This window comes from Tsukamurella sp. M9C (assembly GCF_020169415.1).
In the GTDB taxonomy this organism is placed as follows: Bacteria; Actinomycetota; Actinomycetes; order Mycobacteriales; family Mycobacteriaceae; genus Tsukamurella.
Genome location: NZ_JAIULG010000012.1, coordinates 1 through 56,542, shown reverse-complemented (window position 1 = coordinate 56,542; position 56,542 = coordinate 1). Strand labels below are relative to the sequence as shown.

Below are 56,542 nucleotides of genomic sequence, written 5' to 3'. Positions count from 1 at the left end.
CCTGGTCGGAGGCCTTCGAATCGACCCCGAGGATGCGGTAGTAATCACGTGCCACGTCTGCGAAACCCTCTAACGAAATCGGCGACAGTCAGCGGACCTGATCGGACCGCGCTCAACCCATGATTCCACCACACCGCCCGATCGGACCATTCGCGCAGGTCACCCCGCCGCGAATCATGCGCGGACGGGCATCAGCGCTCCCCGAGCACCTCGCCGACGTACCGCGCGACCGCGGCGACGGAGGCGATCGTGCCCGGGTAGTCCATGCGGGTGGGCCCCAGCACGCCGAGCCCGCCGAAGACCGCACCGGGCGCGCCGTACCCGGTGGAGACGACGGACGCGCCGCGCAGGTTCTCGTCCTGCGTCTCCGAACCGATCGCCACCGAGACCATGCCCGGCTGCTGCCGCGCGGTGAGCAGCTTGAGGACCACCACCTGCTCCTCCAGCGTCTCGAGCACGCTGCGCAGGGAGCCGGAGACGGCGTCGAAGTCCGAGGCGTTCCGGGTGAGGTTCGCGGTGCCGCCCAGCACCAGCCGGTCGTCGGCGCGCTCGACAAGGGTCTCGACGAGCACCGTCGACACCCGGATCACGGCATCGCGCAGGTCCCGCGGCGCGAGCGGCGCCAGGTCAGCGACGCCCATCGAGGCGTCGGGGATCAGCTTGCCGTGCACGGCGGCGCCGAACAGCTCGCGCAGCCGGGAGAGGTCCTCGTCGGAGGCGGGGCCGCCCAGCTCGACGAGCCGCTGCTCGACGCGGCCCGAGTCGAGGATGACCACGAGCAGCAGGCGCGTGGGTGCGAGCGCGACGACCTCGAGGTGGCGCACCCGCGCGGAGCTGAGCACCGGGTACTGGATGACCGCGACCTGCCGAGTGAGCTGGGCCAGCAGCCGCACCGACCGCTGCAGCACGTCGTCGAGGTCGACGCCGGTCTCCAGGAACTGGAGGATGGCGCGGCGCTCGGCCGAGGACAGCGGCTTGATCTGCGCGATCCGGTCGACGAACTGCCGGTAGCCCTTCTCGGTGGGGATGCGCCCCGAGCTGGTGTGCTGCTGCGTGATGTAGCCCTCGGCCTCGAGGACCGCCATGTCGTTGCGGACCGTCGCGCTGGAGACGCCCAGCTGGTGCCGGTCCACCAGGGCCTTCGAGCCGACGGGCTCCTGCGTCTCGACGTAGTCGGCCACGATCGCCCGGAGCACCTCGAAGCGCCGGTCCTCCGTCGTCGACATCGCGCCGTCCTTTCGAGTGTGAACTTCGAATGTCCAGCTTACGCGGGCTAGAGTCGAGCCGTGATCTTCAAGGGCGTACTCGACGGGAAGCCGTACCCCGATCACGGCCTCACCGCCCGCGACTGGTCGCAGATCCCGCCGCAACAGGTGCGGCTGAGCGCGATCGTCACCACCACGACGGTGCTGGCGCTGGACCGCCTGCTCTCCGAGGACTCCACCTTCTACGGCGACCTGTTCCCACACGCGGTCGAGTGGAACGGCGACCTCTACCTCGAGGACGGACTGCACCGCGCCGTGCGGTCCGCGCTGCGCGGCCGCGAGGTGCTGCACTGCCGCGTGCACGCGCTCCCACCCGGCACTCCGCCGCGTCCGGCATCCTCGGGGAGGCACGGCAAGCACGCCCGCCAGGACTGAGAGGACTCCCCATGTCGCGCATCATCCGCCTGACCGGGTCCGGCATCGCCACCGCGACCCCCGACGTCGTCATCGCCCGGATCGGCGTGGAGTTCCGCGCGGCCGACGTGGCCGGCGCCTTCTCCGGTGCGGGCGAGGCCGCCCGCGCGGTGGTCTCCGCGGTCCGCGGGGCAGGGGTGGCCGACGGCGACGTCGCCACGTCGAACGTGGGCCTGCAGGCCGTCGAGACGGGCCCCTGGGAGGACCGCCGGCTGGAGGGCTACGCCGCCAACGAGTCGCTCACCGTCACCATCCGTACCGTCGGCGACGCCGCCGCGGTCCTGCAGGCCGCCGCCTCCGCCGCGGGCGACGCGGCCCGGATCCAGTCCGTCACCTTCGCCCTGTCCGACGGTGCCGCCCCCGCCGCCGCGGCCCGCGAGGCCGCGTTCGCGGACGCGAGGGCACAGGCCGAGCAGTACGCCGCGCTGTCGGGCGACGCCCTCGGCGCGGTGCTCTCCATCTCCGACGACCCGTCGGCGGCGGGTCCGCGGGCCGAGGTGCACTTCGCGGCGAAGTCCGTCGCCGCGGCCCCCGCGGGCGGCCCCGCCATGGAGGCGGGCGAGCGCCACGTCACCGCGCGGGTCACCGTCGAATGGGAGTTGGTCTAACCGTCCGTTCGTTGCGGTAAGTGGCGATCCGCTGCGGTCACTGTCGCGCCCTGGCACCGTGGGGACCATGGCGAAGACGAAATCCACTGTGGCACGACGCGCGCGCATCGCGGGGGCGGCCGCGGTCGCGGTCGCACTCACCGTCGGGTCAGTGACGGCGTGCGGGTCGTCGAGCACCTCCAACGACTCCCCGCGCGAGATCACGGCCGTCGGCACCGGCGACGCCTCCGGCAAGCCGGACGTCCTCACCGTGGAGCTGGCGGTCCAGCACCAGGCGGGCGACGTGACGACCGCGCTCAACGACGCCTCGGCGAGCGCGCAGAAGGTGATCGACGCGGCCGGCGCCAACGGCGTCGACAAGAAGGACGTCGCCACCGCGAACGTGCGGGTCAATCCCCGCTACGGCACCGACCGGCAGATCACCTCCTACGAGGCGACGCAGTCGCTCACGGTGAAGGTCCGCAAGCTGGAGACCGCGTCGAAGCTGCTCGGCGACCTCGCGACCGCCGGCGGCGACGCGACCCGGATCAGCTCGGTCGGCTTCGACATCGAGAACGACTCCGCCCTCAAGGCGACGGCCCGCGACAAGGCCTTCGCGGAGGCCAAGTCCCGCGCCGAGCAGTACGCGAAGCTCTCGGGCGGCAAGCTCGGCGAGGTCCGCACGGTCACCGAGGGCGCGTCCGCCCGGCCCACCACGACCCGGCAGTTCTCGGCCCCCGACTCCGCTCCGGGCGTCGCCGCCGCACCCGTGCCGATCGAGTCCGGCGAGCAGTCGCTCACCGTGACGGTGACGGTGGTCTTCGCGCTGTCCTGACCGGTCTCGCACCGCTCAGTCGAGGATCCGGCGCACGACCCCGTCGGCCAGCAGGCGGCCGGCGTCGGTCAACACGTACGCGTCGGCCTCGCGGCGGAGGTTCCCGACGACGACCTCCGCGTCGGCCCGGGCGGCCTCGTCGGGCCGCAGCACGGCGAGGGGGATCCCGGACCGCATGCGCACGCGCAGCATCACGTCCTCGACGTGCCGGTCCTCGTCGGTGAGCACCTCGTGGCCCGCGATCGGCAGCGCCCCGCCCGCGACGGCCTCGGCGTAGCGGGCCGGGTGCTTGACGTTCCAGACCCGCGTCCCGGCGACGTGCCCGTGCGCGCCGGGCCCGGCGCCCCACCAGTCGGCGCCCTCCCAGTACAGCTCGTTGTGCCGGCACCGCCCCGCGTCCGAGCGGGCCCAGTTCGACACCTCGTACCAGTCGAAGCCGGCGTCCCGCAGGGCGCCGTCGAGCATCTCGTAGCGGTGGGCGAGCACGTCCCCGTCGGTGTCGGGCAGCTCGCCGCGCCGGATCCGCCGGGCCAGCGCCGTGCCGTCCTCGACGATGAGCGCGTACGCGGAGACGTGGTCGACGCCCGCGTCGAGCACCGCGTCGAGCGAGGCCCGCAGGTCGTCGTCGGACTCCCCCGGCGTGCCGTAGATGAGGTCGAGGTTCACGTGGTCGAAGCCCGCGGCGCGGGCCTCCTTCGCCGCGGCCACGGCCCGCCCGGGCGTGTGCGTGCGGTCCAGCACGCGCAGCACGTGCGCGGCCGCCGACTGCATGCCGAGCGAGACCCGGGTGAAGCCCGCCTCCCGCAGCCGCGCGAAGAACTCCGGCGAGGTGGACTCGGGGTTCGACTCGGTGGTCACCTCCGCGTCCTCGGCGAAGGTGAAGTGCCGGCGGGCCGTGTCGAGCAGGGCCGCGAGGCCGTCGCCGCCCAGGAGCGACGGGGTGCCGCCGCCCACGAAGACCGTCGACACTTCTGCGTCGCCGAGCGCGCGGCGCGCCAGCGCCAGCTCCCCGTCGATCGCCTCCGCCCAGGCCTGCGGCGAGGTCGACGCGCCCAGTTCGCCGGCGGTGTACGTGTTGAAGTCGCAGTAACCGCAGCGCGTCGCGCAGAACGGAACGTGCAGGTACAGCCCGAACGGTGTCGCGGCACCGTCGAGCCGGCTGAGCTCAGGGGTCGAGGGCGCGGGCACGGGTCCAGTCTGGCAGGTGCGCCGACCACGGGATTTCGTGCACCGGTGAGCGGAACCCGATTCCTCTTTTCCGCCCAGCCGGTGGCACAATGATCTCGATGGATGGACAGGGAGAGCTGCTGGCGTCGCGCCGGCACATCGATTACCTGCGGGTCTGCAGCAGCGGCTGTCGGGCCTGATTGGCGACGCCTCTGCCCGCGTCGATTCCCGGAAGCGCCACCAGCCCGGCGCACCATCCCATGAATCCCAGGAGTCTCCATGACGTCGATCGCCGACGCCCCTGTCCCCTCCGCCGCTGACGCCGCCCCCACGCGGCCGGCGCGCACGCGCCCGGTCAAGCGCAAGTCGGAGGGCCAGTGGAAGCTGGGGTACCGCACGCCGCTGAACCCCAACGAGCAGACCAAGCGCGATGACAACCCGCTCAACGTGCGCGCCCGGATCGAGAACATCTACTCGAAGCAGGGCTTCGACTCGATCGACAAGGCCGACCTCCGCGGCCGCATGCGCTGGTGGGGCCTGTACACGCAGCGCGAGCAGGGCTACGACGGCACGTTCACCGGCGACGAGAACATCGACCTGCTGGAGGCGCCGTACTTCATGATGCGGGTGCGCTGCGACGGCGGGAAGCTCGACGCGGCGCAGATGCGCACGCTCGGCGAGCTCTCCACCGAATTCGGCCGCGACACCGCCGACCTCTCGGACCGCGAGAACGTCCAGTTCCACTGGATCGAGATCGAGAGCGTCCCGGAGATCTGGAAGCGCCTCGAGGCCGTCGGCCTCAAGACCACCGAGGCCTGCGGCGACTGCCCCCGCGTGGTGCTCGGCTCCCCGCTGGCCGGCGAGTCCTTCGGCGAGATCCTGGACCCGTCGCCCGCGATCGACGAGATCGTGCGCCGCTACATCGGCGACCCGAAGTACTCGAACCTGCCGCGCAAGTTCAAGACCGCCATCTCGGGCCAGCAGGACGTGGTCCACGAGATCAACGACGTGGCCTTCGTCGGCGTCGAGCACCCCGAACACGGCCCCGGCCTCGACCTCTGGGTCGGCGGCGGCCTCTCGACGAACCCGATGCTCGCGCAGCGCGTGGGCGCGTGGATCCCGCTCGACGAGGTGCCCGACGTGTGGGAGGGCGTGGTCTCGATCTTCCGCGACTACGGCTACCGCCGCCTCCGCAGCAAGGCCCGGCTGAAGTTCCTCGTCAAGGACTGGGGCATCGAGAAGTTCCGCCAGGTCCTCGAGGACGAGTACCTCGGCCGCAAGCTGATCGACGGTCCCGCGCCGGAGCAGCCGGAGCGCCCCATCGACCACATCGGTGTGCAGAAGCTGCGCAACGGCCTCAACGCCGTCGGCTTCTCCCCCATCGCGGGCCGCGTCTCGGGCACGGTCCTGAGCGGCGTCGCCGACGCGATGGAGCGGGTGGGCTCGGACCGCGCCTCGTTCACGCCGTACCAGAAGCTCATCGTGCTCGACGTGCCCGATGATCAGGTCGACTCCCTGATCGACGAACTGGCTCCGCTGGGCCTGCAGGGCCGCCCGTCGATCTGGCGGCGCAACCTCATCGCCTGCAGCGGCATCGAGTTCTGCAAGCTCTCCTTCGTGGAGACCCGCAAGCGCTCGCAGGTCCTGGTGCCCGACCTGGAGCAGCGGCTCGCCGACATCAACGCCCAGCTGGACGTGCCGATCACGGTGAACATCAACGGCTGCCCCAACTCCTGCGGCCGCTCCCAGATCGCCGACATCGGCTTCAAGGGCCAGCTCGTGGACGACCACGAGGGGAATCAAGTCGAGGGCTTCCAGGTTCACCTTGGTGGAAGCCTCGGGCTCGACAGCGGGTTCGGCCGCAAGCTGCGCCAGCACAAGGTGCTGTCGACGGACCTCGGGGACTACATCGAGCGAGTGGTGCGGAACTTCGTGTCGCAGCGCGAGGCCGACGAGCGCTTCGCGCAGTGGACGCTCCGCGCCGCGGAGGAGGACCTGCGATGACCGCACCGTCGAACCCCCTGACCGGACGCGACGCGGACGAGCTCCGCGCCCTCGCGGAACGCGCGTCGAAGGAGCTGGAGGGCGCGGATGCGCTCACCCTGCTGCGGTGGACGCTCGACACCTTCGGCGAGGACTTCATCGTCGCGTCGAACATGCAGGACGGGGTGCTGGTGCACCTCGCCAAGCAGGTGCAGGACCGGCCGAAGGTGCTGTTCCTCGACACCGGCTACCACTTCCCCGAGACCATCGGCATGCGCGATGCGGTCGAGGCGATCTACGAGGTGGACCTGCTCAACGTGACGCCCGAACGGAGCGTCGGCGAGCAGGACGCCGCGCTCGGCAAGGACCTGTTCGCGAGCGACCCGGCGCTGTGCTGCAACCTGCGCAAGGTGGTGCCGCTGCGCGAATCGCTCAAGGGATTCCGCGCCTGGGTCACCGGCATCCGCCGGGTGGAGTCGCCCACCCGCGCGAACGCCCCGTTCATCTCCTTCGACGAGGGCTTCGGCCTGCTGAAGGTGAACCCCATCGTCGACTGGTCCGACGAGCAGATGCAGCAGTTCATCGAGGAGAACGGCATCCTGGTGAACCCGCTGGTCGACGAGGGCTACCCGTCGATCGGCTGCCAGCCCTGCACGAACAAGCCCGCCCCGGGTTCCGATCCTCGAAGCGGCCGCTGGGCCGGTTCGACCAAGACAGAATGCGGACTGCACGCCTCATGACCATCACAGAGCCCACGGAGCCGATCGTGTCCACTGGCGACCCCACGGAATTCAGCACGCTCGACGCACTGGAGTCCGAGGCCATCCACATCTTCCGCGAGGTCGCGGGCGAGTTCGAGCGACCCGTCATCCTGTTCTCGGGCGGCAAGGACTCGACGGTGCTGCTGCACCTCGCGGTCAAGGCCTTCTGGCCGGCGCCGCTGCCCTTCGCGCTGCTGCACGTGGACACCGGCCACAACCTGCCGGAGGTGCTGGACTTCCGCGACCGGATGGTCGAGAAGTACAACCTGCGCCTGCACGTGGCGAAGGTCGAGGATTACCTCGCCGACGGCCGGCTCGAGGAGCGCGCCGACGGCATCCGCAACCCGCTGCAGACGGTGCCGCTGCTCGATGCCATCTCGGAGAACCGGTTCGACGCCGTCTTCGGCGGCGGCCGGCGCGACGAGGAGCGGGCCCGCGCCAAGGAGCGGATCTTCTCGCTGCGCAACGCCTTCGGCCAGTGGGATCCGAAGCGGCAGCGTCCGGAGTTGTGGAACCTGTACAACGGCCGGCACGCGCCCGGCGAGCACGTGCGGGTGTTCCCGATCAGCAACTTCACCGAGCTCGACATCTGGCGCTACATCGCCCGCGAGGACATCGAGCTGGCATCGATCTACTACGCGCACGAGCGCGAGGTCTATTCGCGCGACGGGATGCTGATGACCTCCGGCGTGTGGGGCGGCCCCCGCGAGGGCGAGGACGTGCAGACCCTGTCGGTGCGGTACCGCACCGTGGGCGACGGCTCCACCACCGGCGCGATCGAGTCGACCGCGTCGAACAACGAGCAGATCATGGCCGAGGTCGCCGCGTCGCGCCTCACCGAGCGCGGCGCCACCCGTGGCGACGACCGCGTCTCCGAGGCCGCCATGGAGGACCGCAAGAAGGAGGGGTACTTCTGATGAGCGCACCCGTGAACACCGCTCCCGCGCTCCTGCGCCTGGCCACCGCCGGCTCCGTCGACGACGGCAAGTCCACCCTCGTCGGGCGGCTGCTCTACGACACGAAGTCCGTGCTCGCCGACCAGATCGACGCCGTGACCCGCGCATCGGTCGACAAGGGCCTCGACACCCCGGACCTGTCGCTCCTGGTGGACGGCCTGCGCGCCGAGCGCGAGCAGGGCATCACGATCGACGTGGCCTACCGCTACTTCGCCACGCCCAACCGGTCCTTCATCCTCGCCGACACCCCCGGCCACGTGCAGTACACCCGCAACACGGTGTCCGGCGCGTCGACCGCACAGGTCGTGATCCTGCTGACCGACGCGCGCAAGGGCGTCATCGAGCAGACCCGCCGGCACGCTGCGGTGCTGTCGCTGCTGGGCGTTCCGCGGCTCGTGCTCGCGGTCAACAAGATCGACCTGGTGGAGGACCCCGCGTCGGTGTTCCAGGAGATCTCCGCCGAATTCCGCGCGCTCACCGGCTCGCTGGGCTGGGCCGAGGAGTCCGTCCACGCCATCCCGGTCTCGGCGTTGCACGGCGACAACGTCGCCTCGCGGTCGGACCAGACGCCGTACTACGACGGCCCGTCGCTCATCGAGCACCTCGAGTCGATCCCCACGGACCCGGACACGAAGCCGATCGGCTTCCGCTTCCCCGTGCAGTACGTGATCCGGCCCCGCACGCCCGAGTACCCCGACTACCGCGGGTACGCCGGGCAGGTGGCCGCCGGCACCGTCGACGTGGGCGACGAGGTGCTCGTCCTGCCCGCCGGCACCCGCAGCCGGGTTGAGCGGATCGACACCCCGGACGGCGAGCTCGCCTCCGCGCACACCGGCCGCTCCGTGACAGTGATCCTCGCCGACGACGTGGACGTCAGCCGCGGCGACGTGATCGTCTCCGCCGCGGATGCCCCCGAGGCGCGACAGCAGTTCGAGGCGACGGTGTGCTGGTTGGCCGAGAAGCCGCTGCGCATCGGTGCGCGGCTGCTGCTCAAGCACGGCACCAAGACCACGCAGGCCATCATCGGCGGGCTGGACGCGGTCTTCGACGAGCAGAATCTCACTGTCGGCGAGGGCAGCACGCTGGAGCTGAACCAGATCGGCCGCATCACCGTCCAGACCGCGGAGCCGATCGTCGCGGACGACTACGACAAGAACCGGGAGATGGGCTCGTTCCTGCTCATCGACCCCGCGGGCGGCAACACGCTCGCCGCGGGCCTGGTCGGGGACGCCCTGGCCCACCTGGTCTGAGCAGTTCGACGGTCCGCCGGCCGCGCCCCGTTCTCGGGGCGCGGCCGGCGCCGTTTCTGCGCCACCCCTGGATCTATTGACAGTGTGCTGTCATACTGACAGCACACTGTCATTAGGAGCATTCGATGTCCCCTCGCACCATCGCCCTGTACGCCACCGACACCATGGCCGACTGGGAGTACGCCTACCTCACCACCCAGATCGCGCAGGCCGAGCAGGCCCGGCCGGGTCGCTTCACCCTCACGCTGGTCGGCGATGGACTCGACGAGGTGACCTCGCTCGGCGGAATGCCGGTGCGTCCCACGCGCGACGTCGCCGATCTCGTCGACGACGGTGCGCTCGCGGCGCTGATCCTCCCCGGTGGGGAGCGCTACGACGAGGGGCACGAGCGAGTGCTCGAGACCGCGGAGGGCCTGCTCGCGCGGGGCGTTCCGGTGGCCGCCATCTGCGGCGCCACCTTCCTCCTCGCCCGCGCCGGCCTGCTCGACGACCGCCGCCACACCTCCAACGACCCCGGCTACCTCCAGCTCACCGGCTACACGGGCGGCGCGCTCTACACCGACGCGCCCGTGGTCACCGACCGCGGGATCACCACGGCGAGCGGCATTCACGCGGTGCCGTTCACCGCCGAGGTCATGCGGGTCACCGGCCTGTACCCCGACGACGTGGCGGACGCCTGGGAGCAGCTGTTCCGCACCGGCGAGACCCGCCATTTCCACCGGCTGATGGAGGCGACGAGTGCCTGGCAGAACGCCTGAGGGTGACGCCCTCACCGCACTGGTCCTCCCCGCGTTCGAGCTGAACGGGGAGTTCCTCGCCGCCGCGGCGGCGATCACCGGCCCCCACGCCCTCACCCCCGCGCAGTGGCAGGTCCTGGGGGCGACGCTCGACGAGGCGCGGCCCGTGTCCGAGATCGCGCGACGGATCGGCCTCGGACTCACCCGGCAGAGCGTGCAGCGCGTGGCGAACGACGTAGTGGACCGCGGCTGGGCGGAGTGGGCGGACAACCCGCACCACCGTCGCGCGAAGCTGCTCGCCCCTACCGATGCCGGCCGCGCCGCCGTGGCCGCCATGGCCGCCGAGCAGCATGCCTGGGCCGATCACGTGGGCGCCGCCGTCGGGACGGAGGACCTGGAGACGCTGCGCGCGCTCATCGCCCGCGTCGTCGCCGCGTCCCGCGACCACCGCGCGGCGACCGCCCCGTCCGACTGACGCCGCCTGCGTCAGAACATCTCGACGGCCCACGCCCGGCGCGGGCTGAACAGCATCAGGTCGGCGCGGGCAGCCGCCCCGTCGGACAGCTCGCGGATCGCCCCGGTCGCGACGCGCCGCGACACCGGCTCGTCGGAGAGCCACAGCCGGCCGAGGTCGGCGATGTCGACGGCCAGGTCCGCGGGCTCGTCGGTGGGCGAGCAGGTGCCCGCTCCCCCGTCAGTGGAGATCAGGAAACGCCCGTGCGCGGGGCCGGGGCCGGCACCGTCGAACCCCGGATCGGTGACGTCGAGCACGAGCCGGCCCGGCGCGGCGTAGGTGCGCGCCGAGAACAGGGCGGGTACGTCGAAGGGCCGGATCCACAGGAAGTCGGTGCGGTTGGACAGCTGCACGGTGCGAGGGTCGGCGGGGACGGTGCTCACGACGTCGTCCAGGGGCCGCTGCGACGCCTCGACCCACAGCACCCAGTCGATGCTCATCGCGAAGGACCAGAGGTCGCGCTCGGCGGACGCGTCGACGGCGAGCAGCTCGGTGACCTTGAGCGTGGAGTCGGGCCGGCTGTCGGTCCACTTGGGCGCGACCGTGTAGGCCAGCACGCCCGCGACGTCGCCGCCGCGACGCAGCACCACGCGCAGGGTCTCGTCGGGCCCGCCGCCCGGCAGCACCCCGGCCGTGCGGCGCAGGTTGATGTCGAGCTTCGAGACCTGCCCGGGATAGTCGAGCAGCTCGCGGACGCGGATCGACGCGGCGAGGTAGTCCTCGCTCCGGGCGTACCGCACCTCGCCGACGGGCGGCTCGGGCAGGCGGCCGCGGTCCACGGCGACCCGGACGTCGACGGTCTCGGTGCTCTGCCCGAAGCCGTAGCGGCCGTAGATCGCCTGCTCGGCGGCGATCAGGGTGGCCGCGGGCGCGCCGCCGGCGAGGGCTGCGGAGAGGCACTCGCGCATGTGCGTGCCGAGGATGCCGCGGCGACGGTGCGTGGGCAGCACCGTCACCGCCGAGATCGCGCGCACGGGCACCCGCGCGCCGCCGACGGCGGTCAGCTCCTGGTCGAAGGAGAGGAAGGTCCCGACGGTGCGCCCGCCGTCGACCGCGACGCGGTGGTCGAGCGAATCCAGCTGCGCGGACACCGCTTCGAGCCACTGCTCGGCGTCGGGCATCTTGCTCTGGAAGCCGATGGTCGCGCACTCCTGGAAGCCGAGGAGTTGCTCACGGGTGGTGACGCGCTGGAAGTCGATACCGCTCGAATCGGTCATACCGCCAACATTACCGACGCACACAACCGGGTTTCCGGCTCAGCAGCCCCACCCGCAGCGATGGACGCCGAGGATCGCTCCATCCAGGCCCGCGACGAGGTGCGAGTCGATACCGATGTCATTGACGCCGATCCAGACCTGGCCGCCGTCGTCGCCGCCGACCGTCACGCGGAAGGGCACGTTCGGCGACAGATTCGCGGCGCCCGTGAGCCCGAGCCGTTCGGGCGAGGACGCGATCAGCTCCGCGAGGCGCCTCGTGTCGAGCCGCGCGACGTCGACGCGGAGCGCCGCGTCCGACGACACCGCCTGGCCGCCGTAGACCTCGCGGTCGTGGAACGCCCCTCCGAGGGAGTACGTGTACCACGCCGCACCGGTGGGCGACACCGCCTCCGGGACCCTGACCACCGCCTTGTCCCGGTAGAAGTGCACGCCCTCGATCACCGTGGTGCCGAACTTCTCCCGGGTCGCGCGCACCACCTCATCGAGGCCGGCGGCGGAGAACATCGGCCCGCCCACGAGGCGGTCCGCCACCTGCGCCGCGGCACCGGGGCGGTCGTCGGCGGCCGCGGGCCGGTCGGGGACGGACTCGGCCGAGAACCACGCGATCGCCACCGCGAGAATCGTGACCACGACCGCGATCGCGACCACGACGACCGCCACCCGCGCGCGCCGTTCCCCCCGACGGTGCGCGCTCGGGGCCACCGGAACCTGGAGGTCGCGCAGCACGAGGTCGAGCTCCCGAATGGTCGTCGCGGCGCGAGCAGCGGCGAGGCGGTCGAGGTGTTCGTCCACCGTCAGCTGCCCGTCGGTGAAGGCCTCGTCGACGCGGGCCATGACCCACACCCGGTCGACGTCCCGCGCCCGCAGGTCCGCAGCTCCCCGCAGGTCCCGCGGTTGCTCATCCCGCGCCGCCATGTTCACGACCGTACATCGACGGCGAGGCGCCGATCGCTACTTCGGCGCGGCGATCTCCGGCACGTGGGTGGCGCGTACGTACACGACGTCGCCCTCCGCGAGGTCCAGCGCGGTGGCGTCACCGCGGGTGATCTGCGCCTGGAAGCGCTCCCCCGTCGCGGCGTTCTTCAACTCGACGCGCACCTCGAAGCCGAGGTAGACCACGCGCTCGACCTCGGCGCGCAGCACGCCCGCCTCCTCCGCGGTCAGCCCGCCGGCGCGGGCCAACTCGGGCGTGCGGCCGACGCGGATGTCGTGCGGGCGTACGAGCACGCCGTTGAGCTTCGCGACGGAGCCGAGGAAGGACATGACGAACTCGGTCTCGGGCCGGTCGTAGACGTCCGACGGGGTGCCGACCTGCTCGATGCGACCCTTGTTGAGGACCGCGATCCGGTCGGCGATGTCGAGCGCCTCCTGTTGGTCGTGGGTCACGATCACGGTGGTCACGTGCACCTCGTCGTGCAGCCGGCGCAGCCAGGACCGCAGCTCGTCGCGCACCTTCGCGTCCAGCGCGCCGAAGGGCTCGTCGAGCAGCAGCACCTGCGGGTCCACCGCCAGCGCGCGGGCGAGCGCCATGCGCTGGCGCTGGCCGCCCGACAGCTGCGCGGGGTAGCGGGTCTGGAAGCCACTGAGCCCGACGACCTCGAGCAGGTCGTCGACCTTGGCCTTCACCTCGGCCGCCGGGCGCTTGCGGATCTTGAGCCCGAACGCGACGTTCTCCCGCACCGTCATGTGCTTGAACGCGGCGTAGTGCTGGAAGACGAAGCCGATGTCGCGCTGCTGCGGGGTCGCGTGCGTGACGTCGACGCCGTTGATCTCGACGAGGCCCGAGTCGAGCCGGTCGAGGCCGGCGATCGAGCGCAGCAGCGTCGACTTGCCGGATCCGGAGGGCCCGAGCAGCGCGGTCAGCGAGCCGTCCGGGATCTCCAGGGAGACGTCATCGAGGGCCGCGAAGTCGCCGTAGCGCTTGTTGGCTCCCACCACGTTAATCGTCATCGCGGTTCCTCCTGCGGGTCGCTTCGAGCAGGGACATCGCCACCAGCGCGACGAGCGCCAGCAGCATGAGCAGCGTCGCGGCGGCGTACGCCCCGAAGGTGTTGTAGTCGTCGTGGTTGCGCGAGCTCACCAGCAGGGTGAGCGTCTGCGAGATGCCGGGGAAGTTCGACGAGACCATGAGCACGGCGCCGTACTCGCCCAGCGCTCGGGCGATCGTGAGCACCACGCCGTAGGTCAGGCCCCAGCGGATCGCCGGCAGCGTGATCCGCCAGAAGGTCTGCCAGGCGCTCGCGCCCAGGGTCGCGGCGGCCTGCTCCTGGTCCTGCCCGATCTCGTGCAGCACCGGCTCCACCTCGCGCACCACGAAGGGCAGCGTCACGAAGGTCGTCGCCAGCACCATGCCGGGCAGCCCGAAGATGATCCGGAAGCCGAGGGATTCGATGCCGCCGAACCAGCCTCCCACGCCCCACAACATGATGAGCGCGACGCCCACCACCACCGGCGAGACCGCGAAGGGCAGGTCTACCGCGGCCTGCAGCGCGGCCTTGCCGCGGAACTTCCCACGGGCCAGGGCCAGCGCGACGAGCACGCCGAAGATCACGTTGAGCGGCACCACGATCGCGACGATGAGCAGCGAGAGCTGCAGCGCCGAGATCGCGGCCGGGGTGGTGATCCAGGCCCAGAACTCACCGAAGCCGCGCTCGAACGAGCGGTACAGGATCACGCCGATGGGCAGCACCAGCAGCACCAGCAGGTACAGCAGCGCGACCGACCGGAGGCTCAGCACCGTCTTCCTGGAGAGATTCACTCCTGCTCCTCCCTCTTCGCGGTCCTCGATCCGACGAACCGCATCACCGCCAGCAGCACGAAGGCGATGGCGAGCAGCGCGACCGAGATGGCGGACGCGGCCACCTGGTTGTCGACCTCGAGCTGCTGCTGGATGTACTGCGAGGCCACCTGCGTCTGGCCGGGGATGTTGCCGCCGACCAGCACGACCGAGCCGAACTCGCCGATCGCGCGGGTGAAGGCGAGGCCGGCGCCGGAGAGGATCGCGGGCAGCAGTGTGGGGATGACGATCTTCGCCGCGATCACCCGGTTGGGCGCGCCGAGGGAGGCCGCAGCCTCCTCGACCTCGCGGTCGAGCTCGATGAGCACGGGCTGCACCTGCCGCACCACGAAGGGCAGCGTCACGAAGGCCAGCGCGATGACGATCGCCGGCTGGGTCGCGTTCAGCGTCAGCCCGACGGGGCTGTCCGGCCCGTACAGCGAGAGCAGCACGATCGACGCGACGATCGTCGGCAGGGCGAAGGGCAGGTCGATGAGGGCGTTGACGACGCCCTTGCCGGGGAAGTCGTCGCGCACGAGCACCCAGGCGATGACGGTGCCCATCACCACGTTGATCAGCGTGACCAGCAGCGAGACCCACACGGTGATGACCAGGGTGGAGACCGCGTTCTTCGCGGTCAGCGCCACCCAGAACCCGGACCAGCCGTGGTCGAAGGCCTTGGTCGTGATGGCCGCGATCGGCAGCAGCACGATCAGCGAGATCCACAGCCAGGCCACGCCGATGCGCAGCGGGTTGATCAGGCTCCGCATCACTTGCCGCCGTTCTTGTAGGCCGCGGCGATGGCGCCCTTGTCGCCGAACAGCGCCGCGTCGACGGCGGCCCAGCCGGTGAGGTCCTTGCCGTTGTTCTTCGCGGCCGTCCCCTTACCAAGCACCGCGCCGAGCTCGTCGATCGTCCAGAGTCGCTGCGGCTGCGCGGGGAACAGGTGCGCGGTCTCGGCGGCGATCGCGGGGTCGCCGGCCCGGAAGCCCGACCGCGGGATGGCGCGCTGCGCCTCGGGCGAGAACAGGAAGCCGACGAAGCGGTTCGCCGCGTCGAGGGACTGCGCAGTGTTCACGACGGCGACGGGCAGGTCGATGCGGAAGGACTGCGGCGGGATGAAGTACTCGGGCTTGGGCTTGCCGTCCTTCTCACTCTGCCGCTGCAGGAGCACGGCCTCGCTCTCGTAGCTGAGCAGCACGTCGCCCTGCCCGGACTCGAAGGCGGAGGTGGCGTCGCGGCCGGAGCCGGGACTCACGGTCGTGTGATCGCGGATGAGCTCCTTGACGAAGGCCAGCCCCTTCGCCGGCTCCTGACCGCCGTTGGAGAGCGCGGCGTAGGGCGCGAGCAGGTTCCACTTGGCCGAGCCCGAGCTCGCCGGGTTCGGGGTGACCACCTCGACGCCGGGCTTGAGCAGGTCGGCCCAGTCGTGGATGCCCTTCGGGTTGCCGGGCCGGACCACGACGGCGACGAGGGACGTGAAGGGCACGGAGCGCCGCGGGTAGGCCTTCTCCCAGTCCTTGTCGATGAGCCCGGCCTTGACGATGCGGGTCACGTCCGGCGCGACGGACATGTTCACCACGTCGGCGGGCACGTGCCGCGCGACCTTGCGGGACTGATCGCCGGAGGCGCCGTAGGACTGCGAGAAGCCCACGTCGGGGTTGGTCTCGCGGAACAGCGGGATGGCCACGTCGAAGGCGGGCTTGGGCGCCGCGAAGGCGACGAGGTTCACCCGCTTGTCGCCACTGGAGATGTCGACGCCGTGCGGGTCGTCGGTGGAGCCGCCGCCGCACGCCGTGAGCACCACGGTCAGGGCGATCGCGACGATGCTCACAGCACGGCCGCGGAGGCTGGGTCGGATCACGTCTCGCCGTTCTCCTCGGGACAAGGTCAGGCGAGAATCCTACGGAGAGCCGTCAGCGCAGCAGGGCCCACGCGACGACGAGGAGCACCAGCAGCGCGATCAACGCGAGGGTCACCTTCGACTTGGGCACGAGCGCCCGCCATCCGCCGCCTGTCTCAGACACTCTCGTCATTCCCTTCTCCGGCACGCTGACCTGCGATGTCCGCGCGACCTGACCGCTCGAGGCGGGCGTCGAGCGCGTCGGCGACGCGATCGATGAGGGCGCTGAGGACGCGCACCACCAGCATTGCGATCACTGCGAGTACAACCATCACGAGGCTGACCTGCAGTACGTAGGGCAGTCCGGTGAGCCACAGCTCCACCGAGTCCCACCACTGCGCGATCGCATGCACCCGACCAGCCTAGCGACCGCCGTGCGCGAACCCGCCACCGTGCCTCATCATGGTGTGCATGGCAGCGAAGAACGACGGCCCCACCACCGACGCACCCGGCCCCGATGTGCTCGGTCTCGATGCGCTCGTGACCGACGCCCCGTCGATCGGCGATGCGGTCTTCCCGCCCATCCACGACTACGCCTTCCTCTCGGACTGCGAGAACACCTGCCTGATCGCGCGCGACGGCAGCGTCGAATGGATGTGCATCCCCCGCCCCGACTCCCCCAGCGTCTTCGGCGCGATCCTCGACCGCGGCGCCGGCTCCTTCCGGCTCGGGCCGTACGGCGTGAAGGTCCCCGTCGACCGGCGCTACCTGCCCGGCAGCCTCATGTTGGAGACCACGTGGCAGACCTCCACCGGCTGGCTGATCGTGCGCGACGCCCTCGTGATGGGTCCCTGGCACGACACGAGCACCCGGTCCCGGACGCACCGTCGGACCCCGACGGACTGGGACGCCGAGCACATCCTGCTCCGCACGGCCCGGTGCGTGTCCGGCACCGTCGAGCTGCAGCTCAACTGCGAGCCGGCCTTCGACTACCACCGGGCCGGCGCCGAGTGGACCTACTCGGCGGACGGCTACGGCGAGGCCGTCGCGCGGGCCCGCACGGACTTCGGGAAGAACCCGGAGCTCAAGCTCACGACGAACATGCGGCTGGGGCTGGAGGGCCGGGAGGCCCGGGCGCACACCCGCCTCAAGGAGGGCGATGAGGTCTTCGTCGCCCTGTCCTGGAGCAAGCATCCCGTGCCGCAGACCTACCCCGAGGCGACGCAGAAGATGTGGGCGACCGCGGAGTCCTGGCGGCAGTGGATCAACCGCGGCCAGTTCCCCGACCACCCGTGGCGCACCTACCTGCAGCGTTCGGCGCTCACCCTGAAGGGCCTGACGTACTCCCCCACTGGCGCGCTGCTGGCTGCGTCGACCACCTCGCTCCCGGAGACGCCGGGCGGCGTCCGCAACTGGGACTACCGCTACGCCTGGGTGCGCGACTCCACGTTCGCGCTCTGGGGCCTGTACACGCTGGGCCTCGACCGCGAGGCCGAGGACTTCTTCTCCTTCATCGCCGATGTCTCCGGTGCCAACAACGGCGAGCGTCACCCGCTGCAGGTCATGTACGGGGTCGGCGGGGAGCGCACTCTCCTCGAGGAGGAGCTCGGGCACCTCTCGGGGTACGACGGTGCGCGGCCCGTCCGGATCGGCAACGGGGCGTTCGACCAACGCCAGCACGACATCTGGGGCACGATGCTGGACTCGGTGTACCTGAACACCAAGTCCTCCGAGCGGATCCCCGAGACGCTGTGGCCGGTGCTCAAGGAGCAGGTCGAGGAGGCGCTCAAGCACTGGCGCGAGCCCGACCGCGGCATCTGGGAGGTGCGCGGCGAGCCGCAGCACTTCACCAGTTCCAAGGTCATGTGCTGGGTCGCGCTGGACCGCGGGGCCAAGCTCGCGGCGATGCACGGCGAGGACGACTACGCCCGCGAGTGGGCGGAGAAGGCCGAGGTCATCAAGGCCGACATCCTCGAGCACGGCGTGGATTCGCGCGGCGTGTTCACCCAGCGCTACGGCGCCCCCGCGCTCGACGCCTCCCTGCTGCTGGTGCCGCTGCTGCGGTTCCTCCCGTCCGACGACCCGCGGGTGAAGGCGACGGTGCTCGCCATCGCCGACGAGCTCACCGAGGACGGGCTCGTGCTGCGCTACCGCGTCGAGGAGACCGACGACGGCCTGCACGGCGAGGAGGGCACGTTCACGATCTGCTCGTTCTGGCTGGTCTCGGCGCTGGTGGAGATCGGCGAGGTCACCCGCGCCCGGGCGCTGTGCGAACGGCTTCTCGCGTACTCGTCGCCGCTGAAGCTGTACGCGGAGGAGATCGACCCGAAGTCGGGCAAGCACCTCGGGAACTTCCCCCAGGCCTTCACTCACCTGGCGCTGATCAACGCGGTGGTGCACGTGATCCGGGCCGAGGAGTCGGGGCACGACGCGTCCGCGTTCCTCCCCGCACATCACACGCCCTGAGGCCGTAACGTGCAGTCATGCACGACGACCGGCGGCTGACCGAAGAGCGGCTCGACAGGTTCACGCGGGAGTTCCTGAACGGGGCGGTGTATTCGCACTCGGCCCCGGTCACGGTGACCGCGTGGCCGGCGCCGGGCGAGCCGGTGCCCTTCGCGGAGGCGGTGGCCCAGGAGTACACGGCGATCACGCCCGGCACCCCGTGGGGCGCCCCCTGGTCCACGCTGTGGCTGCACGTGACCGGAGCGCCGCCGTCGGAGTGGTCGGACGTCGACGGCGCGCTCGAGCTCCGCGTCGAGCTCGGCTTCACCGGCGGCCCCGGCTTCAACGCCGAGGGCCTCGTGTACCGCGCGGACGGCACCGTCGTGAAGGGGATCTCGCCCTTCAACGCCTACGTCCCGCTGGAGCCCGGCGAGCCCGTGGACCTGTACATCGAGGCGGCCGCCAATCCCGACCTGGGCGGCGACTTCGTCTCCCCCACCCACCTGGGCGACCGGGAGACCGCCGGCGACGGTCCGCTGTACCGGCTCGGCACGATCGACCTCGCGCTGCGGGACCTGACGGTGTGGGATCTGCAGCAGGACGTCTGGACGCTGAACGGGCTCATGCACGAGCTGCCCTTCGACCTGCCCCGGCGGCACGAGGTGCTGCGCGCCCTGGAACGGATGCTGGACGTGGTGGACCCGCACGACGTCGCGGGCACCGCGGCGGCGGGCAGGGCGGCGCTGGCGCCCGCGCTCGCCTCGCCGGCGTACGGGTCGGCGCACCGGATCACGGCGGTCGGTCACGCGCACATCGATTCCGCGTGGCTGTGGCCGGTCCGCGAGACGGCCCGCAAGTGCGCGCGAACCTTCGCGAACGTCGTGGACCTCATGGACCGCGATCCCTCGTTCCGCTTCGCCTGCTCCTCCGCGCAGCAGTTCGCGTGGGTGCGCGATCGCTACCCCGAGCTCTTCGGTCGGATCAAGGACAAGGTGGCGGCCGGGCAGTTCATCCCGGTGGGCGGCATGTGGGTCGAGGCCGACACCAACATGCCCGGCGGCGAGGCGATGGCCCGGCAGTTCGTCGCGGGCAAGCGGTTCTTCCTGCACGAGTTCGGGATCGACACTCCCGAGGCGTGGCTGCCCGACTCCTTCGGCTACTCCGCGGCGATGCCGCAGATCGTCGCCGCCGCGGGCTCGCAGTACTTCCTCACGCAGAAGCTCTCGTGGAACCAGACGAACCGGATGCCGCACTCGACGTTCCTGTGGGAGGGCATCGACGGCACCGCGCTGTTCACACACTTCCCGCCCGTCGACAAGTACAACTCGGACCTGTCCGGCGCGGATCTCGCTCGGGCGCAGAAGAACTACCGCGAGCAGGGCACGGGCACCCGCTCGCTCGTCCCGTTCGGCTGGGGCGACGGTGGCGGCGGCCCCACCCGGGAGATGCTCGCCGCGGCCGCCCGCACGGCGTCGCTGGAGGGATCCCCCGCGGTCGAGATCTCCTCGCCCGCGGAGTTCTTCGACGCCGCCGCCGCGGAGCTGCCGCACCCGCCGCGCTGGGTGGGCGAGCTGTACCTCGAGTTCCACCGCGGCACCTACACGTCGCAGGCCAACACGAAGCAGGGCAATCGGCGCAGCGAACACCTCCTGCGCGAGGCCGAGCTGTGGGCGGCGACCGCCGCCGTCCGCACCGGATTCGCGTACCCGCTGGAGGAGTTCGAGGAGATCTGGCACCTGGTGCTGCTCCAGCAGTTCCACGACATCCTGCCCGGCAGCTCCATCGCCTGGGTGCACCAGGACGCGGAACGGAACTACGCCGCGGTGGCGCGGCGGCTCGAACGGATCATCGCGGCGGCCCTGGAGGCGCTGGCGGGCAGCGACTCCCGGACGCAGCGGGTCGCGGATGCCGGCGAGCGCCGACTGGTGTTCAACGCCGCACCGCACGCCCGCGACGGGGTACCCGCCTTGGGCGCGGCGGTGGTCGACGCGCCCGAGTCCGTCCCACCGGCACCCGAGGGATCGGGCTTCCGGCTGGACAACGGCGTGGTCTCCGCCCTGATCGACGCCCGCGGCCTGCTCGTCTCGTTGGTCGACGCCGCGACCGGCCGGGAGGCGATGGCGGCGCCCGGTAACCTGCTCCAACTGCACCGCGACATCCCGAACCACTGGGAGGCGTGGGACATCGACTCGTTCTACCGCCGCGACGTGACGGACCTCGTCGACGCGGAGGCGGTGACGGCCGAGCGCGACGCCGTCGTGGTGCGCCGCGCCTTCGGGGACTCGACGATCACGCAGCGGATCTCCCTGCGAGCAGATTCCCCGGCCCTAGACATCGAGAACGACATCGACTGGCACGAGCGGCAGAAGCTGCTCAAACTGGCCTTCCCGTTCGACGTCCACGCCGAGCGCAGCGCCGCGGAGACCCAGTTCGGCCACGTCTTCCGGCCCACGCACGCCAACACGTCGTGGGACGCCGCGAAGTTCGAGATCTGCGCGCACCGCTGGGTGCACGTGGGCGAGCCCGATTACGGCGTCGCCGTCGCGAACGACTCCACCTACGGTCACGACATCACGCGGCGTCCCATCGATTCCGACGGCGCGACGCCCGGCACCGCAACCCAGGCCGCCTCCGGCACCGCAACCGCGGCCGCATCCGGCACCGTCGTGCGGCTCTCGCTGCTCCGCGCGCCCCGCTACCCCGATCCCGAGACCGACCAGGGCCGGCACCGCCTCGCGGTCTCGGTGCGGCCGGGCGCGACGATCGGCGACGCCGTCGAGGAGGGCTACCGCCGGAACCTCGCGCCGCGCAGCGTCCCCGGCGCGGCGGCCGTCTCCCCGCTGGTCGCTGTCGACCACCCGGGCGTGATCGTCGAGGCGGTCAAGCTCGCGGAGGACGACAGCGGCGACGTGGTCGTGCGCCTCTACGAGTCCCGCGGCACTCGCGCGTCCGCGACCGTGCGCGCCGACTTCCCCCACGAGTCTGCCGTCCGCACCGACCTGCTGGAACGCCCTGCCGACGCTCCCGAGCCCGCCGGTGACGTCCGCCTCACTCTGAGTCCCTTTCAGCTGGTCACGCTGCGTTTCCGCCGCTGACGTGCTGAGCGTCACCTCGTTCGACCGGAGTCCCGGTGATAGTTTGATGGATCATCACTATCAATCGAGACTCTTCGAACCTAGGAGGTCGAGATGCTCAGCGTGCTGGCATTGATCACTTTCATCGTCTTCCTCGTCTGGCTGACGAGCGACCACGACGGCCTGGACTTCCGCGCGCGGGACGTCCGTCGCGCCGTCGCCGACCGGGACAGCCACACCGACCCGCGCGGTGTGATCGTCTCCTGACGCCGCGCAAACACGTGGCGCGCGAGCAGGTGAGTGCGCGACGATCGCGAGGTGGACACCGTCGACGTGGTCGTCGCTCACAGCTCGCGCGCGACGCTGCGCGTCGGTGACACCTTCCTGAAAGTCGACGGCGATCCGACGCACGCGCGCCGAGAGATCGACGCGATGCGGCTCGCGCCCGTGCCCACCCCGGACGTGCTCTGGCACGAACCACCCGTCCTTGCGGTGAAAGCCGTTCGCGGCACGGCACTCGGCTCGCTCGACGGACCGGATTCCGCTCCCAGGTCGGCGTGGATCGCCGCCGGAACCGCGATCCGGGCTCTCCACGATGCGCCGCTTCCACCGTGGCACGGGCCGTCGGCCGCGCGACTCGGCCGAGAACTCGACGCCGAGTGCGCGTGGCTCCTTGAGCACAGCGAGCTCCCCCAGCGGGTCATCACACAGAACCGCGAGAGCGCGCGATCCGTTCTGCGCCCCTGGAAGCCGGCGTTCATCCACGGCGATCTCCAGGTGGAGCACGTCTTCGTCGCCGACGGCGCCGTGACCGGCATCATCGACTGGTCCGAGGCCGCACAGGGCGATCCCGCGTACGACCTCGCGACCATGACTCTCGGTCATCCCGATCGCCTGGAGGACGTGCTCACCGGCTACGGCGGTGAGGTCGATCGCGACATCGTGCGGGGATGGTGGTCCATGCGCTGCCTGTTGGTCTCACGCTGGCTCATCGAGCACGGCTACGACCCGTCCGAACCCGGGTGCGAGCTCGACATCCTGCGGCGACTGGCGGACTGACGCGCCCTCGACGACGGTCTCGAGCGACTACCGGAGCAGCCCGACGGCCAGGCCCATGCCCACGAACAGGACCAGCTGATACGCGCAGTTGATCACGGTCAGTCGCGTGGGCTTCATCTCGAAACCGTTGTGCTGCGCCAGCGTCGACAACGAGAAGCACGCCCACGCCGCTGCCCCGACTGCGACACCGAGCCACGGGGAATCGCAGTCGAAGAAGCCGGCCGCGAGCGAGTCCGCCGCCGCCAGGCCGATCGCCGTCAAGACCAGCGAGGCGACGAAGATCACCATCGGCCCCTTGCCCGCGCCGGCCGAGATCTCTTTCGTGACGCCGGTCAGCTTGCGCCACGTCCCGCCCACGAGACCCCAGTCGCTGTACCAGACGAAGGCGATCACGAACCCGACGACGGTCGCCGCGAGTACTGCGAGCCAGCTGATGGTCATGTCCATGCGAATCGCTCCTCGGTCGCGCCATCCTGCGAATTGACTTGATACAATCAAGCATGGTTGAAAAAGTCAATCCTCCGGTGTCGGCCCGCTCGTACGGTCAGTTCTGCGCACTCGCGCGCTCACTGGACGTGATCGGCGACCGATGGACCCTCCTGATCGTCCGCGAGCTGCTGCCCGGGGAGATGCGGTACGGCGAGCTGAAGACCTCGCTCGCCGGGATCGCGACGAACCTCTTGGCGGATCGCCTGCGCAGCCTCGAAGCGAACGGGATCGTCGAACGCCACCTCGACGGTGCCGGTGTGGTCTATCGACTCACGCCGTGGGGCGCCGAGCTCCGCGAGCCGATGGAGGCACTCGGGCGGTGGGGCATCCCCCTGCTCGCCTCGGGCCGTGGAGACGACGCCTTTCAGCCCCGTTGGCTCACGCTCGCCGTCCCCGCCCTGCTGCGCGGTCGCACCGCCTCCCCTACCGTGGAGGCCGGGATCGAGGTCGAGGGCTTCCTCATGGTGGTGCGCGTCGACAAGGCGGGGCCGTCCGCCTTCGTCCCGGCGGAGCGACCAAGCACGGTCCTGACCGCGTCGCCCGACACCGTCGTCGGCCTCGCCACCGGCACCGTCGGCGTGGACGAGGCCGTCACCGAGGGCGTCCTCCAGGGTGACGCCTCACCTCTACGCGCGATCTTCCCGCAGCGTCAGTAGGGCGGCGGACCGTCGAACGACGGTGCCTGGAATCGCGGACGCGGCGCGCCGAGCGCGACGGCGATCGAAGCCTCCACGTCGCTGCGTGGGCGGTGCTCCAGAGCCCGTTCCGCCTCCAGCGCCGCGACGTTGCGGCGCCGCAGTCGCTCCCGCCGCGCGTGCTCGCGTTGCAGCCGGGTGCGCCCACCCGGTGCCGATGCTCCGGATTCCGAAGCCACGGAAGGCTCGGGCACGAGCCAGTGGACCCGCGCGAGGTCCGGAAAGAGCTGCAGCACGATCCCGTTGGGGTCGACGATGTAGCGCCTGCCGTCCGGGGACGTCCAAAGGATCCGCCCGTCCGGCAGGCGCGCGTCGATCCAGTCGCCGGCGGTCTTCACCTGATGGTGGGCGACGCACAGCGGCTGAATCTGCTCAGCCGTCGTCCCACCACCCAGCTCGGGCGCGCGATGGTCGTACTCGCGGCGATGATCGATCTGCGCCCTGGACGCCGGGCGATTGCAGAACGGGAACACGCAGCGCGGGAACACCAACCGCAGATATCGCCTCAGATCCGCGGATGGCCGGTATCCAGAGCTACCGCGCGCTGTGACCAGTGCACCGGGCAGACCTCCGCCACCGGGCAGACCTCCGCCACCGGGCGGCGGATCACCATCGCCGGGACCGGAATCATCAGGGCCTGAATCATCGGGGCCCGGGTCGTCGGGGCTTGTGCCGCCGACCCCTTCGCCCGGCCCGGAGTGCCCCTCCAGATGGGCGATGATCTCGGCTAACGCGCATGCGAACACGAAGTCCCTCGATCCGCGCGACATCTTTTCCTGCGCCCCCGGCGAACACCGCGCCGCTCCGGCCACCTCCGGCGTGGCGTCGTCAGCCTCGACATCGGAGATCCGCTGCCCGAACGGTCGGAGCTTCGCGTCGTCGCGAGCGGCGAGATCGCGTGCGTGCGCGCCAGTGATGGGCCCGTGGCCCACCAGATAGCCGAGCCCCGCGGGCGCCGGTGGCGCTTCGCCCACTGGTTCGGGCTCCGCCAACCGCTCCGCGTCCCCCGCCGGCTCAGCGAGGTCCCGCTCGTTCACCACCACGTTGATCATCGTGATGAACCGGGTGATCACGCCGTCGGCATCGGGCTCGCCCTGGAACCGCGCCTCGCGGTACCGGCATTCCGTTGCCTCACACTGACACCCGAGAGTGGAATAGCCCCGCGTCAATTGCATCAGCCCGTCCGCGTACCGCTGGGGCTGCGTGCGCGGGTCCTCGGCACACACGGTCCCGGCAATGTGGTCGACCCGCGTCGACAGCTCCTGCACGTCGTGCGCCGGCAGCAACGCGAACGCCGCGGCCATCCCGTCCTCCTCCGGACGGAACGTCACCCGGCGGTCCTGTTCGGCCGCCCGGCGACGCCGCTCCACACCGTCCGGATCGATCTGCTCCACCAGAAGATCCGCCGCTTCACGCAGCGCGGGGAGCGAGAGCACTTCGTACTGCTCGGTGAGGCGGTCCGCGAGGAGGCGGTCGAAGACGACCACCTGGTCGCCGGTGAGCACCCGCGAGCGGGTCAGCGCGACCTCGCCGGCCTTCGGCGCGATGACGCCCTCACCGATGAGCGCGAACACCTTCGGGATGCGCTCGACGAAGCCCACGGCGGTCTCGATCGCGTGTGACGCCGCAGCCGATCCGATGCGCAGCAACGTGGAGACCTGCGCCTCCACAGCCTCTGCCGCAGCGGAGAGCCGACGCCGGGCTTGCACCGCCTCCGCGTAGTCACCCGGTCGCGCCAGGTACTCCGCCTCGCCGTCCGCGTACATCACCCGGTGCAGCGCGTACACACTCGCCATGGTGCGGCAGAAGGCGATGTTCTCGGACCGCCGTTGTTCGAACAAAACCTGCACGACTCCGCGCTCATCGGCAGCACGACCGAGTCCCTGAGGAATGACTTCACCAGGTAGATCTCGCAATGCTGACGGAAGCGCCATAGCGCCATCCTACGCGCATATTTGCGACAGCGCCATACGATTCGAACACTTCTTCCGACGCGGCGCTCCGCCGACGATCGGCGTCAGCGCTTGGCCGGGTGCCGGGAGGCGGCCGCGCCGAGCCGCGTTTCGACGAGCTGTCAGGCAGTCAGGCCGCGGCGCTCCAAGAGCGGAGCGAAGTCGGGGTCGGCACCCCTGAAGTCACGGTAGGCCTGCGACGCATCGACACTCCCGCCGCGGGATAGCACAGCCGCTCGGAGCTTCTCGCCGTTCTCCCGCGTCGGGCCGTCGTGCGCGGTGAACCAGGCCGAGGCGTCGGCGTCGAGCACCTCCGACCAGATGTAGCTGTAGTACCCGGCGCTGTACCCGCCCGAGAAGATGTGGTTGAAGAACGGCCCGCGGTAGCGCGGCGGCACGCCTGCCACATCGAGCCCGGCGTCGGCGAGGGCAGCCGCCTCGAAGGCCTCGACGTCGGCGACGACGGTGCCCGGCTCGATCGTGTGCCAGGCCAGGTCGATCACCGCCGCCGCCAAGTACTCGACGGTGCCGAAACCCTCACCGCGAGTGCCGGGCTCGAGGACCGAGCGTCGCAGTCCTTCGGGTAGTGCCTCGCCCGTCTCGTGGTGCCGGGCGTAGCCGTCGAGGATCGTCGGCCAGGCGGCGAACATCTCGTTGAACTGGGACGGGAACTCCACGAAGTCGCGCGGGACGCTCGTGCCCGAGAAGTACGGGTAGGTCACGTCCGAGAGCAGCCCGTGCAGAGCATGCCCGAACTCGTGGAAGACGGTGGTCACCTCGTCCCGGCTGAGCAGCGCGGGACGACCCGCGGGCGGGCGAACGAAGTTGCACACGTTGATGATCACGGGCTGCGCGTCCAGCAGACCGGACTGGTCGACGAAACTCGTCATCCACGCCCCGCCGCGCTTGCTCGGCCGCGCGAAGTAGTCCCCGATGAACAGGCCGAGCGGCGCACCGTCGGGCCCCGAAACCTGCCACGCCCGCGCGTCCGGATGGTGCAGGGCGAGGTCTGTGCGCTCGGTGAAGACGAGCCCGTACATCCGGGAGGCGGCCTCGAACGCGCCCTTCTCGATCACCGCGTCCAGCGCCAGGAAGTCGCTGAGCCGGGGCCCGTCGTCGGGGCCGTCCCCGGCCTGCGCACGTTGCTCGGCGAGGCGGGCGTAGAAGGGCCAGTCCCAGGCCTCGATCGGATGGCCGGCCAGTTCCTCCAGCTCGGCGCGCTCGGCGGCGGCGTTCCGCGCTGCCGGGACTGCGAGGTCCCGCAGCATCCCGAGGGCGGCCTCCGCGGTGCCTGCCGTCTGGTCGGCGATCTGGTAGGCCGCGTGATGCGGGTAGCCGAACAGCGCGGCCCGCTCGGCGCGCAGGCCGGCGACGCGGGCGATCAGCTCGCGGGTGTCATTCTCGCCGCCACGCGTGTTCCGCCCGGACGACGCCTCGTAGACCTTCCGCCTCGACTCGCGGTTCGTCAGCCGGGCGACGTTGGGCTGGTTCAGCGGGTAGCCCAGCGCCAGAAGGTATCCCCCGCGCCCCGCGTCCTCGGCCGCGGTTCGGGCGGCGGCGACGGTGTCGGCCTCCAGCCCGTCGAGCTCGGCCTCCGTCGCGAAGGGCACCGCGGACGCATTGGTCTCGGCGAGGGTGCGGCGGGAGAACTCGGTCGTGAGCTCGGCGAGCTCGGTGTTGATCTCCTTCAGGCGGTCCTGCGCCGCGGCGTCCAGTCCTGCGCCGGCGCGGGTGAATCGCAGGTGGTAGCGCTCCAGGAGGCGCTGCTGCTCGGCGTCGAGGCCGAGAGCCGCTCGCCGAGTGTGGAGCTCGGCGATGCGGGCGAACAGCGCGGCGTCCATGAGGATCGCGTCGAAGTGCGCCGACCACCGTGGGGAGATCGCTGCCTGTGCCGCCTCCAGCGCGTCGGTGCGGTCGGTGGACGTCAGCGAGAAGAACACCGCGGCGACGCGACCCAGGTCCTGCCCCGCGCGCTCCATCGCCTCGACGGTGTTCGCGAACGTGGCGGGCTCGGGATTCTCGGCGATCGCCGCGATGTCCCGACGGTGCCGGGCGAAGCCCTCGGCGAACGCGGCCTCGTAATCCGCGTCCGCGAACGCGGCGAAGTCCGGCAGGGCGAAGGGCAGGGTGCTGGGGGCGAGAACGGCATCGACGGTCACCCCTCGAACCTACCGCCCCCGCCCGGGTCCCCTCGCGGAGAGAATCAGGGAGATCACGGACGGGACCTGAGTAGTTCCACGGATTCCGTGCGGGCGGCATCGCGCGATGCTCATTCCCATGAGCGATCCGATTGCCCTCCCCACCCTGATCACGACTGAGCCCGCTCCGCGGACGCAGCGGTCCGCGGCGGCGGACGTCGCCGCAGGCGCCGTGCTGTGGATCCTTCTGCTGGGCATCGCGTACATCGCGGCGATGTTCGCCGGGTTCTACGCGATGGCGGCCGACGGCTGCCCGGTCGACGCCCCGTGCGCCGCGGCGGAGGCGGCCGGGCGGGCGATCTACTTGCAGTGGGGAGGCATAGCAGCGATCATCGTCGGCACCTTCGTCGGCAGCGTCGTGCAGGCCCGCCGTGGGCGGTACTGGTTCTACTGGCCGCTCGTCGGCATCGGCCTCGTGGTGCTCTGCACCGTCGTCACCGCCGGCATGGCGAATGCGGCGTTCGCGCTATGACCGCGCCGGAACGCGCCGCCCCCGCCGCCCCGAACTCCCGGGCCCGCCTCGTCGACGCGGTCTGCGGTGGACTCCTGCTCGTCGCCTTCCTGGCGTTCACCGCGCTCACAGCGTTGTTCCTGCCGCTGGGATTCGCCATGGCGTCCGACCCCTGCGCCTACGAGGACTGCAGTTCCGAGGGGCATGCCGTGGCGGCGATGATCACGTTGTGGATCGGTTCGGCGCTCGGTGCTGCCACCGCGAGTGTCGGGTACGGCGCGGCGCTCGCCCGGCGCCGCAGCACACTCCTGTGGCCGTTCCTCGGATTCGCCGTCGTGGTCGTGAGCATCATCATCGGGGTGGCGCTCGCCTCGCCCGTCCGGGAGGTCGTCAGTCCGTGATGGTGATGCCCAGATGGGCGGCGAAGACCTCCGCCAGGCCGACCGCCTGCAGGTGCGACATGGTGGCGCCCGCGATGCCCTCGAGCCCGCGGATCCGCTCGACCTGCAGGCCGCGCAGGTCGACGTGCTGCAGCTTCGCCCGCGTCACGTCGATCTCGCCGGCGGTGCAGTCCTCGAAGGACACCCGGTTCAGGGTCGCGTCGCCGGCGTCGATGCCGTCGAGCATGCAGCCCCGGAAGATCACGTCGGTGAGCCCGGCGCCGCGCAGGTTCACGAAGCCTAGCCGGACGTCGGTGAAGACCACGGAACGCAGCTTGGAGTCCATGAGCTCCACGGCGCCGATCCGGGCATCATCGACCTCGACCTGACGGAAGGTCGAGCGCGACGCCCGGAAACCCGTGGCGAACAGCGCGGTGATCCGCGTCTCGAGGAACGCCGATTCGGTGAAGACCGCGTCCCGGACCTCCCAGCCCGCCAGCTCGCACTCGCTGAAGGTGATTCCGCTGAGATCGCGTCCCTTCACGGTGGGTCCGGCGAAACGGCGACGGTCCTCCGTGTCGCCCGGCATCAGCTCATCGCTGTTCCCGTCCACGAGGTCGCCGAGCCGCAGCGGCGAGATCTTCGGTGCGACGAGGCCCGCCATCAGCCGATCACCCTTCCGGCGGGCGAAGCGGTCCTGGCTGCGATGGCGGCGTCGACATTCACGCAGACGAAACTACCCGCCACCACCGACACCGGGCCCGGATCCCACGTCCGGAACGGGATCCGCGCGACGTGCGCACCGGCGGACGCCGTCGGATCTGAGTAGTTCCACCGATGCCATCGACGCGGCACGGGGCGACACTGGGTCAATGGCGCACCTCGCACCCCGTCAGGACGAACAGCCTCGCGCCGAGCAGGGCGTGTCCGGACCGGACGGCTCGCACAGCACGGCGGCGATCATCGTCGCCTGGCTGGCCGTGATCCTGATCGAGATGCCCTTCGTGTGGGCGGCCGGCTACGTGCTGATGCTCTCCAGCCTGTACGCGAACCCGTCCGGCGATCCGCTCACCATAGAGGGCGCCGCGATCCTGCTCGGGTTCGGCGTGCCGGCGGCCTGCCTGATCTGCCTCATCGGCGCCTCGGTCTGCGCGCACCGAGGCGCGGGCCCGGGATTCCTGGCGTGGGCGAAACGGGCGGCCGTGTCGATGGCGATCGTCGCCGGTCTCGCACTGGTGCTCGGGACGGCCTTCTGACCGGCCGAGGGCCGAAGTCAGCCGAGCAGGCCGGCGGCCGCCCGCAGCCGGGCCTCGGCGTCGGCGGCGATGGAGGTGACCACCTCGCGGGCGGGGCGGGCCTCATCGACGAGCCCCGCGGCCTGCCCCGCATAGACGACGCCGACCTCGGGCAGGCCACCGTCATAGGCGGCGCTCACCGCCTCCTCCGTGCCGGAAGACGCCTCGGCACCGTCGCCGTCGTGCCAGCGGTCGGTGAAGTCATTGGTGAGCGCGCGCCCGAACCATCGTGTGGGCCAGGGCTGGTGGCGCGCCTTGTCGAAGACGTCGGTGTAGACGGTGTCGACGCTCCGCGCCTTGAGCAGCGCCGGGATCGCGTAGTCGGGCCCGACGGTCTCCGGCGACGCGAGCAGGGCGGTGCCGATCAGCGCGCCCTGCGCACCGGCGGCGAGAACCGCCGCGAGTCCGGCGCCGGTGCCGATGCCGCCCGCCGCGAGCACGGGCAGCTCCGTCGCGCGCAGCACCTCCTGCAGGAGCGGCAGCGTCGCGATCCGGCCCGTGTGTCCGCCCGCCTCGCCGCCCTGCGCGACCACGGCGTCCACCCCTGCGGCCTCGACCTCGCGCAGGTCCTCGATGGAGTTGATCTGCGAGATCACCACGGCCCCGGCGTCCTTGACCCGCTGCACGAACGGGGCGGGATCGCCGAACGACAGCGACACCAGCTTCGGCCGCGCAGCGAGCACCGAGTCGAGCAGTTCCGGGCTCTCGGCGAGCGACCAGGTCTGCAGGCCGAAGGCGAGCGGCGCATCCGCGCCGGCGGCGGCCCGGATGACCCGCAACTGCTCTTCGATCCACTCGGGCGTGGCGTAGCGGGCGGCGCCGATCATGCCCAGCCCGCCGGCGGCCGTCACCTGTCCCGCGAGCTCACCCCCGGCGCGGCCACCCATCGGGGCGCCGAGGATCGGCAGGTCGATGTCCAGAGTGCGCGTCAGCCAGGTGTTCCACACACCGACGAGATTACGCCCGTGGCAGGATTCCGCCCATGGCCGCCGTCGATCCCGAGATCCGCCGCATCCGTGCGCTCCGCCTCCGCGCCCAGGGGCTCGTGCCCGGCGTGCGGGACTGGCGCACCGCCCCGGACGCGGCGCGCGGCATGCTCGCGATTCAGGCGCAGGACGGTGCCGCGGCGCGGTTCGCGCTCTCGCTGCGCGCGTCCGAGCACCCCGACGACGCGACGGTGCTGGGCGACCTCGCCGCGGGGCGGATCACCCGGAACCGTCCCGCGCGCGGCACCCTGCAGATCACCGCGCCGGAGGACCTGCACTGGCTCAGCGCCGCGCTCACGGTCCGCTCGCGCGCGGAGGCCGCGAAGCGCCGCCCCCAATTGGGGATCACGGAGACGATGATGGCGGACGCCGAGCGGATCATCCGGGCGGAGCTCGCCGACGGCGCCTCCCGCACCCGGCCCGAGCTGGTCGCCGCGTGCGCGGATGCGGGCCTGCCGCTGGACAACTCGCAGACCGGCCACATCCTGAGGGACCTCACCGAGCTCATGGCGATCGTCTTCGCCGATCCCGCGCCGAAGGTCGACGTCTTCGCCCTGGCCGACGACTGGGTGACGGAGCGCCGGGATCCGGAACATGCTCTCGGCGAGGCGGTCTCCCGGTTCGTCGCCGGCCGTGGCCCCGTGACCCGGCAGGACATCGGGAAGTGGGCCTATCTCCCCATGGGCGCCGTCGACGAGGGCATCGCGGCCGCGGACGGCGCCGTCGAACAGGTGACGCTCGCGGGCACGCGGTACCTGGTCGCGCCCGGCACCGTCGACCTGACGGACGCAGAGGTCGACGAAGCACTCGCGCGCCCCCTGCTCCTCCCCGGCTTCGACGAGTACATCATCGGATACGGTTCGCGCGCAGCCCAGCTCGACGAGGCGTACCTCAGCCGGATCGTGCCGGGGCGCAACGGCGTCTTCAAGCCGATGGTCGTGATCGACGGCGAGATCGTGGGCGTGTGGTCCAAGAAGGCCACCGCGAAGACGGTGACCGTGACCGTCGAGCCCTTCACCAAGATCACCGCCACGGCGAAGCGCCGCCTCGCGGGCCCCGTCCGCGACTACGGGCGGTTCCTCGGCCTCGAGGCGACGCTCGCCTGAGTGAGCCGGCACGCCCTCAGTTGCGCGCCGCCCACCAGTTGTTGCCGCTGTTGATGTCGTAGGTGCTCGTCGACGCCTTGACGGGGATCGCGCGGAACGGGCATCCCCAGCTCGGCACGACCTGCTCGATCTGGAGCGACTGCCCCGGCGCCAACATGCCGACGGACTTGCTGACACCGCCGTTGAACCACACCCGCACGTCGTAGGCCGTTCCCGGCCCGTGGTTGGTGACCCAGCCGTGGTCGGTCAGCGAGTTCGGCTCGGCCCTGTCCGGCAGCGGACCGCCGCAACTGACGTAGCCGAAGGCCTGCAGATCCACGTACGGCGGCGCGGGATCCGCGGCGGCCGTACCGACCGAGAGCATCGATGCGACGCCCGCGACAGCGAGCCCGAGCACTCCGGTTGTCCTCATCTTCATGGTTGATCTCCCCAATCCTCCGTCGAACGACGACTGGCCGCCGACGCGGCCCGGCGCCAGTGTGACGCCGGTCACATTGTCGCGCGAAAGGTAGGGAAAACCAACATATCGGACAACTGGAGAGACGGAAGTTGCTGGAGTTTCCCGTGATTCACAGCAGAGCCGGTCAGGAGGCGGGCGCCGCCTCAGGAGCCTTCACGTGAACCGCGTCGACGAGGAGCCTCAGCTCGGGCTGCTCCGCAGCCTCGGCGAGGGCGTCCCGCAGCACCCGCTCGTGCGTCGGACGCGCCGCCGTGAGCAGCTCCCAGCCGGCCGGAGTGAGCTCGGTATAGATCCCGCGACGATCGTCGGCGCACAGGATCCGAGTGAGCAGCCCCCGATCCTCGAGGCGCGTGACGAGGCGCGTCGTCGCACTACTGGACAACGCCGCGGCACGAGCGAGTTGACGCATGCGCATGTGCCAGCCGTCCTGGCGGCTCAGAGCATCGAGCACGGTGTACTCGACCACGGAGAGGTCGTGACCCGACTGCAGCGACCGCTCCAGTTCGTTCTCGATGAGCGCGTGCAGGGCCACGAGCGTGCGCCAGCCCTGCGCGCGGATCTCCACCGCATCGTCGGCGATACCCATGGTCGGCACCCCTTTCCTCGTGACGACGAGCATAGCACCTTGCGAGGATTACCCGCGTGTGCAACTATCTAGTCGTTGTGTGTGCAACTACTGCAGACGCCGGTGATTGCAGACGCGCTCATAGATTCCACTCATCGAAGGAACACTCATGCCTCTCGCGCTCCTCGCGCTCGCCCTCGGCGGCTTCGGCATCGGACTCACCGAGTTCGTCATCATGGGCCTCCTCCCCGAGGTCGCCGCCGACTTCGGGGTCACCGAGACCGTCGCCGGCTACCTCATCTCCGGATACGCGCTGTCCGTGGCCATCGGCGGCATCATCCTCACCGCGGCGCTCGGGCGGGTCAACCGCAAGCACGCCCTCCTCGGCCTCCTGGTCCTGTTCATCGTCGGCAACATGATGTCCGCCCTCGCCGACAGCTACGAGTTCATGCTCGCCGGGCGCATCGTCGCCGCGCTGTGCCACGGCGCCTTCTTCGGCATCGGCGCCGTCGTCGCCGCCGATCTCGTTCCCGAGAACAAGCGCGCCGCAGCCATTTCCATCATGTTCGCGGGCCTCACCGTGTCGAACGTCCTCGGCGTCCCGCTCGGCACCTTCCTCGGCCAGGCCGCGGGCTGGCGCTCGACGTTCTGGGCCATCACCGCCATCGGCGTCGTCGCCCTCGCCGGCATCGCCGCGCTGGTGCGCACGACCCCGGCTGCGACGACCGGCGCCAATCCCTTCGCCGAGTTCCGGATCTTCCGCAGCCGCCAGGTGTGGCTGTCGATGCTGGTCACCGTGCTCGGCTACGGCGGCATGTTCGGCGCCTTCACCTACATCGCCTTCACTCTGACCGAGGTCGGCGGCTTCGCGTCGTCCTCCGTGCCGTGGCTGCTCGTCCTGTTCGGTGTCGGTCTGTTCGTCGGCAACCTGCTCGGTGGTCGTGCCGCCGACCGGAACCTGCCGCTGACGCTCATCGTCCTGCTCGCCGCCCTGACCGTCGTGCTCGGCGTCTTCGCCCTCACCGCCACGTCCCAGGTCGCGACGGTCGTCGCCCTGGTCCTGATGGGCGCCTTCGGTTTCGCGACGGTGCCGGGCCTGCAGATGCGCATCATGAACTACGCCGCCGACGCCCCCACGCTCGCCTCCGGCGCCAACATCGCCGCGTTCAACCTGGGCAACGCCTTCGGCGCCTGGGCGGGCGGGCTCACCCTCGCAGCCGGCCTCGGCTACGTCTCGCCGCTCTGGGTGGGCGCCGGCATCACCCTCGCGGGCCTCCTCGCCTACGTCGTCGCCACCCGCGTCGCCGGCGGCGAGCACGCCCCCGCCCCGGCACCCGCGCCGGTCCCCGTCGCCGCGTGACTCACGTTCACCCCCTTCACACACCGAGGAGAACCCCCATGACCACCATCCCGACCGTCACGCTCAACGACGGCGTCCTCATGCCCCACGTCGGCTTCGGCGTCTTCCAGGTACCGGACGACGAGGCCCAGCGCGCCGTCGAGGCGGCCCTCGAGGCCGGCTACCGCAGCATCGACACCGCCATGATCTACGGCAACGAGGCCGGCGTGGGTCGCGCCCTCGCCGCCGCGGCGATCCCCCGCGAGGAGCTCTTCATCACCACCAAGCTGTGGGTCGCGGACCTCGGCGCGGACCGGGCGCGCCCCGCACTCGAGGCGAGCCTCGAGCGGCTCGGGCTCGACCAGGTCGACCTGTACCTCATCCACTGGCCGGCGCCGGCCACCGACGCGTACCTCGACACCTGGCGCGAGCTGCAGGAGCTCCGCGGCGCGGGCACCCGGTCCATCGGGGTCTCCAACTTCCTGCCCGAGCACCTCGACCGGATCGCCGGGCTCGGCGGGATCCTGCCCGCCGTCAACCAGATCGAACTGCACCCGGCCCTGCAGAACCGCGCGACGACGGCCGCGAACCGCCGCCTCGGCATCGCGACCGAGGCCTGGAGCCCGCTCGCCCAGGGCGCGGCCCTGGACTCGCCCGCGGTCACCGCCGCCGCGGCGCGCCACGGCGTCACGCCGGCGCAGGTGGTGCTGCGCTGGCACCTGCAGCACGGCACCGTCGTCATCCCGAAGTCGGTGACGCCCAGCCGCATCGCGGCGAACCTCGACCTGTTCGGCTTCACGCTCGACGACACCGAGATCGCCGCCATCGACGCGCTGGAGGCCGACGGCCGCACCGGCCCGCACCCGGCCGCCTTCAACGGCTGAATCCCCCACCTTCCGACACCCGAACACTCGAACACCCGAAAGGCATCATGAGCTTCCACGATCTTCTCCGGAGCCCGCTCGGCTTCGGCACCGCCCCGATGGGCAACATGTTCCGCGCCATCCCCGACGAGGAGGCCCGCGCCACCCTCGATTCGGCCTGGGACCAGGGCGTCCGTTACTACGACACCGCTCCCTTCTACGGGGCGGGGCTCGCCGAGATCCGCCTCGGCGAGATGCTCTCGCAGCACGACCGGGACGACTACGTCCTCTCCACGAAGGTGGGGCGGGTGATCCTCGACGACGTCGAGGACACCTCCGCGCGCGACCTGGGCGAGAAGGGCGGCCTCTTCGAGCACGGCCTCCCGAACCGGATGGTCGACGACTACAGCGCCGACGCCACTAAGCGATCGATCGAGGACAGCCTCACCCGCATGGGCGTGGACCGGATCGACACCGTCTGGGTGCACGACATCGCGCAGGACTTCCACGGCGACGACTGGCTGCACCACTTCGAGATCGCGCGCACCGGGGCGTTCCGCGTCCTGCAGGACCTGCGGGAGCAGGGCGTCATCACCACGTGGGGCCTGGGTGTCAACAAGGTCGAGCCGATCGAGCTCACCCTTGCCCTGGACGAGCCGCGCCCCGACGCGTTCCTCCTCGCAGGCCGGTACACGCTGCTCGACCACCGCGCCGCGCTCTCCCGCCTGCTGCCACTGGCGGAGGAACAGGGCGTGAGCATGGTGGTCGGAGGCCCGTACAGCTCCGGAGTCCTCGCGGGCGGCACCACCTTCGAGTACCAGCAGGCACCCGACCATGTCCTCGAGCGCGTCACCCGCCTCCGCGCGCTGACCGACCGCCACGGCATCCCGATCAAGGCCGCCGCACTCCAGTTCTCCCTCGCGCATCCGGTCTCTGCCGCCGTCATCCCCGGGGCGAGTCGCCCCTCGCGGATCGCCGAGGACGTCGCCGCGCTCGCGACGACGGTTCCCGACGCCTTCTGGGCGGACCTCCGAGCCTCGGGACTCGTGGACGCCGCGGCACCGCTCCCCGGCGGACACTGATCTCCTCGAAAGGAACACATCATGGCATCGATCTCCCTGAGCCGCACCGTCTCCGCCGCACCCGACGTCGTCTGGAACCTCATCGGCGGATTCGGCTCCCTCCCGGACTGGCTCCCGTTCATCACCGCGAGCACACTCGAGCGCGGTGGCCGGGTACGACGGCTCACGACCGCTGACGGCGGCGTCGTCACCGAGGAATTGACCTCCTTCGACGCCGCCCGGCGGTCCTACAGCTACACGATCGTCGACTCGCCCTTCCCGGTGAGCGCCTACGATTCCACGATTCGGGTGCATTCGATCCCGAGCCGTCCCGACGAGGCCGAAGTCCAGTGGTCGGGCAGGTTCTTCCCCGGCACGGGGACCGAGGCCGAGCTCGAGACCCTGTTCGCGGGCATCTACCGCGACGGGCTGGAAGCATTGAGCGGCACCATCGACGGGCGCTGACTCCGGGTCAGTTCAGGCGCCAGTCCTCGTAGGCCCGAGGATCGCCGATCGGCTCGACGTGGATCGTGGTGCGCAGGTCCGCGAACTGATCCGCCAGTTCCTGCTCCACCTGTTCCGACAGGTCGTGCGCGCGCTCCACGGTCCACTCCCCGGGGACCAGCATGTGCATCTGCGCGAACCGCTCGTGCCCGGATTCCCGGGTCCGGACGTCGTGGAACTCGATGCCGTCGGCGCGGTGCCGGTCGAGCACCTCGTCGAGGCGCGCCCGGTCCTCGTCGGGCATGGCCGCGTCCATGAGGCCCGCACCCGAGCCCAGGACGAGGCGGACGCCCACGACGAGGATGTTCACCGCGACGGCGATGGCGATGAGCGGGTCGAGCGGCAGCCAGCCGGTGAGCGCCACCAGGAGCACGCCGGCGATCACGCCGACCGTGGTCCAGACGTCGGTGAGGAGGTGCTTGCCGTCGGCCTGCAGCGCCAGGGACCGATGTGCCCGGCCCACCCGGAGCAGGTACAGGCCGACGGCTCCGTTGATGGCCGTGGCCAGGACGGAGATCGCGAGGCCCGTCCCCACCTGCTCGAGTTCCTGCGGGTGGAACAGGCGGTTGACCGCGGAGACGATGATGACCCCGGCCGCGACCACGATCATCACGCCCTCGAGCACCGCCGAGAAGTACTCGGCCTTGGTGTGCCCGAAGTTGTGGCCGCGGTCGGCGGGCCGGGCGGCCACCTTGAGCGCCACGTAGGCCGCGATCGCGGCCACGAGGTTCACCGAGGACTCGGCGGCGTCCGACAACAGGCCGACCGAGCCGGTCAGCCGCCAGGCGAGGACCTTGAGCCCGATGGTGAGTACGCCGGCGGCGACCGCCACCAGCGCGTACTTCGACAGGTCCGGGCGGAGCGGGGCCTTCGGCCCGTGATCGTGCCCACCGCCCATGACCGGCCCCTACTTCCCCTTGGGCTTGTCGGCCGAGGAGTCGGACGACAGCGCTGCCACGAAGGCCTCCTGCGGCACGTCGACCCGACCGATCGTCTTCATGCGCTTCTTGCCCTCCTTCTGCTTCTCGAGCAGCTTGCGCTTACGGCTGATGTCGCCGCCGTAGCACTTGGCGAGCACGTCCTTGCGGATGGCGCGGATGTTCTCGCGGGCGATGATCTTCGAGCCGATCGCGGCCTGCACCGGCACCTCGAACTGCTGGCGCGGGATGAGTTCCTTGAGCTTGACGGTCATCTTGTTGCCGTAGGCCTGGGCGCCGTCGCGGTGCACGATCGCGCTGAACGCGTCGACGGCCTCGCCCTGCAGCAGGATGTCGACCTTGACCAGATCGGACTGCTGCTCGCCGGCCTCCTCGTAGTCCAGCGAGGCGTAGCCGCGGGTCCGCGACTTCAGCGAGTCGAAGAAGTCGAAGATGATCTCCGCCATCGGCAGCGTGTAGCGCAGCTCGACGCGGCTCTCCGACAGGTAGTCCATGCCGCCGAGCTCGCCGCGCCGCGACTGGCACAGCTCCATGATCGTGCCGACGAACTCGCTCGGCGCGATGATCGTGGTCTTGGTGATCGGCTCGTAGGTCTCGCGCAGCTTGCCGTCGGGCCAGTCCGACGGGTTGGTGACGATCAGCTCCTTGCCGTCCTCGCCGACCACGCGGTAAACGACGTTGGGCGCCGTGGAGATCAGGTCGAGGCCGAACTCGCGCTGCAGCCGCTCGCGGGTGATCTCCATGTGCAGCAGCCCGAGGAAGCCGCAGCGGAAGCCGAAGCCGAGCGCCACGGAGGTCTCCGGCTCGTAGGTCAGCGCGGCGTCGTTGAGCTGCAGCTTGTCCAGCGCCTCACGCAGCGCCGGGTAGTCCGATCCGTCCACCGGGTAGAGGCCCGAGTAGACCATCGGCCGGGGCTCCTCGTAGCCCGTCAGCGGCTCCTCGGCGCCCTTGCGCGCGGTGGTCACGGTGTCGCCGACCTTCGACTGGCGCACGTCCTTCACGCCGGTGATGAGGTAGCCCACCTCGCCCACGCCCAGGCCCTTCGAGGGCTTCGGCTCGGGCGAGACGATGCCGACCTCGAGCAGTTCGTGGGTGGCGCCCGTCGACATCATCTGGATCTTCTCGCGCGGGACGATCTTCCCGTCGACCACGCGGATGTAGGTGACGACGCCGCGGTAGGTGTCGTAGACGGAGTCGAAGATCATCGCGCGGGCGGGCGCGTCGGCGTCGCCGACGGGCGGCGGGACCTTCTCGATCACGCGGTCGAGCAGGGCGTCGACGCCGACGCCGGTCTTGCCCGAGACCCGCAGCACGTCCTCCGGCTCGCAGCCGGTGATGTGCGCGATCTCCTCGGCGTAGCGATCGGGATCGGCGGCGGGGAGGTCGATCTTGTTGAGGACCGGGATGATCTCCAGGTCCTTGTCCATCGCCAGGTACAGGTTCGCCAGCGTCTGCGCCTCGATGCCCTGCGCGGCGTCGACCAGGAGGATCGCGCCCTCGCAGGCCTCCAGGGCGCGGGAGACCTCGTAGGTGAAGTCCACGTGGCCCGGCGTGTCGATCATGTGCAGGACGTACTCCTCGTCGGAGCCGTCCTCTCCCTTGACCGTCCACGGCAACCGCACGTTCTGCGCCTTGATGGTGATGCCGCGCTCGCGCTCGATGTCCATCCGGTCGAGGTACTGCGCCCGCATGGCGCGCTCCTCGACCACACCCGTGAGCTGCAGCATCCGGTCGGCCAGGGTCGACTTGCCGTGGTCGATGTGCGCGATGATGCAGAAGTTACGGATCCGGGCGGGATCCGTGAAGGTGGTATCGGCGAAGCTGGGAATCGGTCTCACTCCTCGGGCGGCTGGCCGGGTTCCCGGCACACGTCACCTGTCAGTTTCTCATGCCGCCGGACAAGGCCGCACCATGGTGAGCTGGTGGACCCGGGCGCCGCGGTACCGCACGCCCGGCACCGTCGGGCTGGTGCCGTGCGGGACGAACCCGCAGCGCTCGAAGAACCGCACCGCACGGACGTTCTCTACGAGCGTCTGCAGGTGGCAGCCGGCGCCGTTCAGGGCCTCGGTCCACGCCTCCATGAGTCCGTACGCCGCGCCGGTCCCCCGCGCCTCCGGCGCGACGTCGATGTGCAGGTGGGCGGGCCAGCGCTCGTCCTTCAGCTCTCCCGAGGCCGACGGTTCGCGGCGGCACACCGTCGCGAGGTCCAGCGCGGCGCGCCCGAGGAATCGCGCCGTCGCCGGACGCAGCAGCACGGCCGGGCTACGGAGCGCGGCGACCAGCCGGTCGTCTTCCGAGGGCAGGGACGACCTCGGAGGGCAGCCCGTGAGATAGCCGACGAGCGCCCCGTCGCGCTCGGCGACGAACAGCGATTCCGGGCAGTGCTCGATGTAGGGGTCCAGGTAGACGGCCCTCTCCGACGCCGGGTGCCGCCACAGTTCCCCCGACGGCGAGCCCGCGCCGGCGCGCACGAACAGAGCACGCAGGGCGGCCGCGTCGGCGGCGCGATAGGCGCGGATCACCGTCACCGCGGCGCGTCCGGGTAATGACCGACCTCGTCCGGTTTCACGCCCACCACGGTAACGTCGAACGATATGAGTGATTCTGAATCCTCACGAATATCGAAACCAGTAGAGAACACACCGACACCGACGAGCTCCTTGAACCACCGAGTCTTCTTCGCCGCCGCGGGCTCGGTCCTCGCCCTCGCCCTGTGGGCACTCGCCTCTCCCGAGACCGCGGAGAGCGTGATCAGCGGCGTGGTCGACTTCATCACCACCTGGTTCGGCTGGTGGTACTTCCTCCTGGCGACGGGCATCGTCGGCGTGGTCGTCTTCATCGGCCTGAGCCGCTACGGCACCTACCGCCTCGGTCCCGAGGAATCGCGCCCCGAGTACAGCCTCTTCACCTGGACGTCGATGCTCTTCGCGGCGGGCATCGGCATCGACCTGATGTTCTTCTCCGTGGCCGAGCCGGTGAGCCACTACATGAATCCGCCCGTCGGGACCGGGGAGACCAACCACGCCGCGCGCGAGGCGGTGACGTGGACCGTCTTCCACTACGGCATCACCGGCTGGGCGATGTACGCCCTCATGGGCGGGGCGCTGGCGTACTTCGCCTTCCGGCACAACCTGCCGCTCACGATCCGCGCGGCGCTCTACCCGATCCTCGGCAAGCGCGTGCACGGCCGGCTCGGCGACGCGGTCGACGTGGCTGCCGTGCTCGGCACCATCTTCGGCATCGCGACGTCGCTCGGCATCGGCATCGTGCAGCTCAACTACGGGCTCAACACGCTGTTCGGCATACCGCAGGGCAAGGCCGCGCAGATCGGGCTCATCGTGCTGTCGGTCATCGTCGCGACGATCTCGGCGACGTCCGGCGTCGACAAGGGCATCCGCCGGCTCAGCGAGCTCAACGTGATCCTCGCGATCCTGATGCTGGTGTACATCCTCGTCGCCGGGAAGTCCGACTTCCTGCTCAACGCCCTGGTGCAGAACACCGGCGACTACGTCTCGACCTTCCTCGATCGCACGATGGACACCTTCGCGTGGGGCCAGGTGAACCCCGAGGTCCCGGGCAACGACCCGTCGGGCTGGCTCGACGCGTGGACGCTGTTCTTCTGGGCGTGGTGGGTGGCGTGGGCGCCGTTCGTGGGCCTGTTCCTCGCGCGGATCTCGCGCGGCCGCACCCTGCGCCAATTCGTGTTCGGCGTGCTGGTGGTCCCGTTCAGCTTCATCCTGGTGTGGATCTCGGTGTTCGGGAACAGCGCCCTCGATGTGGCCCGCGGCGACAAGGGCTTCGCGGAGGCCACCGCGTCGACACCCGAGGTGGGCTTCTACTCGCTGCTCGAGAAGTACCCCGGCGCACCGCTGCTCCTGGCGATCGCCACCATCACCGGGCTGCTGTTCTACGTCACCAGCGCCGACTCCGGCTCCCTGGTGATGGGCAACTTCACCAGCAAGCTCGACGACCCGATGGCGGACTGCGCGCGGAGCACCCGCATCTTCTGGTCCTTCGCGATCGGCCTGCTCACGCTAGCGATGCTGTTCGCCGGCAACGAGGGATCGATCGTGACGCTGCAGAAGGCGACCATCATCATGGGCCTGCCCTTCTCCTTCGTGCTCGCCCTGGTGGGCATCGCGCTGCTGCGGGCGCTGCACACCGAGTCCTACAAACACGACAGCTACCGCACCGCGCTGCCGAAGTCGCTCGCGGCCGGGCGCAGCGGCGGAGAGCCGGGCAGCTGGCGTCGCCGGCTCCTCGCGACGGTCCAGTACCCGGGCCGCGCCGCGACGCTGCGCTTCCTCGAGAACTCGGTGGCGCCCGCGATGCGCGACGTGGCAGCCGAATTCGCCGCCGAGGGCGTCTCCGCCACGATCGACGAGTCCGGCCGCAGTGAGTCGCTCCCCTCCCCCACGCTCAAGGTCGACCTGGCCGGCGAGCCGCACTTCGAGTACTGCGTGTGGCCGGTCTCGGCGCCGGCGCCGAGCTACGCGATCCTCGCGCAGCGCTCCGACGACCGCTACTTCCGCTGCGAGGTCTATCTCGCCGAGGGCTCGCAGGGGTACACGCTGGGCGGCTACACCCGTGAGCAGATCATCGGCGACATCCTCGACCAGTACGAGCGACACCTCGGCTACCTGCACCTGCGGCGCGCCGCTGGCGACCATCACGACGGCCACGACGAATCCGCCGTCACCCGCACCGATCCCGACGCCGACGCGTCCACGGAAACCGAAGGGACACCCGCATGACCGAACCCACCCTGTTCATCGACGGCGCCTGGCGCCACAGCGAGGGCGGCGGCACCCGCACGATCGTCTGCCCCGCCGACGGCTCCGAGGCCGGCGTCGTCGACGAGGCGACCGCCGCCGACACCGAGGCCGCGATCGCCGCGGCGCGTCGGGCCTTCGACACCGGCCCCTGGCCGCTCACCTCCGCCGCGGAGCGCGGCGATCTGCTGCTGCGCGTCGCCGACGCGATCGACCGCCGCCGCGACGAGTTCGCGCGCGCCGAGACCGCCGACACCGGCAAGCGGCTGTACGAGTCCGAGCTCGACATGGCCGACATCGCCGCCTGCTTCCGCTATTTCGGCAAGCTCGCCGGCCAGGACAGCGGGCGCATCGTGGACGCCGGCTCCGCCGACGTCGCCTCGCAGATCGTCTACGAGCCGGTCGGCGTGTGCGCGATGATCACCCCCTGGAACTACCCGCTGTTGCAGGCCGCGTGGAAGGTCGCGCCGGCGCTGGCGGCCGGGGACACGTTCGTGCTCAAGCCCTCCGAGCTCACCCCGCACACCTCGATCCTGCTGATGAAGGTGCTGCAGGAGGTGGGCCTGCCCGACGGCGTGGCCAACCTCGTCCTCGGCGCCGGAGCGCAGGCCGGCGCGCCGTTGTCCACGCATCCCGACGTCGACCTCGTATCGTTCACGGGCGGCCTCGTGACGGGCCGCCTCATCGCCGCGAACGCCTCCGGGACCGTGAAGAAGGTGGCGCTCGAGCTGGGCGGCAAGAACCCCAACGTGATCTTCGCCGACGCCTGCGCCACGCCGGAAGGCCTCGCGGCCGCGGTGGACAACGCGCTCAATGCCGCCTTCCTGCACTCGGGCCAGGTGTGCTCCGCGGGCGCGCGCCTCGTGGTCGAGGAGTCCGTGCACGACGCCTTCGTCGACGAGCTCGTCCGCCGCGCCGAGGGCATCCGGCAGGGCCTGCCCTACACCGAGGGCACCGAGACCGGGCCGCTGATCTCCGCCGCGCACCGCGACAAGGTGCACGCCTACGTCGAGAAGGCCCGCGAGGACGGTGCGGTGGTCCGCACGGGCGGCGCCTTCGCCACGGGCGACCAGGGCTCGGGTTCTCTGGACGCGGGCTTCTTCTACCTCCCGACGGTGCTGGACCAGTGCGATCCGTCGATGGCCTGCGTGCACGACGAGGCCTTCGGGCCCACCGTCACCGTCGAAACCTTCACGACCGAGGACGAGGCCGTGGCCATCGCCAATGACACCGAGTACGGCCTCGCGGGCGCCGTGTGGTCGGCGGACGGCGGTCGGGCCAAGCGGGTGGCGCGCCGGCTGCGGCACGGCACCGTCTGGATCAACGACTTCGGCCCGTACCTCCCCCAGGCGGAGTGGGGAGGATTCGGCGCATCGGGCATCGGGCGCGAGCTCGGGCCCACCGGCCTCGGCGAGTACCTCGAGGCCAAGCACGTGTACGAGAACCTGCGGCCGTCCGTGACCGGATGGTTCGCCGAGCGGAAGGACGCCTAAGTGAGCGCTGAGGACGCACGGGACGAGGACGTCTTCGACTACGTGGTGGTGGGTGCCGGATCGGCCGGGGCCGCGGTCGCCGCGCGCCTGTCGGAGGACCCGACGGTGACGGTCTGCCTGCTGGAGGCGGGACCGTCGGACGTGGGCGACGAGGCGATCCTGCAACTGGACCGGTGGATGGAGCTGCTGGAGTCGGGGTACGACTGGGACTACCCCATCGAGCCGCAGGAGAACGGGAACTCCTTCATGCGGCACGCCCGCGCGAAGGTGCTGGGCGGCTGCAGTTCCCACAACAGCTGCATCGCCTTCTGGGCGCCGCGCGAGGACCTGGACTCCTGGGAGCGCGACCACGGCGCCGCCGGGTGGGGCGCCGATTCGGTGTACCGCTTGTACCCGAAGATCGAGACCAACGACGCCCCCGGCGAGCACCACGGCCGGTCCGGGCCCGTGCACATCATGTCCGTGCCGCCGAAGGACCCGTGCGGCGTCGCCCTGCTGGATTCCTGCGAGGAGGTGGGCATCCCGCGGGCCGAGTTCAACACCGGGACGACGGTGACCAACGGCGCCGGCTTCTTCCAGATCAACCGCCGGGCCGACGGGACGCGTTCGTCCTCGTCGGTGAGCTACCTGCACCCCGTGCTGGACCGGGAGAACCTCACGATCCGCACCGGCGCGTGGGCGAAGAAGGTCGTCTTCGACACGAGCGGCGGAACGCCCCGCGCGACGGGCGTGGACATCACGGACAACGCCTTCGGCCGCACCACGTTCGTGGCCGCGCGCCGCGAGGTGATCGTCAGCGCGGGCGCGATCGATTCGCCGAAGCTGCTCATGCTCTCGGGGATCGGCCCCGCGGATCACCTGCGCGAGACCGGCGTCGACGTGCTCGTCGACTCCCCCGGCGTCGGCGCGCACCTGCAGGACCACCCGGAGGGCGTGATCGGCTTCGAGACCTCGCAGCCGATGGTGCGCGAGTCGACCCAGTGGTGGGAGATCGGCATCTTCACCCCCACCGAGTACGGCCTCGACCGGCCGGACCTGATGATGCACTACGGCAGCGTGCCCTTCGACATGCACACGCTGCGCCAGGGCTACCCCACGGCGGAGAACACCTTCTGCCTCACGCCGAACGTCACGCACGCGCGCTCGCGCGGCACCGTCCGGCTGCGGTCGCGGGACTTCCGGGACAAGCCCAAGGTGGACCCGCGGTACTTCACCGACCCCGAGGGGCATGACATGAAGGTGATGATCGCGGGCATCCGGAAGGCGCGGGAGATCGCGGAGGCGGGACCGCTCAAGGACTGGATCGAGCGGGAGCTGTACCCCGGCCCGGGCGCGCAGACCGACGCCGAGCTCGCCGACTACATCCGGCGCACGCACAACACCGTCTACCACCCGGTGGGGACCGTGCGCATGGGTGCGGCCGACGACCCGATGTCGCCCGTGGACCCCGAGCTGCGGGTCAAGGGCACCGCGGGCCTGCGGGTGGCGGACGCGTCCGTCTTCCCCGAGCACACCACGGTCAACCCCAACATCACCGTGATGCTGGTGGGCGAGCGGTGTGCGGAGCTCGTCTCGGGCGGCTGACCTTCGGCCGCTACAGGCGGGCCGGGAGGCCGAAGGCCTCGAACCGGTCCGCCTGGTCGAGGCACGTGGTCACCCGGGTGATGCGGGCACCGTCGGACTCGAGGACGACGAGGGCGAACGGGCGCATCCCGTCCTCGTCGCCGGGCGCGTACTGCCCGAACGCCGGGCAGCCGTTCGCGGTCGTCGCGACGAGACGGTGCCCGACGCAGGCGTCGCCCGAGCCGAACAGCGCCGCGTAGTCGTCGGCGCCCCGCAGCCAGAAGGCGACGGGCGGCATGGAGAAGACGACGTCCTCGGCGAGCAGAGCGGCGAGTCCGGCCACGTCGTGCCGCTCGAAGGCGCGGACGAAACCGTCGAGCAGCCGCTGGTCCACGTCGGGAGCCGGGACGTCCGACGGTGCCGGCTCCGCCCCCGCGAGCACCTTCCGGGCGCGCTGCAGCGACGAGTGCGCCGCGGCCGCGCTGATCCCCAGCATCGACGCGGTCTCGGCGGCGCTGTGCCGGTAGACGTCGCGCAGGACGAGCACCGCGCGCTGCGACGGCGTGAGGTGCTGCAGCGCCGCGACGAAGGCCATCCGGATGGTCTCGTGCCGCTCGGCGGCAGCGGCCGGATCGCCGCCGGCGTCCGGCAGGGGCGTCACCCAACTGCCGGGCCGCAACTCCGCGAAGGCCTGGTCCCCCGCGCCGTTCCGCTCCGACAGGTCCGTCGGGAGTGCCTTGCGCGGAGCGGCGCGGAGCAGGTCGATGCAGTACCGGGACGCGATCGCGTACGCCCAGGTCCGCACGCTCGCGCGCGCCGGATCGTAGGTCGCCCGCGTACGCCACAGCCGCAGGAGCACCTCCTGCGCGGCGTCCTCGGCGCCCGCCCCGTCGCCGATCATCCGATAGCAGTAGCGGACCAGCTCGGGGCGCAGCTCGCCGAGGAGTCCCTCGTCGATCACCGCCTCGTCGACTTCCGCCACAGCCGCGATCATCCCACGACGGCGGGGTCCGGGACCGGACGTCGGCCCGTCGCGATCAGGACGATCGTGGCCGTCGGCAACGGGATCTCCTGCGGGCCGTCACCGAGGACCAGGTCGGAGTCGACGGCGGTCAGGCGCAGGCCGGTGAGGTCGACGCCGAAGAAGGCGAGGCCCTCCGCGGTCGAGCCGGCGACCGTCGCCGCGAGCACCTCGGGCGCCGGGCCGGGCAGGCCCAGCGGGACCGTGATGTCGAGCCCGTGGATCACCTCGTGGGCGAGCGCGCCCTGCGTCGCGCCGGGCCCCGGCGTCCACCGGCTCGCGACGCGCGCCTGCTGGATCGCCAGCAGCTCGGCGTCGGAGTAGCGGGCGACGTCGTCGCGGGCGGTGCGGTCGACCGCGGCGTTGATGTCGCCGCCCGCCTCGGCGAGCGCGGCGCCGAACTGCTCCTGCGTCTGGGTATCGGTCATGTTCAGGTGCGCGACCACCTCGCGGACGCGCCAGCCCGCACACAGCGAGGCGGCGGCCCACTGCGTCGGAGTGAGGGCCGCGAGCAGCGCGGCCATCCGGGTGCGCTCGGCGACGGTGGCGTCGTACAGGTCGGTGTCGGTGCGGATGGTCATGGCGGTCTCCTGTGCTCGGAACGGGTCGTCACAGGTACATACGAGCGGGACCGCCGGAATTCGTCGCGCGAGCGACCATCGGCGGTCCGGGCTTATCCTGAGGGGTATGGCGAACGACTTCACCCGCTTCGCGGCCGTGGCGGCCAAGCTCGCACGCGAGCACGGCCCCCGCCTCGCCGCGCAGGTCGTGAACAGTCCCCCGGTCCGCGCCGGCCGGGACGCGATCACCCAGGTGGTCACGCAGACCGTGAACCAGGCGCTCGGGCTGGAGGCGCCGGCGGAGCCCAAGGAGTTCACGCCGGGCCGGCCCGTGACCCGCACGTTCACCCCGACCGCACTGATGGCGCGCGGCGTCTTCTACGCCCCGCAGCTCGACGGGCAGGCCGACCCGGGCGAGATCGTGTGGACCTGGGTGGAGTTCGAGGAGACGACGGGGCCGAACGCCGGCCAGGGCAAGGACCGGCCGGTGCTCGTGGTGGGACGCTCGGTGAACAGCCTGCTCGGGCTCATGCTGTCCAGCCAGGAGCGCCACATGGGCGATCCGGACTGGGTGGGCATCGGGTCCGGCCCCTGGGACACCGATCAGCGGCCCTCCTGGGTGCGGCTCGACCGCGTCCTCGACGTGCCGGAGGACGGCATCCGTCGCGAGGGCGCCGTGCTGGACCGGCGGCGCTTCGAGTCCGTCGCGCAGCGCCTGCGCGACGAGTACGGCTGGAGCTGAGTCAGCCCAGCACCTCGACGACCTTGCGCGCGGTCGCCTTCGCGGAGCCGGGGTTCTGGCCGGTGACGAGGTTGCCGTCGGAGATCGCGTACGAGACGAACGGGAGCCTGGCCTTCTCGTAGAGCGCGCCCCGCTTCTTCATCTCGTCCTCGGCGTTGTACGGGACCAGCTTGTCGACGCGGGCGAGCACCTCCTCCTGCCACGCGAAACCCGTCACCTTCCGGCCTGCGACGAGGTACTCGCCGTTCGAGAGCCTGGTGTTGAGCAGCCCGCAGTAGCCGTGGCAGACGGAGGAGACGACGCCGCCGCGCTCGAAGATCTCGCGGCTGATCCGCTGCAGCCCCTCGCTGTCCGGGAAGTCGTACATCACGGCGTGGCCGCCGGTGAAGAAGATCGCTTCGAACTCCGCGGAGTCGATCTCGTCCGGGCTCTTCGTGCTCGTCAGCAGGGCCATCCGCGACGGGTCCGCGCGCCAGGCCTTCGCCGTCCTGTCGTAGTTCGGGAACTTCAGCGACCGCGGCTCGAGCGGCACCTCCCCGCCCTGCGGGCTCACGAGCACCTGCTCGAAACCCGCCTCCTCGAAGACGTGCCACGCGTGCGTGAGCTCGGAGAGCCACAACCCGGTCCGGTGCGACGGGTCGTCGTAGTGGCCGACGTTGGTGACGACGGTGAGGATGCGCTTCGGCATGGTGGGGCTCCCTGCGAACGACTGCGGTTAACGCTGCTTACATTAGCGCGTCCGGCTCATGTAAGCAACGCATACATCGCGCGCGCGTTCCGGCGCTCAGGTACTCAGGTGCTCCCGCAGGAACCGTCCCGTCACGCTCACCCGTGACGCGGCCACCTCGTCGGGCGTGCCCTCCGCGACGACGGTGCCGCCCGCGGCCCCGCCGCCCGGGCCCAGGTCGATCACGTGGTCGGCGTTCGCGATCATGTCGAGGTCGTGCTCGACGACGATCACGGTCGCGCCGCGGTCGACGAGCCGCTGCAGCACGTCGAGCAGCACGCGGACGTCGCGCGGGTGCAGGCCCACCGACGGCTCGTCGAGTACGAAGACCGCGTCAGACTGGTCGCGGCCCAGCTCCCCCGCGAGCTTGAGCCGCTGCGCCTCGCCGCCGGAGAGGGCCGGGGTCGCCTCGCCGAGCGTGAGGTAGCCGAGGCCGAGGTCGGCCAGGGTGCGCAGCTTCTTCGCGATCCGCGGCACCGGCACGACCTCGGCGGCCTCGCGGACGCTGAGCGCCAACAGGTCCGGGAGGGCGAGCCCGTCGGGTTCCGGCCACCGCACCGACGCGGCCTCGGGCGCGTACCGTCGGCCCAGGCAGGCCGGGCATTCGATGTCGACGTCCGGCAGGAATTGCACGTCGAGCGAGACCTGGCCCGTGCCGTCGCACCGCGGGCAGCGCAGCGCGCCCGTGTTGTACGAGAACGCGCCGGCCTTGAGGTCCGCGGACTTCGCGGCGGCGGTCTTCGCGTACTCGCGCCGCAGGTCGTCGAGCACGCCGCTGTAGGTGGCGACCGTCGAGCGCACGTTGACGCCGATGGGCGTGGCGTCCACGAGGTTCACGCGGCCGAGGCCCGGTGCGTCGAGCGCGGTGACGTGCGGCGGCAGGGGCTCGCCCGCGGCCGCCGCGGTGAGCGCGGGGACCAGGCCCTCCAGCACCAGCGTCGACTTGCCGGATCCGGAGACCCCGGTGACCGCCGTGACCCGCCCGACGGGGACGTCGACGGCGAGGGCGTGCACGGTGTGGATCGGCGCGGTCTCCAGGTGGATCCGGCCGCGCGCGAAGATCTCGTCGTCGGGTGTGCGGGGCCTGGTGCGGACGGGTTCGCGGCCGGCCAGGAAGGGACCGAGGACGGACGCGCCGTCGGCCTCGATCTCGGCGACGGTGCCCTGCGCGAGGAGGCGTCCGCCCTCGGCGCCCGAGCCGGGGCCGATCTCGATGAGGTGCTCGGCCTCGCGCAGCACGTCGAGGTCGTGGTCGACGACGATCACGGAGTTCCCGTCCCGCAACAGGTCCCGGACCACGCCGAGCAGTCCCTCCACGTTGGCGGGGTGCAGCCCGACCGACGGCTCGTCGAGTACGTAGAGCACCCCGGTCGTGCGGTTGCGGACCGCCCGCGCGAGCTGCACTCGCTGTCGCTCGCCCGTGGAGAGCGTCGCCGCGGCGCGGTCCAGGCCGAGGTAGCCGAGACCGAGCTCCAGGAGTCGCCGGGCGATCGTCTCGAGGGTGTCGACGAGGATCGCCGCCATCGCGCGCATGTCCGCCGGAAGGGGCCCGACGGTGCCGGGCGCCCACGTCACGACCTCGTCGAGCGTCATGGCGCTGACGTCGGCGAGGCCGAGGCCGCCGATCCGCGGCGCCCGAGCCCCGGGGCCGAGCCGGGTGCCGTCGCAGTCGCCGCACGGGCCCGCGTGCACGAACCGGTTGACCCGCCCGAGGCCCGCCTCCGTGGTCGCCTTGTCGAGCGCCTCCTGCACGGCGGCGTTCGCGCTGCGGTAGGTGAAGTTGACCTCGAAGAGCTTGCCGTTCTTGCTGGAAACCGCGACCTTGCGCTTCTCGGCGGGGCCGTGCAGCACGATCTCGCGCTCGGCGTCGGTCAGCTCGACGTACGGCACGTCGATGCGGACCCCGAGGTCGGCGACGACCTGCGGCATGAACGAGAAGCCGAACATCGACCAGGGCGCGACGGCACCGTCGGCGATCGTCTTCGACGGGTCCGGCACCAGCGCGGCCCCGTCGATCGCGCGGACGACGCCCGTGCCCGAGCAGGTGGGGCAGGCGCCGTCGGAGTTGAAGGCCAGCGCCTCCGCGCCGGGCGGGGAGAAGACGGCGCCGCACTGCGGGCAGGTGAGGTCGAGGCCGGCGGCGACGTCGATGGTCGGGTCGAGGTAGTGGCCGTTCGGGCAGCGGTGGGAGGCGAGGCGGGAGAACATGAGCCGCAGCACGTTCAGCAGCTCCGTGCTGGTACCGAAGGTGCTCCGGACGCCTGGGACGCCGGGCCGCTGCCGCAACGCGAGCGCCGCGGGGACGTGCTCCACGGAGTCGACGGCGGCGCGGGGCGCCTGCGCCATGCGGCGGCGCGTGTACGTCGACAGCGCCTCCAGGTAGCGGCGCGAGCCCTCGGCGTAGAGCACGCCCATGGCCAGCGAGGACTTGCCGCTGCCGGAGACGCCGGCGATCGCGACGAGGCGGCGCAGCGGCACGTCGACGTCGAGGGAGCGCAGGTTGTGCACCCGCGCCCCGCGGACTGCGATCCACAGCGGGGTGTCGTCGGTCATGCGCAGCGAATCATCATGCGAGGCGGGTGATCTCCACGACCACGTCGAGGTCGGACGCGCCACCGCCCGCGATCACGCCGCGCAGGGGCGGAACGTCGGCGTAGTCGCGGCCCACACCGACCGAGACGTGCCGCTCGCCGATGGGGACGTCGTTGGTGGGGTCGTAGCCGCGCCACTGCCCCGTCCACGCCTCGATCCAGGCGTGCGACTCCCCCGCCACCGTCGACCCGACCTCCGCGTCGCGCTGCGGGTGCAGGTACCCCGAGACGTACCGGGCGGGAATGCCGACGCTGCGCAGCAGGAGCAGCGTGAGGTGCGCGTAGTCCTGGCACACGCCCTTGCGCTCGTCCCATGCGTCGATCGCCGACGAGTGCACGCCCGTCGTGCCGGGCACGTAGTCCAGCTCCTCGTGCACCCAGCGGCACACCGCGAGCACGGCCTCGTCGAGCTCCAGATCCTTGACCAGCTTCTTGGCCTGCGCCGTGAGCTTGCGGTGCTTGGGCACGTAGTCGGTGTAGCTGAGCAGCTCGTCGAACCGGTCGCGCACGCGGTCGGTCGCGAGCTCGTCCCAGCCGACCACATCGCCGGTGTCGTCGGCGGCCTCGGTCTCCACGACGGAGGCGCCGGTGACCTCGAGCGCGGTGTGCGGGGCGTGCAGGTCGAAGGCGGTGACCGCGGTTCCCCAGTAGTCGGTGTACCGGTAGGCGCGGGTGGCGGGCACCGTCTCCACGCGGTTGAGGATGACATTCTGCCGTTGGTCGCTGCGCGGCGTCAGGCGGGCCTCGTTGTACGACGAGGTGACCGGCGCGTTGTAGCCGAAACCGGTGGAGTGCACGACTCGAAGACGCCAGCTCACAGCTCCCCCTCCAGGATGGTGTCGATGTCGCCCCGGGCGCGGGCGTCGGTCCACGCGACGTAGGGCGTCACGTGGAAGTAGCGGGCGGTGACCGCCTCGCCGGCGGCCTGCCCGAGCTCCTGCAGCGCGAGGAGCCGCCGCTGCAGGTCCTCGAGGAGTTCGCCGGGGGCGAGGAACTCGAGCTCGCCGCGGGCGCGGCCGAGGAGGCGCTGCGCCTCCGTGCGGGTGCCGAGACGGCCCTCACGCCCGCCCTCGATGGCGCCCAGGCAGTCCTCCGCCGTGGTGAGCGCGTGGATCACCGACCGCGGGAACAGCCGGTCGACGAGGATGAACTCGACCACGCGAGTGGCGTCGAGCACGCCGCGGTGCGTGCGCAGGTACGTGTCGTGGGCGCCCGTCGCGCGGAGCACCGTGACCCACGTGGGGGCGTTCGCCCGGTCGCCGGCGCGCGAGAGGAGCAGGCGCACCGCCATGTCCATCCGCTCGATGGAGCGCCCCAGGAGCAGGAAGCGGTAGCCCTCGTCGCGCGAGAGCGTCGAATCGGTGAGGCCGGAGAACATCGCCGCGCGGTTCTTGATGTAGTTGAGGAACTCGTGCGGGCCGAGCCGACGGGCCGCGCGCTCGCGCTCGGCGAGGCCGTTGTACGTGGAGTTGAGGCACTCCCACATCTCGGAGCTCGTGACCTCCCGTGCGCCGCGGGCGTTCTCGCGGGCGGAGGCGACGGTGGCGGCGATCGAACCACTGCCCGGGTCGCGGTTGTAGGCGACGACCTCGGTGACCGAGCGCAGGTCGAGCGGCTGGTCGGCCGGCGGCTCGGGGATGCCGAGGACGCGGACGAGCTGGCGGGAGACCCGGTCCTCGTCGACGGTGGCGTCCTCGAGGAACTGGTGCACGGTCACGTCGAGCATGCGGGCGGTGTCGTCGGCGCGTTCGGCGTACCGTCCGATCCAGTACAGCGCCTCCGCGTTACGGGCGAGCATCACGGACCTCCTCTCGAGCCTGCTGCTGTTGTTGGTCCTGCGAGCTGAGCTCGGGGCCGAGCTCCACCTGCTGCTGTTCGGCGAGGTCCCGGCTCGGGACCACCTCCACGCCTTCGAGTTCCGCCTCGGCGGCGGAGGACCGGGCCGCGAGGACCCAGGTGTCCTTGGAGCCGCCGCCCTGGCTCGAGTTCACGACGAGGGAGCCCTCGGGCAGCGCGACGCGGGTGAGGCCGCCGGGCAGAACCCAGACGTCGTCGCCGTCGTTGACCGCGAACGGCCGCAGGTCGACGTGGCGCGGGCGGGCCTGCTCGCCGATCTTGGTCGGCACCGTCGACAACTGCATGACCGGCTGCGCGATCCAGCCGCGCGGATCCGCGACGACCTTGCGGCGGATGGTCGCGAGCTCCTTCTCGCTCGCGTCGGGGCCGAAGACGATGCCGTAGCCGCCCGAGCCCTCGACGGGCTTGATGACGAGCTCGTCGATGCGGTCGAGCACCTCCTCGCACTCGTCGTCGAGCCAGCAGCGCAGGGTGTCGACGTTCTGCAGCAGCGGCTTCTCACCGAGGTAGTAGTCGATGATGTCGGGCACGTAGGTGTAGGTCAGCTTGTCGTCGGCGACGCCGTTACCGACCGCGGAGCTGATCACCACATTGCCGGCGCGGGCGGCGTTGAGCAGGCCCGCGACGCCGAGCACCGAGTTCGGGAGGAACTGCATCGGGTCGAGGAACTCGTCGTCGATGCGGCGGTAGATCACGTCGACCTGCTGCTCGCCGCTCGTCGTGCGCATGTAGACCACGTTGTCGCGGCAGAAGAGGTCCCGCCCCTCGACCAACTCGACGCCCATCTGCCGGGCGAGCAGCGAGTGCTCGAAGTAGGCCGAGTTGGCCATGCCCGGGGTGAGCACGACGACCGTCGGGTCGGCCTCGTTGGAGGCGGCGGAGCGGCGCAGCGCGCGCAGCAGGTGGGAGCTGTAGTCGGCGACGGCGCGCACGCGGTGCCGCTGGAACAGGTCGGGGAAGACCTGCGCCATGGTCCGGCGGTTCTCCATGACGTAGCTCACGCCCGACGGGGACCGCAGGTTGTCCTCCAGGACGCGGAACGTGCCCTCGGCGTCCCGGATCAGGTCGATGCCGGCGACGTGGATGCGCACTCCGTTGGGCGGGCGGATGCCCGCGGCCTGCCGGTGGAAGTGGGCGCAGGAGGTGACCAGCCGCTTGGGGACGACGCCGTCGCGCAGGATCTCCTGCTCCGAGTAGATGTCGTCGAGGAACATCTCCAGCGCCTGCACGCGCTGCTTGATGCCCTTCTCGAGACGGTTCCACTCCGCGGCCGCGATGACGCGGGGCACGAGATCCAGCGGGAAGGGCCGCTCGCGGCCCTCCAGCGAGAAGGTGATGCCCTGGTCGATGAAGGCGGCGCCGAGCGCGTCGACCCGGGCCGCCAGGTCCGACTCGTCGGCCGACGAGAGGGCGCCGAAGATCCGCTTGTACGGGGTGCGAACGGTGCCGTCGTCGGCGAACATCTCGTCGAACGCCCGCCCGAACGACGGTGCGTCGTCGTAGCCGGCGAAGAGGGGCGCCTCGTCGGACAGTCGGGGTGCGGCGGCCTGCTTCCGGGTCGCGGACTTGGCCTGTTTCTGCGGGGTCACCCGGCCATCGTGCCGCACCAGCGCCGTTTCGGCAGCGCTCTCGTTCACGGCGTGGCAATGTTGATGTCGAGCACCGTTCCCGCAGGCGGTGCCGCGATTTGGGTTGTGTCCGGGCCGCTGGTAACCTGGTACGTCGGCAGTCATCACCGGCTGCCCTTTCGAGACAAGAGAGTTTGAACGCGTGGCCAACATCAAGTCCCAGATCAAGCGGATCAAGACCAACGAGCGCAACCGTCTGCGCAACCAGTCGGCGAAGTCGTCGCTGCGTACCGCCATCCGCCACTTCCGCGAGGCCATCGACTCCGGGGACAAGGCCAAGGCCGGCGAGCTCCTCGTGAGCACCAGCCGCCAGCTCGACAAGGCCGCCAGCGCCGGCGTCATCCACGCCAACCAGGCCGCCAACAAGAAGTCGGCGCTCTCCCTGGCTCTCAACAAGCTCTGATCTTCCGCTAGACGCGCGTATCACCGCGCCGCACCACCCCCCGGCACCACGCGGGCCGGGACTGGTACGGCGCGGTTTTCGCGTATCCGGGTGCGGGCACCGTTCGACGGTGCCTTCCTCCCGCCCCGCCGCTCAGGCGCCGGGTTCAGCCCGCGAGGGTGGCGACCTTGCGGACCGCGATCTCCAGCGCGTAGTCCGGGTCCGCGGCCTGGCCCTTCACGTCGGCGTTCGCGGCGGCGACGGCCTGCAGCGCCCCGGCGACGTTCTCGGCGCGCCACCGTCGCGCCACCTGCGTCATCTTCTTCACCTTCCACGGCGCCATGCCCAGCTCCCCCGCGTCCCGGTACTGGTCGGGGGTGCGCCCCAGGCCGCGGATCCGCGCGACGGAGTGCACCGCGTCCGCGAGCGCGTCGGCGATGAGCACGTGCGGCGTGCCGCGGTGCTGGGCCCAGCGCAGCGCCTCCAGCGCGGCCGCGACCTGCCCGGCGACGGCCTTGTCGGCGATCTCGAAGCCGGTGACCTCGGCGCGACCCGCGTAATAGCGGTGTACCGCGGCCAGGTCCACCCTGCCGCCCGTGTCCGAGACGAGCTGCGCGATCGCCGCGGCGAGCTCCCGCAGGTCCTTGCCGACGGAATCCACCAGCAGGTCCACCAGCTCGTCGGAGACGCGCACCTTCTGCGCCCGGAACTCCGACTTGGCGAAGTCCGCCCGGTCGCGCGCGGACGTGATCGTGGGCACCTCGACCAGCTCCGCGCCGGCCTTCTTCAGCGCGGCGACCATGGCCTTCGCCCGGCCGCCGCCGCTGTGCTCGATCACCAGGGTGATGCCGTCCGGCGGGTTCTTCGCCGCCTCGACGATGAGGTCGACGGGGGCCTTGCCCGCCTCACCCGCGGACTCGAGGACGACGATGCGCTCCTCGGCGAACAGCGACGGGCTCAGCAGCTCCACCAGCTCGGACTGGTCCACGTCACCGGCGCGGATCCGGGTGACCGGCACGGCGTCACCCGCCCCGCCCGGGA

Annotated in this window: 55 protein-coding genes (1 of these 55 cut by a window edge); 27 read left to right on the top strand and 28 right to left on the bottom strand. The window is 71.1% G+C overall.

What is annotated here, in order from left to right; translation table 11 throughout:
* Together dnaJ and hrcA are read right to left on the bottom strand one after the other, a co-directional pair.
* Positions 1–55 carry the start of a molecular chaperone DnaJ gene (dnaJ, locus tag LB823_RS08640; RefSeq protein WP_224646489.1) on the bottom strand. It extends 1,109 nt beyond the left edge of the window, so only the first 55 of its 1,164 coding nucleotides appear in the window; it begins with the start codon at positions 53–55; the stop codon falls past the left edge of the window.
* A gap of 136 nt (positions 56–191) precedes the next feature.
* Positions 192–1,226, bottom strand: a complete 1,035-nt coding sequence (gene hrcA / locus LB823_RS08635; RefSeq protein ID WP_224646487.1) for a heat-inducible transcriptional repressor HrcA — start codon at positions 1,224–1,226, stop codon at positions 192–194.
* 60 nt (positions 1,227–1,286) lie between these two features.
* On the opposite strand from hrcA, the gene LB823_RS08630 reads away from it, so the two are divergent.
* The 3 genes from LB823_RS08630 to LB823_RS08620 all read left to right on the top strand — a co-directional run bounded on the left by LB823_RS08630 (position 1,287) and on the right by LB823_RS08620 (position 3,101).
* Positions 1,287–1,640 carry a type II toxin-antitoxin system VapB family antitoxin gene (locus LB823_RS08630; RefSeq protein ID WP_224646486.1) on the top strand — a complete coding sequence of 118 codons (354 nt, stop codon included), beginning with the start codon at positions 1,287–1,289 and terminating at the stop codon, positions 1,638–1,640.
* A gap of 11 nt (positions 1,641–1,651) precedes the next feature.
* Positions 1,652–2,287 (top strand): SIMPL domain-containing protein, encoded by a 636-nt coding sequence (locus tag LB823_RS08625; RefSeq protein ID WP_224646485.1) that lies wholly within the window; start codon positions 1,652–1,654, stop codon positions 2,285–2,287.
* Between the two features lie 67 nt (positions 2,288–2,354).
* A complete protein-coding gene (locus LB823_RS08620) occupies positions 2,355–3,101 on the top strand; it encodes an SIMPL domain-containing protein (RefSeq protein ID WP_224646484.1) in 747 nt (248 codons plus the stop codon).
* A 15-nt stretch (positions 3,102–3,116) separates the two neighbouring features.
* Here the strand turns inward: LB823_RS08620 and hemW are convergent, their stop codons facing one another.
* A complete protein-coding gene (gene hemW, locus LB823_RS08615) occupies positions 3,117–4,289 on the bottom strand; it encodes a radical SAM family heme chaperone HemW (RefSeq protein ID WP_224646483.1) in 1,173 nt (390 codons plus the stop codon).
* Between the two features lie 258 nt (positions 4,290–4,547).
* Between hemW and LB823_RS08610 the strand changes: the two genes are divergently transcribed.
* The 6 genes from LB823_RS08610 to LB823_RS08585 all read left to right on the top strand — a co-directional run bounded on the left by LB823_RS08610 (position 4,548) and on the right by LB823_RS08585 (position 10,430).
* Positions 4,548–6,272 (top strand): nitrite/sulfite reductase, encoded by a 1,725-nt coding sequence (locus LB823_RS08610; RefSeq protein WP_224646482.1) that lies wholly within the window; start codon positions 4,548–4,550, stop codon positions 6,270–6,272.
* Positions 6,269–6,991, top strand: a complete 723-nt coding sequence (locus LB823_RS08605) for a phosphoadenylyl-sulfate reductase (RefSeq protein WP_224646481.1) — start codon at positions 6,269–6,271, stop codon at positions 6,989–6,991. The genes LB823_RS08610 and LB823_RS08605 overlap by 4 nt, the downstream gene beginning before the upstream one ends.
* A complete protein-coding gene (cysD, locus tag LB823_RS08600; RefSeq protein WP_224646480.1) occupies positions 6,988–7,929 on the top strand; it encodes a sulfate adenylyltransferase subunit CysD in 942 nt (313 codons plus the stop codon). The genes LB823_RS08605 and cysD overlap by 4 nt, the downstream gene beginning before the upstream one ends.
* A gap of 11 nt (positions 7,930–7,940) precedes the next feature.
* A complete protein-coding gene (locus tag LB823_RS08595) occupies positions 7,941–9,218 on the top strand; it encodes a sulfate adenylyltransferase subunit 1 (RefSeq protein WP_224646548.1) in 1,278 nt (425 codons plus the stop codon).
* Positions 9,219–9,343: 125 nt separating this feature from the next.
* A complete protein-coding gene (locus tag LB823_RS08590; protein WP_224646478.1) occupies positions 9,344–9,976 on the top strand; it encodes a DJ-1/PfpI family protein in 633 nt (210 codons plus the stop codon).
* Positions 9,957–10,430, top strand: a complete 474-nt coding sequence (locus tag LB823_RS08585; RefSeq protein ID WP_224646476.1) for a MarR family winged helix-turn-helix transcriptional regulator — start codon at positions 9,957–9,959, stop codon at positions 10,428–10,430. The genes LB823_RS08590 and LB823_RS08585 overlap by 20 nt, the downstream gene beginning before the upstream one ends.
* A gap of 11 nt (positions 10,431–10,441) precedes the next feature.
* On the opposite strand, the gene LB823_RS08580 is transcribed toward LB823_RS08585, so the two are convergent.
* From LB823_RS08580 to LB823_RS08550, 7 genes are all read right to left on the bottom strand, one after another.
* A complete protein-coding gene (locus LB823_RS08580) occupies positions 10,442–11,686 on the bottom strand; it encodes a GNAT family N-acetyltransferase (protein ID WP_224646474.1) in 1,245 nt (414 codons plus the stop codon).
* Positions 11,687–11,725: 39 nt separating this feature from the next.
* Positions 11,726–12,601: a DUF1707 domain-containing protein gene (locus LB823_RS08575; protein WP_224646472.1), complete on the bottom strand. Its 876-nt coding sequence runs from the start codon at positions 12,599–12,601 to the stop codon at positions 11,726–11,728.
* 36 nt (positions 12,602–12,637) lie between these two features.
* On the bottom strand, positions 12,638–13,636 hold the full coding sequence (locus LB823_RS08570) for a sulfate/molybdate ABC transporter ATP-binding protein (RefSeq protein ID WP_224646471.1): 999 nt from the start codon (positions 13,634–13,636) through the stop codon (positions 12,638–12,640).
* Positions 13,626–14,444: a sulfate ABC transporter permease subunit CysW gene (gene cysW / locus LB823_RS08565; protein ID WP_224646470.1), complete on the bottom strand. Its 819-nt coding sequence runs from the start codon at positions 14,442–14,444 to the stop codon at positions 13,626–13,628. The genes LB823_RS08570 and cysW overlap by 11 nt, the downstream gene beginning before the upstream one ends.
* Positions 14,441–15,232, bottom strand: coding sequence for a sulfate ABC transporter permease subunit CysT (gene cysT / locus LB823_RS08560; RefSeq protein ID WP_224646469.1), 792 nt, complete (start codon positions 15,230–15,232; stop codon positions 14,441–14,443). Before cysT ends, cysW begins: the two co-directional genes overlap by 4 nt.
* Positions 15,232–16,326 carry a sulfate ABC transporter substrate-binding protein gene (locus LB823_RS08555; protein ID WP_374201298.1) on the bottom strand — a complete coding sequence of 365 codons (1,095 nt, stop codon included), beginning with the start codon at positions 16,324–16,326 and terminating at the stop codon, positions 15,232–15,234. The genes cysT and LB823_RS08555 overlap by 1 nt, the downstream gene beginning before the upstream one ends.
* Before the next feature lie 155 nt (positions 16,327–16,481).
* Positions 16,482–16,718: a hypothetical protein gene (locus LB823_RS08550; RefSeq protein WP_224646468.1), complete on the bottom strand. Its 237-nt coding sequence runs from the start codon at positions 16,716–16,718 to the stop codon at positions 16,482–16,484.
* Between the two features lie 49 nt (positions 16,719–16,767).
* Here LB823_RS08550 and LB823_RS08545 point away from each other — a divergent pair, with 49 nt between their 5' ends.
* The 4 genes from LB823_RS08545 (at position 16,768) to LB823_RS08530 (ending at position 22,883) form a co-directional block, all read left to right on the top strand.
* On the top strand, positions 16,768–18,771 hold the full coding sequence (locus LB823_RS08545; protein WP_374201297.1) for a glycoside hydrolase family 15 protein: 2,004 nt from the start codon (positions 16,768–16,770) through the stop codon (positions 18,769–18,771).
* 17 nt (positions 18,772–18,788) lie between these two features.
* A complete protein-coding gene (locus tag LB823_RS08540) occupies positions 18,789–21,845 on the top strand; it encodes a glycoside hydrolase family 38 C-terminal domain-containing protein (protein WP_224646466.1) in 3,057 nt (1,018 codons plus the stop codon).
* Between the two features lie 93 nt (positions 21,846–21,938).
* Positions 21,939–22,091 (top strand): hypothetical protein, encoded by a 153-nt coding sequence (locus LB823_RS08535; protein WP_224646465.1) that lies wholly within the window; start codon positions 21,939–21,941, stop codon positions 22,089–22,091.
* Between the two features lie 33 nt (positions 22,092–22,124).
* Complete coding sequence (locus tag LB823_RS08530; protein ID WP_224646464.1) at positions 22,125–22,883, top strand: phosphotransferase family protein; 759 nt, start codon at positions 22,125–22,127, stop codon at positions 22,881–22,883.
* 27 nt (positions 22,884–22,910) lie between these two features.
* Here LB823_RS08530 and LB823_RS08525 read toward each other — a convergent pair whose 3' ends face one another.
* Positions 22,911–23,330 carry a DUF1761 domain-containing protein gene (locus tag LB823_RS08525; RefSeq protein ID WP_224646463.1) on the bottom strand — a complete coding sequence of 140 codons (420 nt, stop codon included), beginning with the start codon at positions 23,328–23,330 and terminating at the stop codon, positions 22,911–22,913.
* A 53-nt stretch (positions 23,331–23,383) separates the two neighbouring features.
* On the opposite strand from LB823_RS08525, the gene LB823_RS08520 reads away from it, so the two are divergent.
* On the top strand, positions 23,384–24,028 hold the full coding sequence (locus LB823_RS08520; RefSeq protein ID WP_224646461.1) for a helix-turn-helix domain-containing protein: 645 nt from the start codon (positions 23,384–23,386) through the stop codon (positions 24,026–24,028).
* Here the strand turns inward: LB823_RS08520 and LB823_RS08515 are convergent.
* Together LB823_RS08515 and LB823_RS08510 are read right to left on the bottom strand one after the other, a co-directional pair.
* Positions 24,022–26,001: an HNH endonuclease signature motif containing protein gene (locus LB823_RS08515; protein WP_224646459.1), complete on the bottom strand. Its 1,980-nt coding sequence runs from the start codon at positions 25,999–26,001 to the stop codon at positions 24,022–24,024. The genes LB823_RS08520 and LB823_RS08515 overlap by 7 nt on opposite strands.
* Positions 26,002–26,141: 140 nt before the next feature.
* A complete protein-coding gene (locus LB823_RS08510; RefSeq protein WP_224646457.1) occupies positions 26,142–28,178 on the bottom strand; it encodes a M3 family metallopeptidase in 2,037 nt (678 codons plus the stop codon).
* Positions 28,179–28,296: 118 nt separating this feature from the next.
* Here LB823_RS08510 and LB823_RS08505 point away from each other — a divergent pair, with 118 nt between their 5' ends.
* Both LB823_RS08505 and LB823_RS08500 read left to right on the top strand, forming a co-directional pair.
* Positions 28,297–28,689, top strand: a complete 393-nt coding sequence (locus LB823_RS08505; protein WP_224646456.1) for a hypothetical protein — start codon at positions 28,297–28,299, stop codon at positions 28,687–28,689.
* Positions 28,686–29,069: a hypothetical protein gene (locus LB823_RS08500; RefSeq protein WP_224646455.1), complete on the top strand. Its 384-nt coding sequence runs from the start codon at positions 28,686–28,688 to the stop codon at positions 29,067–29,069. The genes LB823_RS08505 and LB823_RS08500 overlap by 4 nt, the downstream gene beginning before the upstream one ends.
* Here LB823_RS08500 and LB823_RS08495 read toward each other — a convergent pair.
* Positions 29,059–29,712, bottom strand: coding sequence for a pentapeptide repeat-containing protein (locus tag LB823_RS08495; protein ID WP_224646454.1), 654 nt, complete (start codon positions 29,710–29,712; stop codon positions 29,059–29,061). The genes LB823_RS08500 and LB823_RS08495 overlap by 11 nt on opposite strands.
* A gap of 208 nt (positions 29,713–29,920) precedes the next feature.
* Here LB823_RS08495 and LB823_RS08490 point away from each other — a divergent pair, with 208 nt between their 5' ends.
* Positions 29,921–30,304 carry a hypothetical protein gene (locus LB823_RS08490; RefSeq protein ID WP_224646453.1) on the top strand — a complete coding sequence of 128 codons (384 nt, stop codon included), beginning with the start codon at positions 29,921–29,923 and terminating at the stop codon, positions 30,302–30,304.
* 17 nt (positions 30,305–30,321) lie between these two features.
* On the opposite strand, the gene LB823_RS08485 is transcribed toward LB823_RS08490, so the two are convergent.
* Entirely contained in the window at positions 30,322–31,290 is a 969-nt protein-coding gene (locus LB823_RS08485) for a nitronate monooxygenase family protein (protein WP_224646452.1), read from the bottom strand.
* Positions 31,291–31,325: 35 nt separating this feature from the next.
* Here LB823_RS08485 and LB823_RS08480 point away from each other — a divergent pair, with 35 nt between their 5' ends.
* Positions 31,326–32,435, top strand: coding sequence for a winged helix DNA-binding domain-containing protein (locus LB823_RS08480; RefSeq protein ID WP_224646451.1), 1,110 nt, complete (start codon positions 31,326–31,328; stop codon positions 32,433–32,435).
* A 16-nt stretch (positions 32,436–32,451) separates the two neighbouring features.
* Here the strand turns inward: LB823_RS08480 and LB823_RS08475 are convergent, their stop codons facing one another.
* Positions 32,452–32,853, bottom strand: coding sequence for a hypothetical protein (locus LB823_RS08475; RefSeq protein ID WP_224646450.1), 402 nt, complete (start codon positions 32,851–32,853; stop codon positions 32,452–32,454).
* A 166-nt stretch (positions 32,854–33,019) separates the two neighbouring features.
* On the bottom strand, positions 33,020–33,481 hold the full coding sequence (locus LB823_RS08470; protein ID WP_224646449.1) for a MarR family winged helix-turn-helix transcriptional regulator: 462 nt from the start codon (positions 33,479–33,481) through the stop codon (positions 33,020–33,022).
* 148 nt (positions 33,482–33,629) lie between these two features.
* On the opposite strand from LB823_RS08470, the gene LB823_RS08465 reads away from it, so the two are divergent.
* Genes LB823_RS08465 through LB823_RS08450 form a run of 4 tightly spaced genes read left to right on the top strand, consistent with a single transcriptional unit; the run spans position 33,630 to position 37,188 of the window.
* Positions 33,630–34,820 carry an MFS transporter gene (locus LB823_RS08465; protein WP_224646448.1) on the top strand — a complete coding sequence of 397 codons (1,191 nt, stop codon included), beginning with the start codon at positions 33,630–33,632 and terminating at the stop codon, positions 34,818–34,820.
* A gap of 38 nt (positions 34,821–34,858) precedes the next feature.
* Positions 34,859–35,683, top strand: coding sequence for an aldo/keto reductase (locus LB823_RS08460; RefSeq protein WP_224646446.1), 825 nt, complete (start codon positions 34,859–34,861; stop codon positions 35,681–35,683).
* A 47-nt stretch (positions 35,684–35,730) separates the two neighbouring features.
* Entirely contained in the window at positions 35,731–36,744 is a 1,014-nt protein-coding gene (locus LB823_RS08455; RefSeq protein ID WP_224646444.1) for an aldo/keto reductase, read from the top strand.
* A 21-nt stretch (positions 36,745–36,765) separates the two neighbouring features.
* Positions 36,766–37,188 (top strand): SRPBCC family protein, encoded by a 423-nt coding sequence (locus LB823_RS08450; RefSeq protein WP_224646442.1) that lies wholly within the window; start codon positions 36,766–36,768, stop codon positions 37,186–37,188.
* 7 nt (positions 37,189–37,195) lie between these two features.
* Here LB823_RS08450 and LB823_RS08445 read toward each other — a convergent pair whose 3' ends face one another.
* The 3 genes from LB823_RS08445 to LB823_RS08435 are packed head-to-tail and all read right to left on the bottom strand — an operon-like array spanning position 37,196 to position 40,693.
* Entirely contained in the window at positions 37,196–38,125 is a 930-nt protein-coding gene (locus tag LB823_RS08445) for a cation diffusion facilitator family transporter (RefSeq protein WP_224646441.1), read from the bottom strand.
* A 9-nt stretch (positions 38,126–38,134) separates the two neighbouring features.
* Positions 38,135–40,003: a translation elongation factor 4 gene (lepA, locus tag LB823_RS08440; RefSeq protein ID WP_224646439.1), complete on the bottom strand. Its 1,869-nt coding sequence runs from the start codon at positions 40,001–40,003 to the stop codon at positions 38,135–38,137.
* A 48-nt stretch (positions 40,004–40,051) separates the two neighbouring features.
* Positions 40,052–40,693, bottom strand: a complete 642-nt coding sequence (locus tag LB823_RS08435) for an N-acetyltransferase (RefSeq protein ID WP_224646437.1) — start codon at positions 40,691–40,693, stop codon at positions 40,052–40,054.
* A gap of 66 nt (positions 40,694–40,759) precedes the next feature.
* On the opposite strand from LB823_RS08435, the gene betT reads away from it, so the two are divergent.
* Genes betT through LB823_RS08420 form a run of 3 tightly spaced genes read left to right on the top strand, consistent with a single transcriptional unit; the run spans position 40,760 to position 46,014 of the window.
* On the top strand, positions 40,760–42,919 hold the full coding sequence (gene betT, locus LB823_RS08430) for a choline BCCT transporter BetT (protein WP_224646436.1): 2,160 nt from the start codon (positions 40,760–40,762) through the stop codon (positions 42,917–42,919).
* The gene (locus LB823_RS08425) at positions 42,916–44,430 is read left to right on the top strand and encodes an aldehyde dehydrogenase family protein (RefSeq protein ID WP_224646434.1); all 1,515 of its coding nucleotides are present in this window, start codon (positions 42,916–42,918) and stop codon (positions 44,428–44,430) included. The genes betT and LB823_RS08425 overlap by 4 nt, the downstream gene beginning before the upstream one ends.
* Entirely contained in the window at positions 44,431–46,014 is a 1,584-nt protein-coding gene (locus LB823_RS08420) for a GMC family oxidoreductase (protein WP_224646431.1), read from the top strand.
* Between the two features lie 10 nt (positions 46,015–46,024).
* Here the strand turns inward: LB823_RS08420 and LB823_RS08415 are convergent, their stop codons facing one another.
* Entirely contained in the window at positions 46,025–46,975 is a 951-nt protein-coding gene (locus tag LB823_RS08415; protein WP_224646430.1) for an RNA polymerase subunit sigma-70, read from the bottom strand.
* Positions 46,976–46,983: 8 nt separating this feature from the next.
* Positions 46,984–47,595, bottom strand: coding sequence for a maleylpyruvate isomerase family mycothiol-dependent enzyme (locus LB823_RS08410; RefSeq protein ID WP_224646428.1), 612 nt, complete (start codon positions 47,593–47,595; stop codon positions 46,984–46,986).
* Positions 47,596–47,701: 106 nt separating this feature from the next.
* Between LB823_RS08410 and LB823_RS08405 the strand changes: the two genes are divergently transcribed.
* Positions 47,702–48,316 carry a type II toxin-antitoxin system PemK/MazF family toxin gene (locus tag LB823_RS08405; protein WP_224646426.1) on the top strand — a complete coding sequence of 205 codons (615 nt, stop codon included), beginning with the start codon at positions 47,702–47,704 and terminating at the stop codon, positions 48,314–48,316.
* A gap of 1 nt (position 48,317) precedes the next feature.
* Here LB823_RS08405 and LB823_RS08400 read toward each other — a convergent pair whose 3' ends face one another.
* The 5 genes from LB823_RS08400 to LB823_RS08380 all read right to left on the bottom strand — a co-directional run bounded on the left by LB823_RS08400 (position 48,318) and on the right by LB823_RS08380 (position 54,954).
* Positions 48,318–49,004 (bottom strand): type 1 glutamine amidotransferase domain-containing protein, encoded by a 687-nt coding sequence (locus tag LB823_RS08400; RefSeq protein ID WP_224646424.1) that lies wholly within the window; start codon positions 49,002–49,004, stop codon positions 48,318–48,320.
* Positions 49,005–49,100: 96 nt separating this feature from the next.
* Entirely contained in the window at positions 49,101–51,596 is a 2,496-nt protein-coding gene (locus LB823_RS08395) for an excinuclease ABC subunit UvrA (RefSeq protein ID WP_224646422.1), read from the bottom strand.
* A gap of 13 nt (positions 51,597–51,609) precedes the next feature.
* The gene (locus tag LB823_RS08390) at positions 51,610–52,452 is read right to left on the bottom strand and encodes a transglutaminase family protein (RefSeq protein ID WP_224646419.1); all 843 of its coding nucleotides are present in this window, start codon (positions 52,450–52,452) and stop codon (positions 51,610–51,612) included.
* Positions 52,449–53,432: an alpha-E domain-containing protein gene (locus tag LB823_RS08385; protein ID WP_224646418.1), complete on the bottom strand. Its 984-nt coding sequence runs from the start codon at positions 53,430–53,432 to the stop codon at positions 52,449–52,451. The genes LB823_RS08390 and LB823_RS08385 overlap by 4 nt, the downstream gene beginning before the upstream one ends.
* On the bottom strand, positions 53,419–54,954 hold the full coding sequence (locus LB823_RS08380) for a circularly permuted type 2 ATP-grasp protein (RefSeq protein ID WP_224646543.1): 1,536 nt from the start codon (positions 54,952–54,954) through the stop codon (positions 53,419–53,421). Before LB823_RS08380 ends, LB823_RS08385 begins: the two co-directional genes overlap by 14 nt.
* A gap of 307 nt (positions 54,955–55,261) precedes the next feature.
* Between LB823_RS08380 and rpsT the strand changes: the two genes are divergently transcribed.
* Positions 55,262–55,522: a 30S ribosomal protein S20 gene (gene rpsT, locus LB823_RS08375; RefSeq protein WP_224646417.1), complete on the top strand. Its 261-nt coding sequence runs from the start codon at positions 55,262–55,264 to the stop codon at positions 55,520–55,522.
* A 145-nt stretch (positions 55,523–55,667) separates the two neighbouring features.
* Here rpsT and holA read toward each other — a convergent pair.
* A partial coding sequence (holA, locus tag LB823_RS08370; RefSeq protein WP_224646416.1) for a DNA polymerase III subunit delta occupies positions 55,668–56,542 on the bottom strand: 875 nt, incomplete at its 5' end.

Coding starts and splice junctions, on each gene's coding strand:
- hrcA (WP_224646487.1), bottom strand. CDS start 1,226: ATGTCGACGACGGAGGACCGGCGCTTCGAGGTGCTCCGGGCGATCGTG.
- LB823_RS08625 (WP_224646485.1), top strand. CDS start 1,652: ATGTCGCGCATCATCCGCCTGACCGGGTCCGGCATCGCCACCGCGACC.
- LB823_RS08620 (WP_224646484.1), top strand. CDS start 2,355: ATGGCGAAGACGAAATCCACTGTGGCACGACGCGCGCGCATCGCGGGG.
- LB823_RS08610 (WP_224646482.1), top strand. CDS start 4,548: ATGACGTCGATCGCCGACGCCCCTGTCCCCTCCGCCGCTGACGCCGCC.
- LB823_RS08605 (WP_224646481.1), top strand. CDS start 6,269: ATGACCGCACCGTCGAACCCCCTGACCGGACGCGACGCGGACGAGCTC.
- cysD (WP_224646480.1), top strand. CDS start 6,988: ATGACCATCACAGAGCCCACGGAGCCGATCGTGTCCACTGGCGACCCC.
- LB823_RS08590 (WP_224646478.1), top strand. CDS start 9,344: ATGTCCCCTCGCACCATCGCCCTGTACGCCACCGACACCATGGCCGAC.
- LB823_RS08580 (WP_224646474.1), bottom strand. CDS start 11,686: ATGACCGATTCGAGCGGTATCGACTTCCAGCGCGTCACCACCCGTGAG.
- LB823_RS08575 (WP_224646472.1), bottom strand. CDS start 12,601: ATGGCGGCGCGGGATGAGCAACCGCGGGACCTGCGGGGAGCTGCGGAC.
- LB823_RS08570 (WP_224646471.1), bottom strand. CDS start 13,636: ATGACGATTAACGTGGTGGGAGCCAACAAGCGCTACGGCGACTTCGCG.
- cysT (WP_224646469.1), bottom strand. CDS start 15,232: ATGCGGAGCCTGATCAACCCGCTGCGCATCGGCGTGGCCTGGCTGTGG.
- LB823_RS08545 (WP_374201297.1), top strand. CDS start 16,768: ATGGTGTGCATGGCAGCGAAGAACGACGGCCCCACCACCGACGCACCC.
- LB823_RS08540 (WP_224646466.1), top strand. CDS start 18,789: ATGCACGACGACCGGCGGCTGACCGAAGAGCGGCTCGACAGGTTCACG.
- LB823_RS08535 (WP_224646465.1), top strand. CDS start 21,939: ATGCTCAGCGTGCTGGCATTGATCACTTTCATCGTCTTCCTCGTCTGG.
- LB823_RS08525 (WP_224646463.1), bottom strand. CDS start 23,330: ATGGACATGACCATCAGCTGGCTCGCAGTACTCGCGGCGACCGTCGTC.
- LB823_RS08520 (WP_224646461.1), top strand. CDS start 23,384: ATGGTTGAAAAAGTCAATCCTCCGGTGTCGGCCCGCTCGTACGGTCAG.
- LB823_RS08515 (WP_224646459.1), bottom strand. CDS start 26,001: ATGGCGCTTCCGTCAGCATTGCGAGATCTACCTGGTGAAGTCATTCCT.
- LB823_RS08505 (WP_224646456.1), top strand. CDS start 28,297: ATGAGCGATCCGATTGCCCTCCCCACCCTGATCACGACTGAGCCCGCT.
- LB823_RS08500 (WP_224646455.1), top strand. CDS start 28,686: ATGACCGCGCCGGAACGCGCCGCCCCCGCCGCCCCGAACTCCCGGGCC.
- LB823_RS08495 (WP_224646454.1), bottom strand. CDS start 29,712: ATGGCGGGCCTCGTCGCACCGAAGATCTCGCCGCTGCGGCTCGGCGAC.
- LB823_RS08490 (WP_224646453.1), top strand. CDS start 29,921: ATGGCGCACCTCGCACCCCGTCAGGACGAACAGCCTCGCGCCGAGCAG.
- LB823_RS08480 (WP_224646451.1), top strand. CDS start 31,326: ATGGCCGCCGTCGATCCCGAGATCCGCCGCATCCGTGCGCTCCGCCTC.
- LB823_RS08475 (WP_224646450.1), bottom strand. CDS start 32,853: ATGAAGATGAGGACAACCGGAGTGCTCGGGCTCGCTGTCGCGGGCGTC.
- LB823_RS08470 (WP_224646449.1), bottom strand. CDS start 33,481: ATGGGTATCGCCGACGATGCGGTGGAGATCCGCGCGCAGGGCTGGCGC.
- LB823_RS08465 (WP_224646448.1), top strand. CDS start 33,630: ATGCCTCTCGCGCTCCTCGCGCTCGCCCTCGGCGGCTTCGGCATCGGA.
- LB823_RS08460 (WP_224646446.1), top strand. CDS start 34,859: ATGACCACCATCCCGACCGTCACGCTCAACGACGGCGTCCTCATGCCC.
- LB823_RS08455 (WP_224646444.1), top strand. CDS start 35,731: ATGAGCTTCCACGATCTTCTCCGGAGCCCGCTCGGCTTCGGCACCGCC.
- LB823_RS08450 (WP_224646442.1), top strand. CDS start 36,766: ATGGCATCGATCTCCCTGAGCCGCACCGTCTCCGCCGCACCCGACGTC.
- LB823_RS08445 (WP_224646441.1), bottom strand. CDS start 38,125: ATGGGCGGTGGGCACGATCACGGGCCGAAGGCCCCGCTCCGCCCGGAC.
- betT (WP_224646436.1), top strand. CDS start 40,760: ATGAGTGATTCTGAATCCTCACGAATATCGAAACCAGTAGAGAACACA.
- LB823_RS08425 (WP_224646434.1), top strand. CDS start 42,916: ATGACCGAACCCACCCTGTTCATCGACGGCGCCTGGCGCCACAGCGAG.
- LB823_RS08410 (WP_224646428.1), bottom strand. CDS start 47,595: ATGACCATCCGCACCGACACCGACCTGTACGACGCCACCGTCGCCGAG.
- LB823_RS08405 (WP_224646426.1), top strand. CDS start 47,702: ATGGCGAACGACTTCACCCGCTTCGCGGCCGTGGCGGCCAAGCTCGCA.
- LB823_RS08400 (WP_224646424.1), bottom strand. CDS start 49,004: ATGCCGAAGCGCATCCTCACCGTCGTCACCAACGTCGGCCACTACGAC.
- LB823_RS08395 (WP_224646422.1), bottom strand. CDS start 51,596: ATGACCGACGACACCCCGCTGTGGATCGCAGTCCGCGGGGCGCGGGTG.
- LB823_RS08385 (WP_224646418.1), bottom strand. CDS start 53,432: ATGCTCGCCCGTAACGCGGAGGCGCTGTACTGGATCGGACGGTACGCC.
- LB823_RS08380 (WP_224646543.1), bottom strand. CDS start 54,954: ATGTTCGCCGACGACGGCACCGTTCGCACCCCGTACAAGCGGATCTTC.